General features: G+C 71.0%; 47 protein-coding genes and 1 pseudogene (1 of these 48 running past the window's edge). 31 read left to right on the top strand and 17 right to left on the bottom strand.

Annotated features, from left to right (window positions below; genetic code table 11):
* The 7 genes from ACWDR3_RS15965 to ACWDR3_RS15935 form a co-directional block, all read left to right on the top strand.
* A protein-coding gene (locus tag ACWDR3_RS15965; RefSeq protein WP_450353079.1) for a hypothetical protein crosses the window boundary here: on the top strand, nucleotides 1-802 show its 3' portion. 533 nt of this gene lie to the left of the window's left edge; the window shows 802 of its 1,335 coding nt (coding positions 534-1,335); its start codon lies beyond the left edge, outside the window; its stop codon occupies nucleotides 800-802.
* Between the two features lie 2 nt (nucleotides 803-804).
* Nucleotides 805-2,886, top strand: a complete 2,082-nt coding sequence (locus ACWDR3_RS15960) for a hypothetical protein (RefSeq protein ID WP_450353078.1) — start codon at nucleotides 805-807, stop codon at nucleotides 2,884-2,886.
* Complete coding sequence (locus ACWDR3_RS15955; protein WP_450353077.1) at nucleotides 2,883-4,103, top strand: hypothetical protein; 1,221 nt, start codon at nucleotides 2,883-2,885, stop codon at nucleotides 4,101-4,103. The genes ACWDR3_RS15960 and ACWDR3_RS15955 overlap by 4 nt, the downstream gene beginning before the upstream one ends.
* Before the next feature lie 2 nt (nucleotides 4,104-4,105).
* Nucleotides 4,106-4,636, top strand: coding sequence for a hypothetical protein (locus tag ACWDR3_RS15950; protein ID WP_450353076.1), 531 nt, complete (start codon nucleotides 4,106-4,108; stop codon nucleotides 4,634-4,636).
* Entirely contained in the window at nucleotides 4,633-6,483 is a 1,851-nt protein-coding gene (locus tag ACWDR3_RS15945) for a hypothetical protein (protein ID WP_450353075.1), read from the top strand. The genes ACWDR3_RS15950 and ACWDR3_RS15945 overlap by 4 nt, the downstream gene beginning before the upstream one ends.
* Before the next feature lie 125 nt (nucleotides 6,484-6,608).
* Nucleotides 6,609-8,903 (top strand): ATP-binding protein, encoded by a 2,295-nt coding sequence (locus tag ACWDR3_RS15940; protein ID WP_450353074.1) that lies wholly within the window; start codon nucleotides 6,609-6,611, stop codon nucleotides 8,901-8,903.
* 128 nt (nucleotides 8,904-9,031) lie between these two features.
* Nucleotides 9,032-9,199, top strand: coding sequence for a hypothetical protein (locus tag ACWDR3_RS15935; protein WP_450353073.1), 168 nt, complete (start codon nucleotides 9,032-9,034; stop codon nucleotides 9,197-9,199).
* 81 nt (nucleotides 9,200-9,280) lie between these two features.
* Here the strand turns inward: ACWDR3_RS15935 and ACWDR3_RS15930 are convergent, their stop codons facing one another.
* The 3 genes from ACWDR3_RS15930 to ACWDR3_RS15920 all read right to left on the bottom strand — a co-directional run bounded on the left by ACWDR3_RS15930 (nucleotide 9,281) and on the right by ACWDR3_RS15920 (nucleotide 14,811).
* The gene (locus ACWDR3_RS15930; protein WP_450353072.1) at nucleotides 9,281-9,973 is read right to left on the bottom strand and encodes a hypothetical protein; all 693 of its coding nucleotides are present in this window, start codon (nucleotides 9,971-9,973) and stop codon (nucleotides 9,281-9,283) included.
* Between the two features lie 3 nt (nucleotides 9,974-9,976).
* Entirely contained in the window at nucleotides 9,977-13,624 is a 3,648-nt protein-coding gene (locus ACWDR3_RS15925) for a phage tail protein (protein WP_450353071.1), read from the bottom strand.
* Nucleotides 13,625-14,208: 584 nt separating this feature from the next.
* On the bottom strand, nucleotides 14,209-14,811 hold the full coding sequence (locus tag ACWDR3_RS15920; RefSeq protein ID WP_450353070.1) for a TetR-like C-terminal domain-containing protein: 603 nt from the start codon (nucleotides 14,809-14,811) through the stop codon (nucleotides 14,209-14,211).
* A 128-nt stretch (nucleotides 14,812-14,939) separates the two neighbouring features.
* Between ACWDR3_RS15920 and ACWDR3_RS15915 the strand changes: the two genes are divergently transcribed.
* On the top strand, nucleotides 14,940-15,995 hold the full coding sequence (locus ACWDR3_RS15915) for an alpha/beta hydrolase (RefSeq protein ID WP_450353069.1): 1,056 nt from the start codon (nucleotides 14,940-14,942) through the stop codon (nucleotides 15,993-15,995).
* A 13-nt stretch (nucleotides 15,996-16,008) separates the two neighbouring features.
* Here ACWDR3_RS15915 and ACWDR3_RS15910 read toward each other — a convergent pair whose 3' ends face one another.
* Entirely contained in the window at nucleotides 16,009-16,503 is a 495-nt protein-coding gene (locus ACWDR3_RS15910) for a MarR family winged helix-turn-helix transcriptional regulator (RefSeq protein WP_450353068.1), read from the bottom strand.
* A gap of 179 nt (nucleotides 16,504-16,682) precedes the next feature.
* On the opposite strand from ACWDR3_RS15910, the gene ACWDR3_RS15905 reads away from it, so the two are divergent.
* On the top strand, nucleotides 16,683-17,309 hold the full coding sequence (locus ACWDR3_RS15905; protein ID WP_450353067.1) for an isochorismatase family protein: 627 nt from the start codon (nucleotides 16,683-16,685) through the stop codon (nucleotides 17,307-17,309).
* Between the two features lie 246 nt (nucleotides 17,310-17,555).
* Here the strand turns inward: ACWDR3_RS15905 and ACWDR3_RS15900 are convergent, their stop codons facing one another.
* Complete coding sequence (locus tag ACWDR3_RS15900) at nucleotides 17,556-18,716, bottom strand: magnesium and cobalt transport protein CorA (RefSeq protein ID WP_450353066.1); 1,161 nt, start codon at nucleotides 18,714-18,716, stop codon at nucleotides 17,556-17,558.
* A 222-nt stretch (nucleotides 18,717-18,938) separates the two neighbouring features.
* Between ACWDR3_RS15900 and ACWDR3_RS15895 the strand changes: the two genes are divergently transcribed.
* Complete coding sequence (locus ACWDR3_RS15895) at nucleotides 18,939-20,057, top strand: winged helix DNA-binding domain-containing protein (RefSeq protein WP_450353065.1); 1,119 nt, start codon at nucleotides 18,939-18,941, stop codon at nucleotides 20,055-20,057.
* An 18-nt stretch (nucleotides 20,058-20,075) separates the two neighbouring features.
* Here the strand turns inward: ACWDR3_RS15895 and ACWDR3_RS15890 are convergent, their stop codons facing one another.
* The 4 genes from ACWDR3_RS15890 to ACWDR3_RS15875 form a co-directional block, all read right to left on the bottom strand.
* Nucleotides 20,076-20,723: a LysE family translocator gene (locus ACWDR3_RS15890; protein WP_450353064.1), complete on the bottom strand. Its 648-nt coding sequence runs from the start codon at nucleotides 20,721-20,723 to the stop codon at nucleotides 20,076-20,078.
* 176 nt (nucleotides 20,724-20,899) lie between these two features.
* A complete protein-coding gene (locus tag ACWDR3_RS15885) occupies nucleotides 20,900-21,691 on the bottom strand; it encodes a S1 family peptidase (protein ID WP_450353063.1) in 792 nt (263 codons plus the stop codon).
* Between the two features lie 204 nt (nucleotides 21,692-21,895).
* Complete coding sequence (locus ACWDR3_RS15880; RefSeq protein ID WP_450353062.1) at nucleotides 21,896-24,778, bottom strand: AAA family ATPase; 2,883 nt, start codon at nucleotides 24,776-24,778, stop codon at nucleotides 21,896-21,898.
* Between the two features lie 208 nt (nucleotides 24,779-24,986).
* The gene (locus ACWDR3_RS15875) at nucleotides 24,987-25,823 is read right to left on the bottom strand and encodes a response regulator transcription factor (protein WP_450353061.1); all 837 of its coding nucleotides are present in this window, start codon (nucleotides 25,821-25,823) and stop codon (nucleotides 24,987-24,989) included.
* Nucleotides 25,824-25,939: 116 nt separating this feature from the next.
* Between ACWDR3_RS15875 and ACWDR3_RS15870 the strand changes: the two genes are divergently transcribed.
* Both ACWDR3_RS15870 and ACWDR3_RS15865 read left to right on the top strand, forming a co-directional pair.
* Nucleotides 25,940-27,613, top strand: a complete 1,674-nt coding sequence (locus tag ACWDR3_RS15870) for an AMP-binding protein (RefSeq protein WP_450353060.1) — start codon at nucleotides 25,940-25,942, stop codon at nucleotides 27,611-27,613.
* Complete coding sequence (locus tag ACWDR3_RS15865) at nucleotides 27,610-29,208, top strand: AMP-binding protein (protein ID WP_450353059.1); 1,599 nt, start codon at nucleotides 27,610-27,612, stop codon at nucleotides 29,206-29,208. The genes ACWDR3_RS15870 and ACWDR3_RS15865 overlap by 4 nt, the downstream gene beginning before the upstream one ends.
* 72 nt (nucleotides 29,209-29,280) lie before the next feature.
* Here ACWDR3_RS15865 and ACWDR3_RS15860 read toward each other — a convergent pair whose 3' ends face one another.
* Entirely contained in the window at nucleotides 29,281-29,997 is a 717-nt protein-coding gene (locus tag ACWDR3_RS15860) for a hypothetical protein (protein WP_450353058.1), read from the bottom strand.
* Nucleotides 29,998-30,238: 241 nt separating this feature from the next.
* Here ACWDR3_RS15860 and ACWDR3_RS15855 point away from each other — a divergent pair.
* The 14 genes and pseudogenes from ACWDR3_RS15855 to ACWDR3_RS15790 all read left to right on the top strand — a co-directional run.
* Nucleotides 30,239-30,490, top strand: a pseudogene (locus tag ACWDR3_RS15855) (thiamine pyrophosphate-binding protein); the annotation flags it as partial.
* Entirely contained in the window at nucleotides 30,387-30,830 is a 444-nt protein-coding gene (locus ACWDR3_RS15850) for an IclR family transcriptional regulator domain-containing protein (RefSeq protein WP_450353057.1), read from the top strand. The pseudogene ACWDR3_RS15855 and the gene ACWDR3_RS15850, both read left to right, overlap by 104 nt.
* On the top strand, nucleotides 30,827-31,348 hold the full coding sequence (locus tag ACWDR3_RS15845; protein WP_450353104.1) for an FAS1-like dehydratase domain-containing protein: 522 nt from the start codon (nucleotides 30,827-30,829) through the stop codon (nucleotides 31,346-31,348). Before ACWDR3_RS15850 ends, ACWDR3_RS15845 begins: the two co-directional genes overlap by 4 nt.
* Nucleotides 31,345-31,737, top strand: coding sequence for an acyl dehydratase (locus ACWDR3_RS15840; protein ID WP_450353056.1), 393 nt, complete (start codon nucleotides 31,345-31,347; stop codon nucleotides 31,735-31,737). The genes ACWDR3_RS15845 and ACWDR3_RS15840 overlap by 4 nt, the downstream gene beginning before the upstream one ends.
* Before the next feature lie 65 nt (nucleotides 31,738-31,802).
* Nucleotides 31,803-32,825 carry an NAD(P)/FAD-dependent oxidoreductase gene (locus ACWDR3_RS15835; protein WP_450353055.1) on the top strand — a complete coding sequence of 341 codons (1,023 nt, stop codon included), beginning with the start codon at nucleotides 31,803-31,805 and terminating at the stop codon, nucleotides 32,823-32,825.
* 1 nt (nucleotide 32,826) lies between these two features.
* Nucleotides 32,827-33,159, top strand: a complete 333-nt coding sequence (fdxA, locus tag ACWDR3_RS15830; protein ID WP_450353054.1) for a ferredoxin — start codon at nucleotides 32,827-32,829, stop codon at nucleotides 33,157-33,159.
* A gap of 216 nt (nucleotides 33,160-33,375) precedes the next feature.
* Nucleotides 33,376-34,710, top strand: coding sequence for an amidohydrolase family protein (locus tag ACWDR3_RS15825; protein WP_450353053.1), 1,335 nt, complete (start codon nucleotides 33,376-33,378; stop codon nucleotides 34,708-34,710).
* A 12-nt stretch (nucleotides 34,711-34,722) separates the two neighbouring features.
* Entirely contained in the window at nucleotides 34,723-35,685 is a 963-nt protein-coding gene (locus ACWDR3_RS15820; protein ID WP_450353052.1) for an ABC transporter permease, read from the top strand.
* Entirely contained in the window at nucleotides 35,675-36,559 is an 885-nt protein-coding gene (locus ACWDR3_RS15815) for an ABC transporter permease (RefSeq protein ID WP_450353051.1), read from the top strand. The genes ACWDR3_RS15820 and ACWDR3_RS15815 overlap by 11 nt, the downstream gene beginning before the upstream one ends.
* Nucleotides 36,560-36,613: 54 nt before the next feature.
* Nucleotides 36,614-38,197, top strand: a complete 1,584-nt coding sequence (locus ACWDR3_RS15810; RefSeq protein ID WP_450353050.1) for an ABC transporter substrate-binding protein — start codon at nucleotides 36,614-36,616, stop codon at nucleotides 38,195-38,197.
* Nucleotides 38,194-39,231 carry an ABC transporter ATP-binding protein gene (locus ACWDR3_RS15805; protein WP_450353049.1) on the top strand — a complete coding sequence of 346 codons (1,038 nt, stop codon included), beginning with the start codon at nucleotides 38,194-38,196 and terminating at the stop codon, nucleotides 39,229-39,231. The genes ACWDR3_RS15810 and ACWDR3_RS15805 overlap by 4 nt, the downstream gene beginning before the upstream one ends.
* On the top strand, nucleotides 39,224-40,264 hold the full coding sequence (locus ACWDR3_RS15800; RefSeq protein WP_450353048.1) for an ABC transporter ATP-binding protein: 1,041 nt from the start codon (nucleotides 39,224-39,226) through the stop codon (nucleotides 40,262-40,264). The genes ACWDR3_RS15805 and ACWDR3_RS15800 overlap by 8 nt, the downstream gene beginning before the upstream one ends.
* The gene (locus ACWDR3_RS15795) at nucleotides 40,261-41,052 is read left to right on the top strand and encodes an alpha/beta fold hydrolase (RefSeq protein WP_450353047.1); all 792 of its coding nucleotides are present in this window, start codon (nucleotides 40,261-40,263) and stop codon (nucleotides 41,050-41,052) included. The genes ACWDR3_RS15800 and ACWDR3_RS15795 overlap by 4 nt, the downstream gene beginning before the upstream one ends.
* Nucleotides 41,049-41,858: an IclR family transcriptional regulator gene (locus ACWDR3_RS15790; RefSeq protein WP_450353046.1), complete on the top strand. Its 810-nt coding sequence runs from the start codon at nucleotides 41,049-41,051 to the stop codon at nucleotides 41,856-41,858. The genes ACWDR3_RS15795 and ACWDR3_RS15790 overlap by 4 nt, the downstream gene beginning before the upstream one ends.
* Here the strand turns inward: ACWDR3_RS15790 and ACWDR3_RS15785 are convergent.
* Both ACWDR3_RS15785 and ACWDR3_RS15780 read right to left on the bottom strand, forming a co-directional pair.
* Entirely contained in the window at nucleotides 41,809-42,633 is an 825-nt protein-coding gene (locus ACWDR3_RS15785; protein WP_450353045.1) for an alpha/beta fold hydrolase, read from the bottom strand. The two genes, ACWDR3_RS15790 and ACWDR3_RS15785, sit on opposite strands and share 50 nt — an antisense overlap.
* Before the next feature lie 9 nt (nucleotides 42,634-42,642).
* A complete protein-coding gene (locus ACWDR3_RS15780) occupies nucleotides 42,643-43,818 on the bottom strand; it encodes an Lrp/AsnC family transcriptional regulator (RefSeq protein ID WP_450353044.1) in 1,176 nt (391 codons plus the stop codon).
* Between the two features lie 81 nt (nucleotides 43,819-43,899).
* On the opposite strand from ACWDR3_RS15780, the gene ACWDR3_RS15775 reads away from it, so the two are divergent.
* On the top strand, nucleotides 43,900-45,180 hold the full coding sequence (locus ACWDR3_RS15775) for an amidohydrolase family protein (protein ID WP_450353043.1): 1,281 nt from the start codon (nucleotides 43,900-43,902) through the stop codon (nucleotides 45,178-45,180).
* 5 nt (nucleotides 45,181-45,185) lie between these two features.
* On the opposite strand, the gene ACWDR3_RS15770 is transcribed toward ACWDR3_RS15775, so the two are convergent.
* The 3 genes from ACWDR3_RS15770 to ACWDR3_RS15760 all read right to left on the bottom strand — a co-directional run bounded on the left by ACWDR3_RS15770 (nucleotide 45,186) and on the right by ACWDR3_RS15760 (nucleotide 48,168).
* Complete coding sequence (locus ACWDR3_RS15770) at nucleotides 45,186-46,256, bottom strand: LLM class flavin-dependent oxidoreductase (RefSeq protein WP_450353042.1); 1,071 nt, start codon at nucleotides 46,254-46,256, stop codon at nucleotides 45,186-45,188.
* 135 nt (nucleotides 46,257-46,391) lie between these two features.
* Nucleotides 46,392-47,252 carry a class II fructose-bisphosphate aldolase gene (locus tag ACWDR3_RS15765; RefSeq protein ID WP_450353041.1) on the bottom strand — a complete coding sequence of 287 codons (861 nt, stop codon included), beginning with the start codon at nucleotides 47,250-47,252 and terminating at the stop codon, nucleotides 46,392-46,394.
* 34 nt (nucleotides 47,253-47,286) lie between these two features.
* Nucleotides 47,287-48,168 (bottom strand): SIS domain-containing protein, encoded by an 882-nt coding sequence (locus ACWDR3_RS15760; protein WP_450353040.1) that lies wholly within the window; start codon nucleotides 48,166-48,168, stop codon nucleotides 47,287-47,289.
* A gap of 147 nt (nucleotides 48,169-48,315) precedes the next feature.
* Here ACWDR3_RS15760 and ACWDR3_RS15755 point away from each other — a divergent pair, with 147 nt between their 5' ends.
* Nucleotides 48,316-49,095 carry a DeoR/GlpR family DNA-binding transcription regulator gene (locus ACWDR3_RS15755; RefSeq protein WP_450353039.1) on the top strand — a complete coding sequence of 260 codons (780 nt, stop codon included), beginning with the start codon at nucleotides 48,316-48,318 and terminating at the stop codon, nucleotides 49,093-49,095.
* 158 nt (nucleotides 49,096-49,253) lie between these two features.
* Entirely contained in the window at nucleotides 49,254-51,092 is a 1,839-nt protein-coding gene (locus ACWDR3_RS15750) for a glycoside hydrolase family 15 protein (protein WP_450353038.1), read from the top strand.
* A 25-nt stretch (nucleotides 51,093-51,117) separates the two neighbouring features.
* Here ACWDR3_RS15750 and ACWDR3_RS15745 read toward each other — a convergent pair whose 3' ends face one another.
* Nucleotides 51,118-52,779 carry a carboxylesterase/lipase family protein gene (locus tag ACWDR3_RS15745; RefSeq protein WP_450353037.1) on the bottom strand — a complete coding sequence of 554 codons (1,662 nt, stop codon included), beginning with the start codon at nucleotides 52,777-52,779 and terminating at the stop codon, nucleotides 51,118-51,120.
* Between the two features lie 237 nt (nucleotides 52,780-53,016).
* Between ACWDR3_RS15745 and ACWDR3_RS15740 the strand changes: the two genes are divergently transcribed.
* Together ACWDR3_RS15740 and ACWDR3_RS15735 are read left to right on the top strand one after the other, a co-directional pair.
* A complete protein-coding gene (locus tag ACWDR3_RS15740; RefSeq protein ID WP_450353036.1) occupies nucleotides 53,017-54,546 on the top strand; it encodes an amidohydrolase in 1,530 nt (509 codons plus the stop codon).
* A gap of 235 nt (nucleotides 54,547-54,781) precedes the next feature.
* Nucleotides 54,782-56,677 (top strand): isochorismatase family protein, encoded by a 1,896-nt coding sequence (locus ACWDR3_RS15735; protein ID WP_450353035.1) that lies wholly within the window; start codon nucleotides 54,782-54,784, stop codon nucleotides 56,675-56,677.
* A 44-nt stretch (nucleotides 56,678-56,721) separates the two neighbouring features.
* Here ACWDR3_RS15735 and ACWDR3_RS15730 read toward each other — a convergent pair.
* Nucleotides 56,722-57,422 (bottom strand): SidA/IucD/PvdA family monooxygenase (locus tag ACWDR3_RS15730; protein WP_450353034.1); only part of this gene is annotated, 701 nt, incomplete at its 5' end.

Here is a 57,422-nt window from a genome sequence, read left to right as displayed (position 1 = left end):
CACCTCCGAGTGCGAGTACGGCTGGACGGAGGAGTGCTTCACGGTACGCGTCACCGGGTGCGAGCCCCCGGCGGACGAACGCTGCGACACCTGCTGTTCCCCGTGCGAGCACAAGGTGCTCTGGCTGGCCAGGATCGACTGTGCCGACCTGCGCGAGCCGGTGCGCGAACACCAGATCCACATGAACGTGCGCCGCCCCTTCGGCCAGCACGTGCCCACGGTGATCACCGGCGTGAACTGGATCCACGGGCACACCTACACGATCGACGAGGCCAAGGCCCTGCTCGGCACCCAGAACGAGGACGGCGGGCTCGTGGTGCGCTTCTCCGGCGAGGTCCGGACCGACTCGCTGCGGCCCGGCGTGGTCGACCTCCAGGTGATCGAGGGCGGCAGGGGCAACAACGCCGGCATCTCGTACATGCACGGTGAGTTCACCGAACCCGACCTCGAATCCTGCGAGTTCACCCAGGAGTTCCGGTTCCGGCAGACGACACGGGAGTCGCTGCAGGACGGCGACCGGCTGATGATCACCGTCCGGACCGCGTTCGTCCTGGACCGCTGCTGCCGCCCGGTCGACGGCACCCATGTCGGCGGACGCGTACCGCTGATCGACGCGGACCACCGGACCGCCGACGCGGCCGGTACCACCGAAAGCGGCGACACCGCCGCCACCACCGATTCCGAAGGGGCGGCCAGGCACGGCGGGTGCGACCTCCCGCCGTCCGGCATCGGCCCCTGGACGTCCGGCACCGGTGTGGGTGGGGACGTCTTCGAGAGCTGGTTCTTCGTGAAGGAGCGCTGATCATGCGAACCGACTGCGGATGCGGCTGCGGGGGTGACACCACCCGTACCTCCGCCTTCGTACGACCTCGCTTCTTCGCGGGACAACTGCTGACCGAGGACGACCTCAGCCTGCTCGTCGACTACACGACGGCGAAGGACAGACTGCACAACCGCACGCTGTCCGGCCCGGGAGTGGTCTGCGGACTCGGCGTCAGCTGCGCTCCCTGCGGCGGCGGAACCGTGGTGGTGCACCCCGGACACGCCCTCGACTGCGCGGGCAACGACATCGTGGTGTCCTGCACCGAACAGGTCGACGTACGGGCCCTGGTGCAGGAGCAGCGCGTCAGCGCCCGCGGTGTGGACTGCGGGGAGCCCTGCGACGCCGACGGTGTACGCCGCTACGGCCTCTTCGTGCGGTACCAGGAACTCCCGGTCGAGCCGGTGGCGCCGTACGCCACGGAGGAGCCCTGCCCCTCACCCGGGTGCGTCCCCTCCCGGGTCCAGGAGGGCTTCCGGTTCCTCGTCAAGGGCGGTGACGTCGAGGACCACCGCCACAATCCCGGCACCCAACTGCTCGCGGGAATCGGCGACTTGGTGCGGGCGGACCGGGCCCGCAGCCGCGACCGGCGGCTCGGCCACTACGTCGACGCCCTGTTCGCCGCGTCCGTCGGCACGGACCGCGCCTTCCGCTTCGACGCCGCCGACGCCAAGCGGTACGCCTCCGGGCTCGCCTGGCTGAGCGAGAACGGGGGCGGCGAGGGAGCACTGCCACCGGCCACGGCCCGCGAGATGACGGAGCACGTCCGCGCGCTGGCCAGTGCCGTCGCCCGCTTCGACACCTACGACCCGACCGGGCAGCAACAGCTCACGGTGCAGTACCCCGACCTCTCGTCGGTCCACGTCGCCCGCCGCACGCTGAGCGGGGCGTGCGACCGGCTGCGCGGCATCGACGAGGAAGCCACGTGGCCGGATCCGCTGCGCCGCTCCCTCGCCCGCGCGGTGGTCACCGAGACCGCGGCACGGGTCGCGATGGGGAAGGAGGAAGCGGAAGCACCGCTGGAACTACGCCTGATCGCCCAGGGCACACCGCTCGGTCACGCGCTGCGGGTGGAGTTCCGCGCGGACCTGAGCCTGATCCGCGAGTGGCTCCTCGGCCGCCTGGAGCTGAGCCCCGCCCTCGCCGACTGCGCCCTGCGCAACAAGGTCGCCGCCATCGACGTACCGCCGCTCCTGCCGCCCCCGCCGCAGGACAGCACGGAGCGCGCGACCATCGCCGAACTCCAGCAGATCGCGGAGGTGGCCGCCGAACTGGGCCTGGCGGTACGGCGGTTCGTGACCGACGCGGCCTGCGCCACGCTGAACCCGCCCTGCGGCGACTCCACCGACACCGACGTCCTGCTCGCGCACATCGAACTCGACGGCTGCGATGTCGTACGGATCTGCTCCGCCACCCGGGAACAGGTGCTGCCGGGCGGATCGGCGTACGGGGAGTGGCTGCCCAAGCTCTACCGGCTGCGGGAGTTGGCCGAGCGGCTGTGCTGCAAGCCCCCGCGGCGCCACCGGAAGCCGGAACTGCCGTCGGAGGGCCCCGTGCCGCGGCCGTACGTCGAAGGGCTGCTCGGCGACTGGCCGCGCACCGGCGACCTGGAGGAGATGCTCTCCCTGCTGCTCACCCGGGCCCCCGGGGAGACCCCGCCCAAGGCCCTCCACGAGCAGGTCTACACGACCCCCAGCGAAGTGACCGACAGCATGCAGGAACTGGCCATGCTCCGGACACAAGTGGCCGACCTGAACGCGGCGTTGGAGGGTCTGCGCGCCCAACTGGGCAGCGCGCAGGAGCGGGTGAGCCAGGTGGCGGAGCAAATGCCGGAGCGGCTCGGGTCGCGGTTGGAGGAGCTCGAAGGGGCACCTCGGGGTGAGGGCGCGGCGACTGGCGAAGACGCATCAGCGGGTGATGAAGGATCAGGGGGCGACGACGCCCCGTCCGCCGAGTCCACCCCGCCCGCCGAACCGGCTAAGGCTTCTCCGGCGAAGGCCACCGCCAAGCCCCCGGCGAAGCGGACCCGGTCCTCCCGTACCCGGAAGCCCGGTGAGACGCAATGACGGGTCCGATGCGCCCCGCGTTCCACGAGGGCCAGGTGCTGGCCGCCGCCGACCTGTCGGCCACGGTCGAGTACGCGCGCGGCCAGTCCGCCCGGCACGCCCGGCACCTGCACGAGTGGGGTGTCGCCGAAGGACTCGCCCTCGCCGCCGAGCCGCGCACCGACCCGGAGACCAACGCGCGGTACGTCGAGGTGCGGGTGGAGCCGGGGTACGCCGTCGACGGCACCGGCCGCGAGGTGGTCCTCACCGACCAAGTCGTGCTGCGGGAGAGCGACTTCGAGGAGGTCAATGGCGCGGACCCGAATGAGAAAGAGCCCTATCCGGTCTTCCTCGCCGCGGCCGACCGGGAACCGGCCACGTCCGCGGGCTCGGACTCGTGCGGCGGTACCGGCGGACGGACGCGGGTGGAGGACTCGTACGAGATCTCCTTCGGGCGGCTCGGCGACGAGCGGACGGTCGACGAGCAGCAACCACCGGCGATCGGCGCCCAGTTGACCGCACCGCCGCCCCAATGGCGCATCCTGCTGGGTTACGTCGGCTGGGCGGGCGGTCACTTCAGCGGTGTCGAGACGGTGGCGCGCGGGGTCCCGGTGCGGTTCTCCGGAGTACGCGCGGACCTCGTCTCGGCCCAGTCGGGTTCCCTGACCCTGCGCACGGGCCAGACGGCTCAGGAGGGCAAGCCCGCGATCGTACTGTCCGGCGGCGACTCGCCGAGTCTGGTCTTCGGCCTGTACCGGGGCGGCGGCACGGTCGACCCGCTGCTGACCATGGCGGCCAACGGCAACCTGAAGATCGCGGGCAGCTTCGAGGGCACGATGCCGGCGGGCAGCACCCTGGTGACGTCCGGGACGGCCACCGACGGCATGCTGCTGCCGCTGCCCACGGGCATCACGGCCCAGCAGGTCGCCGACGGCCGGGTCCTCGTGCATGTCCACCTGACTCCGCGCACCCCGCCCGTGCTGGGGGAGTCGGTGCTGTACACCCCGGTGGAGGCCACGGTGGACGACGAGCTGCGGGTGCGGTGCCGGGCCCGCCTGTACGACCCGTTGAACGGCCCGCGTGACGTCGTCGAGCGGCCCGGGGCGGTCGACTTCCTCGTCGTGGCGACGGTCTCGGCGTCGTCGGGCGCCTCGGAGTCCGCAGCGTCCGCAGCGCCCGCAGCGTCCTCGGCGGTTTCGGCGGTTTCGGCGGTCTCGGCGACGAACGGTGGTGGCTGACGATGGCGCTCTCCGTGGTGTACGCGGAAGACACCGGCCATGTCCTGGGCGCGCTGGCACTCACCGGCGCGAGCGCCCCGACCGACGCGGCCGGACTCGTCGGCACCGAACTGCCGTTGCGGGTCTCCCTCGGCGCGGACGGGACCGCGACCCTTCCGGTCGACGCCCGGGACCTCGCGGTGGCTGCCGTGGACGATGAACAGGGCGCGCTGGCCGAGCCGTTGGCGTTCGCTGTCGAGTTCGGGTCCGACGAGAAGCCCAAGCCGAAGCTGTTGCGTCTGCCGTCGTGGACCGGTGGTTTGGAGGCGACGACGGATGACCTCACCATCACCGTGCCCCTCCCCGCGACCGCCCCCACCCGCGTGGTCGCACTGGTCTCCGACAGCCGGACCACCCATGTGCTCGCCGGTGAGATCCCCGCCGGGCGGAACGAGGTGAAGCTGCCGGTCACCCTCGCCGGGGAGACCGCGTACGGCGTGCTCGTGCTGGTGGCCGGGTGGGCGGGCCTGCTGGAGAGGGTGAACGTGGCATGAGCGTGCCCACCGCGCGGACCACCGGGGAGATCGAGGTGCACCGCTGCACGATGACGGTGGTCCGGAGCGGTGGGTGGAGCTGGGGGCCCGATCCACGCGGACTGGTCCGCCAGGTCGTCGACGCTCTCCCGGAGGCGTTGGAGGAGCACTTCGCGGAACAACTCGCGGGCGACGGCCCGGACATGGAGATCACCGAGCCGGTGACCGTCATCGTCCGGGCGGGCAGGCCCGGTTGGACCGGGCGGGGTGAGACGTCCTTCGAGGTCCAGGTCTCGCCCGTACCCGCGACGGCACTCCCCGCCGACCTGTCCTCGGCCCAACAGGTGTCGTTCGAGGGGGAGTTGTCCTCGGAACCGGCGCCGTGGTCGGCGCCATCGACCGCCGCGCTCTTCACCGAGCTCGCCGAACGGAACGAACTGGACGCGCTCCTCGCCCTGCTCCCGGACGACTCGCTCCGCGTCTACGTGCTCGCCCTGCTCGGAGACGACGACGCGTCGGCCGGGCGGCTGCTCGCCGAACTCGCCCGGCGCGAACTGCTGGTCGAGCCGGCGGAGGACCTGCCCGAGCCGCTACGAGATGCCCGGCCCGGAGCGGCCTTGACCCGCTTCCTCACGGACTACGTCGCAGCGGCGGACCGCGAGGAGATCACCCGGCTCGTGGAGACCCTGCCCGGCCGGGCTGCTGAGCCATCGCCCCCGGCGACCGAGGGCCCGTCCGTTTCCCGGACCACCGCGCGCGAGGTTCATCTGCGCTCGGCGCTCCCCTTCCTGCTCGCCGGGCCGCTGGCGCGGATCGGGTACCTCGACGCGATCGGGCCTGCCCTGGCGGGACTCGAACTGGCAGAGGAGGCACCGCTGTTCGCGGCCGCCCTGGCGTACAAGGTGCTGGGCGCGACGGGACGGGGCTGGCGCCGCGCCGAGCAGGACAGGGCGACCGCGGCCGCCTTCGCGGGACTCGACCCACCCGTGCCCGAGGAGCGGCTCACCGACTTCGCCCGGCGGGTACGCCCCGCGCTCCCGCTCCTCGACGGCGTCCTGGCGCTCTCGGTGTGCCGGGGACACGACCCCGCCGACCCCCTCCTGATCACCGGCGTCGACGACGGGCTGCTCCTCGTCGACGCCCAGGGCATGTTCCCGATCGCCTGGGCCGGGGCGGCGGCGGGACTGCTGCCGCACTGGGCGGCGTGCGGACGGCCGCCCGTACTGATCTGCGACGGCCCCCTCCCACCCGGAGCCCTGCGCGAACTGGCGGCGGCGGGGGTGCCGTTCATGACCGCCGTACGGCCGCTGCGGGGTGATCCGGTGGTGCGCCTGCCCTGGCGTACGCCGTTGTGGACGGGAGGGGACGGGATGGCCGGGGGCGGGCCGAGCGGGGACGGATCGAGCGGGGGCGGGCCGAGCGGAGACGGATCGAGCGGGGGCGGGCCGAGCGGGGACGGACGCAGCGGGGGCGGACCGGGGGAGGGGCGACCGGGTGTGCGGCTGGCCGCGGAGTTGCCCGGCCACGCGGCACGGCTCGCGGATCTGGTCACCGCCCTGGCCGTGGAGCGGAGGGCGGTACCGCTCGCGGACGACGGCGACCTGGAGCGCACCGTCACGCTGGCCGCGACCTTGGGCCTGTCCACGATCGCCTGGACGCTCTGGCAGGGGCGTGAGACACCGCATCCGGTGCTGTCCCTGAGCCGTTTCGCGGACCTGGAGGCGACGGTCCGCTTCGAGCCCGACGCCGTCCGCGTGCGGGTCCCGCTGGGGCGGCGCCATGCCGACCTGCTGCGCGGGGGACTGCTCGCCGACGTTCCGGACGTGGTGTGGCTGGACGGCCGGACCTTGACGTTCTCGGGTGGGTGACCGGTGTGGGTGAAGCGCGGGTGGGGGCGGGGATGGATGGCGGGGATGAGTGACGGGGATGAGTGAGTTCCGGGTGAGCCATGGGTGGGTGGCGGGCGTGGGTGAGCCTCGGGCAGGTGATGGGCATGGGTGAGCCGGCGGTCGAGCACCTGCGGATCCGGCTGGCCGATCTGCACCGGGCGCTGCGCGCCGCCGTCGAGCGGCAGGCGCGGATCGCCGCGCGGCTCACGCGGCCGGACCTCACGCCGTACTGCGTGACCGACGAACAGGTCGGCGTCCTCCTCGACGAGGTGCACGACCTGACCGAGGCGATGGCGGGATCGTACGCACCGGCGCGACCCGAGCCGGAGGCCGAACGCCTGCTCAGGCGACGCGCGTCCGCCGAGGGCGGCACCCTGCCGCTGGACGCGCTCGCCACCAGGTTCGGGCTGACCCGTGCCGACCAGGATGCGTTGCTCCTGGTGGCCGCGCCCGAACTGGACCGCGGATACGAGCGGATCTACGCCTACATCGTGGACAACCTGAACCGGCGGCTGCCGAGTGTTGAACTGCTTGTCACGGTGGGTGCGTTGGGTGCGTCGGGTGCGGTGGGCGGCTGGGGCAGCTTGGGCGGGTTGGGCGCGGAGGTCTCGGGTTCCTCGGTGGGCTCGGGGATCGTGGGGGGTGCCGAAGAGGTCGGGGGCGCGGGGGATGCCGAAGACGTGGGGATCGCGGCGGATACCGGACACGTGGAGGGCGAGAGGGATGCCGGAGACGCGGCCGGCGCGGCGGCCCGGCTCGCTCTGCGCCGTACCCTCGGACCGACCGGACCCCTCCGCCGGTACGGCCTGCTGCGCGCCCACGGCGAGGCCCCGGTCGAGCTCGCCCAGGAACTGGTCCTCGGGCCCGGTGTGTTGGAGTTCCTGCTGGGGTGGGGCGGCGACGTCGGTCTGCTCGGCCACGACCCCGGCGAGGTGGTGGAGCCGGAACCCCGCGTGCTCTCCTCGTATTTGTCCTCGGACCACCTCACCCGCCTCGGCCGAGCGCTGGGTTGCGGCGACATCGACCTCGCCGGGCTGTGGGGAAGCCCGCCGGACGGCCAGTTGGACGCCGTACAGGCACTCGCCCGGGCGGCGGGAGCACCGCTGCGGCGGCTGACCGCGGATCCCGGGACGGATCTGCGTACGGCGGCCGCGCTGGGCGCGGTGCTGTGGATCCCCACCGACGACCTGCACGGCGGCGAACCACACAGCGGGCAGGCCGAGTTGGTGGCGGCGGCGCTGCTCCGCTCCCGCGTACCGGTGTGCCTGACCGGCCTCAAGCCTTGGCGCCCGGCGGGACTACTGGCCGCCCGCGCGTACGCCGAACTCACGGTCCCCGCACCGGGGTTGGGAGACCGCCGTGCCATGTGGTCGGCGGCACTACCGGACTTGGACGGCCCGTTGCTCGAAGACCTCGCAGCCCGCTACCGGATGAGCGGCGGGGAACTACGTGCCGTGGCAGCGGTGGCCGGCGCCGGCGCACGCCTCGCCGGCAACGGCCGCCCGGAACCGGTCTCCGACCACGTGGAGCCCGCCATCGTCACCGTCACGCGCGGGCGCAGTGGCAGTGGCGTCCAGTCGATCGTGCCCCGGCGCACCGTCGAGGACCTGGTCCTGCCGGACGCCCAGTTGAACCAGATCCTGGAGATCGCCTCGGCCTTCCGCGCCTGGCCCCGGATCGCAGAGACTTGGGGCTTCGCGCACCGCACGGCGCACGGCGGGGTGAAGGCGCTGTTCACGGGCGAGCCCGGCACGGGCAAGACGATGTCCGCGGAGATCGTCACCGGCATGCTGGGCCTGGAACTGCTGAAGGTGGACCTCGCCCAGGTCGTGTCGAAGTGGGTGGGGGAGACGGAGAAGAACATGGAGGCGGCGTTCCGGCAGGCAGAGGAGAGCCACGCGGTACTGCTCTTCGACGAGGCCGATTCCCTGTTCGGCAAGCGCGGCGAGGTGAAACACGGCACGGACCGCTACGCCAACCTCGAAGTCGGCTACCTCCTGCAACGCCTGGAGGCGAGCGAGGGCCTGGTCATCCTGACGAGCAACCTCAAGGACAACATCGACCCGGCGTTCACCCGCCGCTTCCACTTCGTCGTCCACTTCCCCCGCCCGGCAGCGCCGGAACGCCGCCGCCTGTGGCGCCTGGCCTTCCCTCCACAGGCCCCCCTGGCCCCCGACATGGACCTGGAGATCCTGGCCCGCCTGGACATGACCGGCGCGGGCATCACGGCAGCGGCCCGCACCGCCGCACTGGCGGCGGCGGACGCCGACAGCACTACGATCGGGATGCGCCACGTGGTACGAGGCGTGGCCCGCCAATTCCAACGAGAAGCCCGCCTCCTCCGCCCGGCCGAACTAGGCCCCCACGCCCACCTGCTCGACGACGGATCCCAGGGGTGACACGGATGCTGCCTACTGAACCGCCGCTCTCACTGCACCGGTTGGTGGCACCTGTGCCACCGGCGAGGGTCCAGGACGCCGGGGCGGCCACGCGCCCATGCACGCCAGCGGCCCTGGCAACCGCGCACGTGAGCAACGCGACGATGGCCCAGGCGGTGCATCATCTGTCGCCGGTGACGCCCATGCCGCTGGCAGGGCAGGACCAGACGGGTAATGCGGCGGTGGCCAAAGCGGCACTGCATGCGGTGCCGATCGTGCCCGTGGCCCTGAAAGCTGACGGCACACGCGGTCGGTGAATTGATATCGGCCAGCGCTCGATCGAACGCCCACGTGAGTTTTGGTGCGCCAGGCTTCCTCTGGCCGAGCACCAACGACGACTAAACCTGAATCAATCGCAGTTTATCGGTGGCGCAGAATTCTCCCGGCGAAGTTTCCCTCACCATCCGCCAAGAGGTAAGAAAACTGAGCGCGTCATCGAGGCCGTTCTGCCGGACGAGGTCGGCGTCGCTGGTGCGATCGCGCACCGTCTCGGGATCCCGGCTACGAACGGCTCTCTCCTTGAGAGTGTTGAGCAGGATCTCTCGCAGGTCGTCTTCTTTCAATGGCCCAGGTTCACGACTCAGCGTCCACGCCAACGTACGTGCGATGCGAGGCCAGTCGGGCACGGTGAGGACGCGAACAGTACGGCCGGAGTCAACTGTGTCTCGCAGCGCTACCGTAAGATCATTTGCCCTGGACAGGGCGAGGTCTTGATCCGTTCTGAGATCCAGGGAAAGTCGTTTGCCGAGCACGGTAAGCGCCACCGCGCCCATGGCCATGTGCTTGGGGCTAGCATTCCCTTTCCCATGGGCCAGTGCCTGCTGTAGATCGTCACTCAGTGCAGACTCGAGTATGACCAAAACGTTTTGCACTTCTACCCGTTGAATTTCCAGATCTTGGCTCAGCTCTGCTTCGTGAGGTGGTAGCAGGGACGCATCTCTTAGCGATCGATGGAACGTCGACCACAATGGCTCGCCGCGAATGATCCTGAACAGGGCTGCGTCGTTGCTGTCGAAGAGCTGTAGCTCCATTGCTTACCTCGGTTTGATCACTGCTCGGACAGCGATACGGTTGGGTGGCGGGTTGAAGATGTCGGGAACGAGTTCTTGAACCTGGACATTCAATTCGGCTCCACCGTAAATCTCACGGGCTCGTCGGTAGGTCCACGTCGCCCTTGCGGCCTCGGCCGGATCGTCGGTGGTCCTTCGAGCCTTAAGATAGGCCTCCAGGTTAGCAGAGAGGTCGGAACGACCACCTCGTGCGTACCACTCGAACCTGCCCCATTCTCCCACCACGGCTTGGTACTCCGTATGGAAATGCTTGGCGGCCAACCGGAACATGACGGTACCGACGCCCTTGATGTTTGCCTTTTCGATCGACGGGTTGATGAAGAGGTCGAATGCCAGTGCCTCGACCGGATCTGCCGTGGGAGGCACTGCCACTGCCTGAACATATGCCCAGCCAAGAGAGCCCCCGGATTTCCCTCCTCGCTGCACCCCCTCCACCTTGGCGATCGGGTCGCAGTGCAGGCCGAAGTAGTGCATGTGCAGAGTTCTGCCCTTTCCTAGCTCCACGACCTCTTTGACGTCGATCCGGTAGCCGTTGGGGAGGTTGGCCAGTCTTCGGAAGATACCGATGGCCTTCTTGCGGCCGGGCTGGTTCTGTCTGATCCGATCAAATACGGCGGCTATCGCCGCCTCATTGCGCAAACTGGCGCGAGCGGCTGCCAGTATGGCCCGTCTCTCTTCAACGGAGGTCTTTCCGTCATCGGTCAGTCTAAGTTCTTCGTCTGTTGCATCCGGAACGTCCCGCTCCTCCTGCGGATTGATCGCGCCGCGCAGATGCCACACGTCCTCCCGATGGAAACCTTCCAGTGTCAGGAGACGGTGTCGATTCTTAATTTTGGCCAGGGCCGTCTTGACGGTGCTGGGTGACGCTTGATCCTTCAGACGCTTCACGGCGGATACCGCCGCATCCATACCCTTTCGCAAGCGCCGTGAGAGGTCCTGTTCCTTCTTCTTGTCCTTCTTGGAGCGCTTACCTGGGCGTTTCCCCTTCCGTACGGGCTTGGTTCTCGGCCTGCTCCTGTCGCTCTTTACGGGCCTGTCGGGACGGGGCCGATCCTTGTCCGGCCTGGGCTTTTTCTTGGCGAACCCCGACTTGATCTTCGCCCAAAGCCTCTTCACCAACCCCACGATCTTCTCGATCACCCAGTCCACCGCCCGCCCGACCGGCTTGGAAAGGGCCTGGACGATCTGCTTGACCTTGGCCGCGATGCCGCCGATGCCCAGGAGGGAGGCGAGGAAGCCGAGCAGGACGGGGACGGCGCGGGCCAGGGCGTTTTCGATCAGGGCCGGTACGCCTCCGCTGCCGCCCCGGGCGATCGCGATGACCGCGTCGAGGACGGCGTTGACGAAGTCGAAGATCTGACGCGCCTGCGTGACCACGAACTTGACGATGTCGATGATCAGTTTCACCGCGCGTACGAACGCCGACGCGGGGTTGAGCAGCGAGAGCACCCACATGATCCCGGCCTGGATGATCGTGGGCGTCACATACGCGATGACCTTGTCGAGCAGGTCCTTCTTCATGTCGCCGACGCGGGTCTTGAGGTCGTCCCACATCCCAGCGACACCCCGCTTGCGGACCTCGGCGACCAGCGGCACCGCAGTCTCCGCCGCCGCGATCGCCGGTTCCATCTTCGGAACCTTGCGTACGACCCGCGCGCGGATGTTCTGCCAGGTCAGCCCCAGCAGAGACGCGAGCATCTGCACGATGCCCTGCGTGTCGAACTTCGCCGGCAGTTGGATGCCCGCCTCGGACGTCTTGCCCAACAGCCAGGACATGATGCCCTGTTGCAGATGCTTCCCGATATTCCACAGGAACTGCTTGAGACCCGCGCCGACGGCGGTCACCAGGTTGCGCAGGAAGCCGATCGGGTCCTTGAGGATCAGCATCACCGCCTGCGCGGCCTTGGCCAGCACCGACAGAAGCAGATTCTTCAGCTCCATGATCGTGTTGATCACGGCCTTGACCGCGTCCACGGCCTTGGCCACGAGCCCCTTGTTCTTCTCCTTCTCCGCGGCGATCTCGTCGTCCACGGACTTGAGGGCATCGGTGTACTTCGTGGCCAGCGTGTCGACCAGTTCGGTCCCCTTGTCGTCCACGGACTGGGTGAGCTCGTCGAATTTGTCGGTGAACTCGGCCGCCGCCTCCCGGCCGATGGAGCGCAGATCGGCGGGGAGCTTCTCCACCGCGTCCCGCATCTCGGTCCGGCCCTGCGCGATGCGCTTCTTGGCCCGGTTCAGCTCCGCGCCGATGGTGTCGGCCACATCGGAGATGACCTGCCGCATCTGACGTACGTAGTGGTCGCGGGCCACCTCGAAGATCTTGTCGGCCTCGGCGGGCAGCCCCGCGAACAGGTCCCGCACCCAGCGCAGTTTGCCCGTCGCACCTGAATACCGCCGGTCCTTGTACTCCTCCATCCCCCGTTTGTGCTCCGCCGTGAACGCGTCCCGCGCCTGCTTCTCACCCCTGCCGAACTGGTCGTCGACCAGCTTGTCGAGACCGTCCAGCGTGCCCTGGACGTCCTTCTGCATCCGGTCGAAGACACCCTGGAGGAGCGTGGTGACCTGGGCCCTCTTCTCCTCGTCCCGGCCCTTGGCGCCGCCCTTGCCCTTGTCGACCCGCTGTCCGGTCGACACCCGCTGCGCGCCCATCGAACCCATCGCCGCGGTACCGAGCCGCTTCGCCTGCGCGGTGGCCGCGTTGAGCTCCTTCTGCTCGTGCCCGCGCATCTTGCCGGGGGCCACCGCGGAGTGCTGCTCGGCGACCTTCTTCTCGCCCACGGCCTTCTTGAACGTGGGCTCGTTGGACTTCTCCAACTGCCCTTCGGTGACCTGCGCGTCCGCCATCCTCTGATTGACCTCGGCGGGCCCGGCGGACAGATCGGTGGCCGACGGCGGCAGCCTGTCCGGCACGGCATTCGCGGGCGCCGGTGCACCCGGGGCCCCGGGCGGCCGGTCCGCGGCCATCGGTACGACCTTCTTGGGTACGGCCGCGGAGGTGTCCGGCGGGGCCGCGGTCGTCGTGGCGATCTGTTGCGCCGAATCCGACTTGCCCTCGCCGACCTTGCCGTCCACCTCCGCCCGGACCTCGTCGGCCTTGCCGGACTCGGCGAACTTGTCCGCCTCGTCGAGGTTCTTGGGCGCCTTGTCGGCGATCGCCTTCTCGACCGCCCTGATGAAGGCGTCCTTGTCGAACTCCTTGGGCTGCGCCTCGTTCATCTTCTCGGCGTTGGCGGTCTTGCCCTGTGCCTCGGCATCGTCCTTCGGCGGAAGTGCCGCGTCCTGCGCCGCACCCGCCTCGGTCCGCGGCGGTGGATGCGAGGCAGCCAGCGTCCGCTTCTTGTGCGCCACGTCCTTCTTCAGCTTCGCGAACTTCGGGTCCGCGTTCGGCCCGGGCCGCGATGTGACGTCCTGCGCGGCACCAGAGGCACCGGGGGCAGAGGCAGCGCCCGCCGAAGGTGCCGTCTCCACCGCATCCGGCGCTGCCGGCACAGCGGCGGCCGGAGCGGGGGCGGTCGGAGCAGGGGCCGCCGCGAGAGTGGCCGATCCAGCGGCGAGCGGAGTACCGACGACCGGCCGAGCAGCCCCGGTTCCACCACGACCGGCCGCCGCCACGGCGCTGTTGCCGAACATGTCCTGCGCGGCAGGCGGCAGTCGACCCGGGAAGGGCGGGGTCGGCGCGGGCCCGCGTCCGCCTGCCAGAACGGCCGTCACCGCCGCGTTGGACGACGGCGACGGAGTACGGGAGGGACCGGGTGTCTCCGACGACCGGTCCGTCGAGGTCGTGAGCACTGTCGTCGACGCCTTCGGCCGCAGCCCGAGAGCCTTCGGCGCTGGCATCGGACGGAACCCCTCCCACGGCTGGCAGTGGCGACAGGAACTGGGCGTCCAGGGGACACTCCGACGCAGTGTGCCAACCGGGGCGTGACGAGACCGTCACCTCCGTATCCCCGAAGCGTCTCCAGCAAGCAAGCAAGCAAGCAAGCAAGCCAGCCAGCAAGCAAGCAAGCCAGCAGGCAAGCGCGGTGCAGGCCGCAGCCAGCCCCGGATGTCGAGACCTCCGCCACGGCCCAAGAGCCTCATCGCGGCGATGGAAGCCGACCAGGCGGCTCGACGCCGAACGCGACAACCGGTAGGTGCAATCGGCGCCGTCCGGAGAGCGGGCGCGGTGACCGGCACGGCCGCGTGCCGACAGGGCCCTAGCCGGCCAGTCCGCGCAGCAGCGTGTCCACCGTCCGCTCGATCCAGTCCTCCTCGATGGGCTGGCGAATGAGCAGCGCCCTGAAGTGCAGCGGCGCGACCAGCAGTTCGAGGGCGAGCTGGTGATCGGTGTCGGCTGCCAGCTCGCGGCGGTCGACTGCGCGGTCGACGATGACTCGGACGGCGTCGTAGCGGGCCTGCCAGAACTGGGCGCGGCTTTCCGCCAGTTGGGGATCCTCCTCGGCCGCGGCCATCGCATGGGCCAGTGCTGCGCCGAGGGGGGTGTTCAGGTAGGCCGCGATCAGTCGGGCCAGCGCGACCATGTCGTCCCGGAGGGTTCCGGTGTCGGGGGCCGGGAGCTGTTCCTGGCTGTAGGTCAGCAGGGCGTCCAGGATCAGGTTCTGCGGAGTGCCCCAGCGCCGCTGGATCGAGGTGGCGTGGACGCCCGACCGTCGGGCGATCTCGCTCACCGTCAAGCCGCTCGTGCCGTTCTCGGCGAGCGCTTCCAGGGTCGACCGCAGGACATCGGCGCGGACCCGCGCGGACCGGCCGCCCGGACGGCGTGACGCCTCTGCCTGGTCGCTCGTCTCGTTCTTGCTCACGGCATCACGTTAACGCACGAATCTTGCGTTTGTGTCCGGGTGAGCGTAGCGTCCACTAACGCAGGATATCTGCGTTAGCGACTCTGTCGTGGAGAGTATGGGTCGCGGAAGGAACGGAAGGAGCCGTCATGCCCTATCAATGGCCGCTGGACGCATCGGAGCTCTTCGGTGAGCGGTATCCGCAGATGGTCAACACGGGACTCCCGGCGGCCGACGTCGACGCCGTGCGTGCCGCGGTCACCGAGATGTGGGCGGACGCTCCGGGCGGCTGGGTCCATGAGTGGTCGAAGCTGGCAGCGGCCTACGCCGACGCGGGATCGCATGAGAAGGCGGCGCTGGCCTACGGATGGGCGAAGTTCCCCACCCTGGCCGACGAGAGCAAACGCGTCGCGCTCGCCAAGCAGCTTGAGCAGTACCGGCTCGCCGCTCCCGGCTTCGGGGCGCGGTTCGACCGGTACGTGCTGGAACTGCCGTACCGAGGAGGCACGACCAGTACCCCGGTCCATCTCTTCACCCCCTTCGACCTTCCCGCCGACCGGCCGGTGGTGCTCGCCAGTGGTGGCGTGGACAGCTGGAAGATGGATGTGCACGGGCTGATGGTGCTCCTCGCGACCCAACTGCGGGCCCGGGTGCTGGTGTTCGACATCGCGGGCACCGGCGAATCGACGGTGCCGATGACCGGTTCCGGCGGCGCGGAGATGGTCAGCGGGCTGATCGAGCACGCGCGGTCGCTGGGCAATGGCATGGTGGCGCACGTCGGCATCTCGATGGGCGGGTATTTCTCGGCCCGATCGGGTCTCGGCGGTGAGGTCGACGCCGCCGTGGTGCTGGGCGGGCCGGTCGAATCGGCGTTCACCGACGCGCGCAAGGACGCCTTCGGGATGGACGGGATCCTCGGCAATGCGATGGGCTTCGACGCGCCGCCCACCCCTGAGCAACTGGTCGCGGGCAGGGCCGAGTTCTCCCTGCGTCCGCTGCTCGACCAGGACCGCAACGGCCCCATGCTGGTGGTCAACGGCGCCGACGACGTCCATGTGCCCCAGCACGACACCCTGGTGTTCCAGGGCCGCCGCGACACCGTCGTGAACCTCGTTCCCGACACCGGGCACTGCGCGGTGAGCAAGCTGCCCGAGGTGTTCCCTACGATCATCAGCTGGCTGGACCGCACCATGGCCGCCGGCTGAACCGCTGCGGAGGTTACGAAGGCGGTGCTGTCTGCTTCTCCGGACGGCGCCGCCCGGCCGTCTCGCCGGCCTCGCGCTGAAGCTCGGCCACGCGGGCAAGGGCCGTCTTGAACGCGGCGTACTCCTGTGTGCCCAGGGCTTCGGAGTGGCGGTCCTCGATCGCGCGCATGATGGCGGCGGCGGCCTCCATCTGGAGCAGGCCGCGCTCGGTGGGGTGGATCAGTTTGGCGCGGCGGTCGGCCGGGTCCGGCTTGCGCTCGACGTACCCCAGGCGTTCGAGGTCGTCGATCAGGGTGCCGACGACCTGCTTGTGCTGACCGGAGGCGAGGGCGAGCTCGCTGGCGCGGATCCCGTCGACCCGCAGGTGGGCCAGGATGGCGCCGGTGCGTGGCGCGATGTCGTCGAACCCCCGCTCGGCGAGCGCGGTGAAGAGCTCGCGCTGGACGGAGAGCAGGACGTCGGCGGCGAGCACGCCGAGGTCCTGCTCCGCGGCCCGATGCCTGGTCAACTCCCGCTCCGCTCTCCTCGATCGACTGCTGTCGCCTTGTGTGATCCCCGATTCTAATCGGCTGCCCGTCGGCGCTTGCGCTGTCGCCGGGCCGTGATCTATCTTCAAGTAGTCACTAATATTGACTATCAAGATTAGTGACTAACTAGTCGGTAGCTGGATCCCAGAGGGAGCGGAAGATGAGTGAGCAGAGCAGGTTCCTGGAGCCGATCACCCGGCAGAACGCCGCGGTGGTACTGGTCGATCACCAGGTCGGACTCCTGTCCGGTGTCCGGGACATCCCGGTCGGCGAGCTCAAGCACAACGTGGTGGCGTTGGCGCGGGCGGCGACGGCGCTGGACATCCCGCTGGTGGTGACCACGACCGCCGCAGACAGCATGTGGGGGCCGACCTTCCCCGAACTGGCCGAGGCGCTGCCGGCCGGGCAGAAGATCATCGACCGCAGCACGGTCAACGCCTGGCACGACGGCCGGGTCCGCGAAGCCGTCGAGGCCACCGGGCGACGCAAGCTGATCTTCGCCGGCGTCTCTCTCGAAGTGTGCGCGGCTTTGCCCGCGCTCGCCGCGACGGCCGCCGGACACGACGCGTACGTCGCCGTCGACGCCTCGGGCACCTTCAGCCGGACCAAGCGCGAGACGGGCCTGCTGCGCATGCAGCAGGCGGGCGTCGTCGTCAGCGACTACGCCACCCTCATCGTCGAGGCCCTGGCCGACAACGCCCTCCCCGAGGCGGGTCCGGTCTACGCCGCACTCGACATGCCGTTCGCGGTCCTGGTCGGCCAGATCGCCGCGGCGCACGACGCGTAGCGGCTTCCCCGTGTCGGCAAGGAATCCCGGGTGAGCCGCCCGTGGCTCACCCGGCGTCGATGACGACGGCCTTCACCTGGGTCCAGTCCTCCAGACAGTCCGGGCCCAAGGACGGCCGAACCCGCTGTTCTTGTAGCCGCCGAAGGGCGACCTCGACTTCAGCTTCGGCACGTTCGGGTTCCCGCCCCTCGCCGCCCAGGTCGGCGCGTTCCAGACCCCGGCCGAGGGTGTCCCGGGCCGCCTGTCCTAGAGCCAGTCCCGCCGCTTGAAGATCACGTACAAACTCACGCAAACCACCCCCATCAGCCCGATCGCGAAGGGGTATCCGAAGCTCCAGCCCAACTCAGGCATGTCCTCGAAGTTCATCCCGTAGATCGTCCCCACCAGCGTCGGAGCGAACAGGATCGCCGCCCAAGAAGAGATCTTCTTGATCTCCTCGTTCTGCTCGAAGCCCGCCTCCGCCAACGCCCGCATCTCCGCGTTCTGTTGCTGGGTGACCAGGGTCGCGTTCACCGTGAGGATGTCGGAGAGGGCCTGGCGGAAGACGTCCACGCGTTCGCTGGTGTGGGTGACGTGGTCGGCGACGTCGCGGAGGTAGCGCTGGAGTTCCTCGTCGGTGTCGTACTTGGAGAAGCCGGCGATCAGGCCGTGCAGCATGCCGACCAGGGGGCGGGTGGCGCGCTGGAACTCGACCATCTCGCGGGAGAGTTCGTAGATGCGGCGGGAGACCGCCGGGTCGCCGCGGAAGACCTCCGTCTCGATCTCGTCGATGTCGTTCTGCACGCCGGAGACGACGGGCGCGTAGCCGTCGACGACCGCGTCGAGGATGGCGTAGAGGACCGCCTCGGGGCCGAGCTTCAGCAACTCCGGCGTTTCCTCCATGCGTTGGCGCACCGCCGAGAGGTCGGGGGCCGCGCCGTGCCGGACCGTGATCACGAAGTCGGGGCCGACGAACACGTGCAGTTCGCCGAAGTCGACCTCCTCCAGCGCGTCCAGATAGCGCGCGGCCCGCAGGACGACGAAGAGGGTGTCGCCGTAGCGCTCCAGCTTGGGGCGCTGGTGTGCCTCCATCGCGTCCTCGACCGCGAGCGGGTGGAGGTCGAACTCGGCGGCGAGGGAGAGGAGTTCGCCCTCCGTCGGGCGGGCCAGGCCGATCCACGCCATGCCGGACGGCTGCTCCCGCAGTTCGCGGAAGGTGTCCGCCAGGGAGTCCGGGGCCGAGACGCGTACGCCGTCGCGGTACAGGGCGGCCTGGACGATGCTGTCCACCTCGGCCGGGTCCTGGGGCGCCGGTTCGGCCGGCGCGGGCGACGGATCCGCCTCGGGCGGCTGCGGCGGGGTCAAGGCCCGGCGCCAGGCCGACTTCACGGGGTTCCTGGAGGCGGGACGGGCGCGTCTCTCGGACATACGGCTGCCTCTCGGGGTCGAGCCCGCGGCTGCGGGACGCGGGACGCGGGACGCGGGGCCCGGGGCAGGTCGGGCCGGGACAGGACGGGCCAGGACGGGCCAGGACAGGCGTTGATCACCGGCAGGATATACGGGGCATACGGCGCCCGGGTGGCCCGCGGATCCGGATTCGGTGAGAGTTGCGGACCGTAGCTGTCCGCGATCGCCGTTAGCGTGCGGGGTATGACGAAGACGACAGGGACGGCCGCGGCGACGGCTCCCGTACTCGGCATCCGTGAGCTCAACCGCGCGACCCTCGACCGGCAGCTCCTGCTGCGCCCCGCCCGGCTCGGTGCCGCGGCCGCCGTCGAGCACCTCCTCGGGCTCCAGGCCCAGAACGTCAAGCCGCCGTACTACGCCCTCGCCGCCCGCCTCGACGGGTTCGCCCCCGAGGAGCTCTCCGGGCTGATGGCCGACCGCGAGGTCGTCCGCATCGTCACCATGCGCTCGACCATCCACACCCACACCGCCGACGACTGCCTCACCCTGCGCCCGCTCGTCCAGGCGGCCCGCGAGCGCGAACTCACCATGTTCCGCAAGGGACTTGTCGGCGTCGACCTCGACCGCTTGGCCGCCCTCGCCCGCGACCTCGTCGAGACCGAGCCGCGCACCCTGAAGCAGTTGCGCGAGGCGCTGCTCGTCGAGTGGCCGGACGCCGACCCGCAGGCCCTCGGTATCGCCGCCCGCTGCCGGCTCCCGCTCGTCCAGGTCACCCCGCGCGGACTGTGGGGCAGCAGCGGCCAGGTCGCCCTCACCACCGCCGAGCACTGGCTGGGCCGCCCCGCCGAACCGGCGCCCGCCCCGGACGCCACCGTGCTGCGCTACCTCGCCGCCTTCGGCCCCGCCTCCGTCAAGGACATGCAGACCTGGGCGGGCCTGACCCGGCTGCGGGAGGTCTTCGAACGCCTCCGTCCGCAGCTCGTCACCTTCCGCGACCCGAACGGCGTCGAGCTGTTCGACCTCCCCGACGCCCCGCGCCCCGACGCCGACACCCCGGCCCCGCCGCGCTTCCTCCCCGAGTTCGACAACCTGCTCCTCTCCCACGCCGACCGCACCCGCGTCGTACCGCCCGAGTACCGGGGCCGCAGCTGGCTGGGCAACTTCGCCTACTCCACCTTCCTCGTCGACGGCTTCCTCGCCGGCGTGTGGAAGCTGACCGAGGACGCGCTCGTCGTCGAGCCCTTCGGCAAATTGACCAAGGCGCAGCAGGCGGACGTGGTCGAGGAAGGCGCGCGGATGCTCGGCATCATGCATCCGGGGACGTCGTACGACATCCGGTTCGGGACCGTCGTAGGACAGTGAGCGTGCCTGTGAGAGGGCTCAGTCCGCTCGGCCCGTCACCGCCACCGTCACGCCGAGGCCGATCATCGTGAAGCCGCCCGCGCCGCCGATCAGGGACAGGCGGCGGTCGGAGCGGGCGAACCAGCCGCGGGCGGCCGAGGCGGTCAGGCCCCACAGGGTGTCCGTGACCAGGCCGATCGAGATGGGGATCAGGCCCAGCACCAGCATCTGCAACGGGACGTGGCCCGCCGAGTGGTCCACGAACTGGGGGAGTACGGCGGCGAAGAACACCACGCCCTTGGGATTGGTGACTCCGACGAGGGCGCCGTCGAGGACCGTGCGGAGGTCGCCTCGGGCGGGTTGAGTGGAGTCGGTCTTCATCGCCGATGCCCTCAGCTCCTTGCGGTGGCGGAAGGCCTGCACGCCCAGGTAGACGAGGTAGGCCGCGCCCGCCAGCTTCACCGCCAGGTAGACCGTGACCGACCGCTCCACCAGCGAGCCGATGCCCACCGCGACCGCCACCACCAGCAGATACGAGCCGAAGACGTTGCCGACCGCCGTCGCCACCGCGGTGCGGCGGCCGTGGGCCAGGGCCCGGCCGATGACGAACAGGACGCTCGGCCCCGGAATCACGATCACCAGCAGCGACATCGCCGCGAAGGCCAGGAAACGGTCGGTGGACACCATGCGTATCAACTCCCTCGGCCGCATTGAAACAGGCGGAGGGCACGCTCCTCTAGAGCCGATCACCCACTGATACGGACAGGGACACCGGCATGGATAGGGGGCGTTGCGAGCTGCTCGTGGAAGCTCGCAACGCCCCCTGGTATTTCACCTGAGGGGTGCTCAGGAGACCTTCTGGGTTACGAGTTGACCTGCGCGGTCACCAGGCTGGAGAAGGTGGTCAGCCGGGTGTAGACACCCGGGTAACCGGCCTCCGCACAGCCCTCGCCCCAAGAAGTGATCCCTGCCAGGACGCCCCCGATGAGCAGGGGACCGCCGCTGTCGCCCTGGCAGGTGTCTACGCCGCCGGATGTGTATCCGGCGCAAACCATGTCGGTCGCGACGTAGTCGGAACCGTAGGAGGAGCGGCAGCTGGAGTCGGACACGGTCGGGACCGTCGCCGTCCGCAGCTGGTTGGAGGAGCTGCCGTTCTCCGAGGTGGTGCCCCAGCCGATGATGCGGGCCGTCGTGCCGGCCGCGTACACCCCGGTCTGGGAGGAGGAGACGTAGGACGCCGTGGTGTACGGCATCGACGTGGAGAGGGTCAGGACGGCCACGTCGTCGCCGTTGGTGGCGTCCGTGTAGCTCGGGTTGATCCAGATCTTGCTGACCCGGCTGACCGTGCCGTTGGTGCCGTTCAGGTAGGTGCGGCCGCCGACGACTCTGACGCTGCTGGTGGTCTCGCCGACCATACAGTGGGCCGCGGTGACGACCTTGGTCGCCGACACCAGGGTGCCGCCGCAGAACTGGTTCTGCGAGGCGTCGGTGATCTGCATCATGAACGGGTACGTCGTCGTCGTGGTCGTCGTGCCGCCCACGATGGGCTGGGGGGCCGCTACAGCGGTGGGGGCGCTGAGCAGTGCGGTCGCCGCGGCGGCCGCGGTCGCCGCGAGCACGGCGGCGGTCTTCTTGGCGCGGTTGAGCCCGAACATGAGTCTCCTCAGTGGGGGTTGCCGGTGGGGGTTCGCGCGGGTGTGGGGGTGGTGCACGGGGGCCGCGGGACCGGCCCCCGTGTGCCCGGGCGAGCGGCACGTCCTCACGCTAGAACCCGGCACACCTCGCGCCCAATGAGGGAACCCCCTAGGGGAGTTGGGCAGGGAAAACCCTCGGTCGCCCTCAGTAAACCCGGGCCGGCCTCACTTCGTACGGCGCCCCGCCGCCAGTCGGACGATGTCCACCCGGGAGCGGATGCCCAGCTTGCGGTAGACCCGCGTGAGCGTCGCCTCGACCGTCTTCACGCTGATGAACAGCCGTGCGGCGATCTCCCGGTTGGTCGCCCCCTCCATGACGAGCGCGGCGACCTGACGCTCCATCGCGGCGAGCCCGTCCAGGGCGGCGAGCCCTTCCGCGCCCTCTGACGTATCGGAGGGGCTGATCGGTTCCCTCGGTCCCGACGAGGCCGCCGCCTCCACCTGACGCAGCCACGGCAGCGCCCGGCAGCGCCGGAACAACCGGGCCGCCTCGTCGTAGGCCGTCGGTCCGGGGACGGGCGTCCCGCCCGGTCTCGCGAGGTCGACCGGTCTCACCAGACCGAGTACGTGCGGGTCGGTGCGCAGGGCGGCCAGCGCGAACGCGGCGCGCGCCTCCTCAAGTCCGTAGCCCAGTTTGGCGAGCCGGTCCTGAACCGACGTCAGCTGGGCGAGCGCGGCCTCGTGTTCGCCGCGTGCGGCCCGCACCAGCGCCTCGGCCCGGTCGAGTACGGCCAGCACGCTCTCGCGGCCCAGGCGCAGCGCGTGCTCGCGGGTCACGGCGACCAGTTGCCGCGCCTCCTCGACCTCGCCGATCCGGACGAGGGCCTCGGCGAGGTCGCCCTGCCAGCGTCCGCGCGCCGGGTCGGTGATGCCGAGTCCGTGCTCCAGCTCCCGCACCCGGCGCAGCGAGCGCGCCGCGCCCTCGGCGTCCCCGGCGACCAACTGGGCGAACCCGAGCGCGGTCAGCCCCCGGGAGACGTACATCTGGTCGCCGACCTGCTCGGCCTGCTCGACGGCCTCGTGCGCGAGGGCGAGGGCGCGGTCGGGGTCGCCGCCGGAGGCCTCGGCGAGGGAGTTGAGCACGGCCGAGGGGATCTCGCCGATGCCGGAGTCGCGGGCCAGGCGCATGCTCTCGCGGGCCAGGTCGAGGGCGCGTCCGCAGTGTCCGGAGCGCAGTTCGGTCTCGGCGAGCAGCCGGACGAAGTGCACCTCGCTCTCGACCATGCCGCGCCGTCGCACCTCGCGCAGCAGGGCGGTGACGGTCGAGCGGGCCTCGGGCAGCTGGTCGCTCATGATCAGCCAGCGGTACCGGGCCGCGCCCGCGCCGTTGTGATGGCAGGAGACCGCGGGATCCTGCGGCTCCTTGAGCGCCCGTTTGATGGTCGCGGGGGCGTCGGGGTGGCCCATCAGGGTCTCGGTCTGTGCCTGGAACGCGAGCGCGAGCAGCTCGGTGCGCCGGTCGCCGGCCCGGGCCGCCAGCTCCGCCGCGTGCGCGGCCTCCTCCCGGCCGATGGCGAAGTCGCCCTCCACCACCAGTCCCCGCCAGGCGAGTTGGTAGTGGACCAGGGCGAGCAGCCGCGGGTCGTCGCCGGCGTCGGCGAGCACCTGCGGGTAGACGGTGTCGACCTCGCCGATCGCCTGTCCGGCGGCCTCGATCACCACCATCCAGGCCCGCACCCGGTCGGCGGGCGCGGTGGCCCGGGTCAGCACCTCGCGCGCGATGTCCCGGGCGAGGTCCACCTCGCCGGCGGTGATCGCGTCCTCCGCGGCCTGCAGCCGGTGCTCGTCGGGGCCCGGCGTGTCGTCGGCCGGGGTGTGCCGGGCGGCGAGCAGACCGAGCGAGGCGGCCACCGAGGGCGCCCCGCGGTCCCGGGCCAGCGCGGCCGCCTCGGCGAGCCGGGCCGCGGCCTCCGGGTCGGTGCCGGTGGTGGCGAGGGCGAGATGCCGGGCCCGCTCGATGGGGTCGGAGGCCGCCGTGGACAGCGCGGCGTGCGCGGCCCGCCGTTCCTGCGCGGGCGCCTCCGCGTACAGCGCGGCCGAGATCAGCGGATGCGCGAAGCGTACGGCGGGACCCTCGGGTTCCGTGGCGAGCAGCCCCAGTTCGGCCGCCTGCGCGGTCTCGGCCTCGGCGTTCTCCCGTCCTGCCGCGTGCAGCAGGGCCAGGGTGGGGCGGGCGCCGGCGCTGGCCACCAGGAGGGTGTGGCGGGCCGGGGCGGGGAGCATGTCCAGCCGGTTCAGGACGAGGGCGCGCAGCGAGGTCGGCACCGGGAGCGGCTCGCCGGGTCGGGGCGGGGTGGGGTTCTCGGCGAGGGCGCGGCCGAGTTCCAGGGCGAAGAGCGGGTTGCCGGCGCTGGTGCGGTGGATGTCGCGGACCGTGGAGCGGGGCAGGCCGGTGTAGCCGCGGTGGTCGAGCAGCGCGGAGACCTGGGCGCGGGAGAGCGCGCCGAGCCGGACGGCGAGGGTGTCCGGCGGGGACGCGCGTAGATGACGGTCGTACTCCTGCCCCTCGGTCCGTACCGCGCTCAGCACCTGCACGGGGGTGTCGCCGAGGCGGCGGGCGGCGAAGCCGAGCAGCTCCGCGCTGGCCGGATCCAGCCACTGGAGGTCGTCGGCGACGATCAGGACGGGGCCCTGGGCCGCGAGGGCGCGCAGGGTGGACAGCACGGCCAGGCGCAGGGCGAGACCGTCGCGTTGGAGAGTCGATTCGCCGCGGCCGGTGAGCGCGGATTCCAGGGCGGTGCGCTGGGCGGCGGGCAGCCGCTGGGAGACCTCGTCGGCGACCAGACCGAGCAGGTCGGCGAGGGCCAGGAAGGGGAGATGGGATTCGGACTCGGTGGCCGAGCAGCGCAAGACGGTACGTGCATGCGCCCCGTATTCGGTGGCCAATGCCCGCAGCACGGTCGACTTTCCTATTCCGGCGGGGCCGTGGAGCAGCACACTGCCGCCGTGGGCGAGCTGCTCGCGCGCCGCGCCGAACAGCTCCTCCCTGCCGATGACCAGGTCGGGGCGGCATCTGGCAGGTTCCTTGAAGTCCCGTGGCACGGTCACCGCTCCCCTCCGTGTGTCGTGTCCGGGCCAAATTCTAGGCAACGTCGCATTGAAATTCGGACGGACCAGGTGGTGAGGGATATAACAACAGTGAGGCATAAGCAAATTCAAAGCGTGGCTGAATGAATAGATTGCCCACCCCGGAAGCCCGGCACACCTGAGCCGGCATACCTGGACCGGCACACCCGGGCCCGCTCGCCGGGCAGTCCTAGGGCAACAGTCCCGCGCGCCGCGCCGACGCCACCGCCTCTCCCCGGGTGTGGGCACCCAGCCTGCGCATCGCCGAGCGGAGATAGCTCTTCACCGTCTCCGGCCGCAGCCCCAGCCGTTCGGCCGCCGCCGCGTTGGTCGCGCCCGCCGCCAGACACGCCAGTACGTCCAGCTCCCGGGGCGCCAGCCGCACGTCCTCGGCCGACTCGCCCGACGCCAACAGCTCGCAGGCGTCGAGGAGTTCGGCCCGCAGCACCGGGTCGGTGATCCGCGGCGCCAGCGCCCGCAGCGCCGCGTGCGCCTGTCGTACCTGCTCCACCACGGCCCCTCCCGCCGGGTCCCGGTCCTGCCCGGTCCGCGTGGCCACCGCCATCAGACCGCGCACCTCCTCCTGGACGACCAGCGCCTGCTCGACGTCCCGCGCGGCCTCCATCGCCAGGCTCAGCGTCCGGTCGCCCAGCGGCTGGGCCGAGCGCAGGGCGCCGTACAAGACACCGCGCACCCGGCGCCGTACCACCACGGGCACCGCCAGCATCGAGCGCAGCCCCTCGGCGGCGACCGGGGCGTCGTACTCGTGGCTGATCTGCGACGAGGACGAGTAGTCCGCCACCGCGCACGGCCGGGCCAGCGCGACCGCCCGGCCGCCCAGGCCGTTGCCGGAGGCCACCGCGAGGGCCCGCAGCGCGGGCGTGGCGGTGCCGCTGAGCTCGCTGATGCGCACCTGTCCGCGCCCCGCCTCGACCAGGCCGCCGAAGGCCACCGGCAGCCCGGTCAGGCGCCGCATCCGCACCAGCGCACCCTGAATCTCCACCGACCCGGTCGCGTCCGTCGTCACCTGATCGCCCTTTCCCGCGGCGCACACCCCCGTTCGGGGGTAGTGAGACCTGCACCACGGATTACACGATGGCAGAGAGCCGCCCGGCAATGGTCCGGTAACGAGGAGGACGCAAGATGACGACGGCGACGGAGCTCTTCCGCGGCGCGCGGGACTTCCTGCTGGCGCACCGCGAGGACTACGCGAAGGCGTACGAGGGGTTCAGCTGGCCCCGACCCGAGCGGTTCAACTGGGCGCTCGACTGGTTCGACGTCATCGCGGAGGGCAACGACCGGACCGCCCTGCACATCGTCGAGGAGGACGGCACCGAGGTCCGCCTCTCCTTCGCCGAGCTGTCCGAGCGCTCCGACCGGATCGCGAACTGGCTGCGCGACCGGGGCGTCGGCCCCGAGGACCGCATCCTCGTCATGCTCGGCAACCAGGCCGAACTGTGGGAGACCGCGCTCGCCGCGATGAAACTGCGCGCCGTCGTCATCCCGGCCACCCCGCTGCTGGGCCCCGCCGACCTGCGCGACCGCGTCGAGCGCGGGCGCGTCAGCCACGTGATCGTGCGTGCCGAGGACACCGCCAAGTTCGCCGACGTGCCGGGCAGTTACACCCGCATCTCCGTCGGCGGTCTGCCGGAGGAGGGCTGGGAGCCGTACGAGGACGCGTACGTCGCCCCCGCCGAGTTCCTCCCGGACGGGCCCACCCTCGCCGACGACCCGCTGATGCTGTACTTCACCTCCGGCACGACCGCCCGCCCCAAACTGGTCGAGCACACCCACACGTCGTATCCGATCGGCCATCTCGCCACCCTGTACTGGATCGGCCTCAAGCCCGGCGACGTGCACCTCAACATCTCCTCGCCCGGCTGGGCCAAGCACGCCTGGTCGAACCTGTTCGCGCCGTGGAACGCGGAGGCGACCGTCTTCATCCACAACTACACGCGCTTCGACCCGGCCCGGCTGATGGCCGAGATGGACCGCGCGGGCGTCACCACCTTCTGCGCCCCACCGACCGTGTGGCGCATGCTGATCCAGGCCGACCTGACCCAACTGCGCACCCCGCCGCGGGAGGTGGTGGCCGCGGGGGAGCCGCTCAACCCCGAGGTCATCGAACAGGTGCGGCGCGCCTGGGGAGTCACCGTCCGGGACGGCTTCGGACAGACCGAGACCGCCGTGCAGGTCGCCAACAGCCCCGGCCAGCCGCTGAAGACCGGTTCGATGGGACGGCCGAGCCCCGGCTACCGGGTCGAACTCCTCGACCCCGTGACCGGCGCCCCCGGCGTCGACGAGGGCGAGATCTCCCTCGACCTGTCCGCCCACCCGGTCGGCCTGATGACCGGCTACCACGGAGACCCCGACCGTACGGCGGAGGCGATGGCCGCCGGCTACTACCGCACCGGCGACATCGGCTCCCGTGACGCGGACGGCTACATCACCTACGTCGGCCGGTCCGACGACGTGTTCAAGGCCTCCGACTACAAGATCAGCCCCTTCGAGCTGGAGAGCGCGCTCCTCGAACACGAGGCGGTGGCCGAGGCCGCGGTCGTGCCCGCGCCGGACGAACTGCGCCTGGCCGTACCGAAGGCGTACATCGTCCTCGCCGAGGGCTGGCAGCCGGGACCCGACACCGCGAAGGTGCTCTTCGAGCACTCCCGGGAGGTGCTGGCCCCCTACAAGCGCGTCCGCCGACTGGAGTTCGGGGCGCTGCCCAAGACCGTCTCCGGCAAGATCCGCCGGATCGAGCTGCGAGAGGCCACGGCCGCCGGCTCGGCGGACGAGTACCGCGAGGAGGACTTCCGGTGACCGCACAACCCTCGTACACCCACGGCACGAGCGCGACGACCCTGCTCGGCGACACGATCGGCGCCAACCTCGACCGGGCCGTCGCCGCCTGGCCCGACCGCGAGGCGCTGGTCGACGTGCCTTCCGGGCGCCGCTGGACGTACGCCCAATTCGCCACCGATGTCGAGCAGTTGGCGTCCGCGCTGCTCGCGAGCGGGGTCGTCAAGGGCGACCGGGTGGGCATCTGGGCGATCAACTGCCCGGAGTGGGTGCTCGTCCAGTACGCCACCGCCCGCGTCGGCGCGATCATGGTGAACATCAACCCCGCCTACCGCACCCACGAGGTCGAGTACGTCCTCAAGCAGGCCGGGATCTCCCTGCTGGTCGCGTCCCTCAGTCACAAGACCAGCGACTACCGGGCGATGGTCGACGAAGTGCGGGGCAGGTGCCCCGAGTTGCGCGAGGTCGTGTACATCGGCGACCCGAGCTGGGAGGCGCTGCTGGGGCGCGCGACGAGCGAGGTGGCGTACCCGGAGCTGTCCTGCGACGACCCCATCAACATCCAGTACACCTCGGGCACGACGGGCTTCCCCAAGGGGGCCACCCTCTCCCACCACAACATCCTCAACAACGGTTATTTCGTGGGTGAGTTGATCTCCTACACGGAACAGGACCGGGTCTGCATCCCGGTGCCCTTCTACCACTGCTTCGGCATGGTGATGGCCAACCTCGCGATCACCTCGCACGGCGCCTGCATGGTCATCCCGGCCCCGTCCTTCGACCCGAAGGCCAGCCTGGAGGCGGTCCAGCAGGAGCGCTGCACCTCCCTCTACGGCGTACCGACCATGTTCATCGCGGAGTTGAACCTCCCCGACTTCGCGAACTACGACCTCTCCTCCCTGCGTACCGGCATCATGGCGGGCTCGCCCTGCCCGGTGGAGGTGATGAAACGGGTGGTCGCCGAGATGCACATGGCCGAGGTCTCCATCTGCTACGGCATGACCGAGACGTCCCCCGTCTCCCTCCAGACCCGCAGGGACGACGACCTCGAACACCGCACCGGCACGGTCGGCCGCGTCCTGCCGCACATCGAGGTGAAGGTCGTCGACCCGGCCACCGGGGTTACCCAACCCCGGGGCACCGCGGGGGAGTTGTGCACCCGCGGCTACAGCGTGATGCTCGGCTACTGGAACGAGCCGGAGAAGACCGCCGAGGCCGTCGACCCCGGCCGCTGGATGCACACCGGCGACCTGGCCATGATGCGCGACGACGGCTACGTCGAGATCGTCGGCCGCATCAAGGACCTCATCATCCGCGGCGGCGAGAACATCTACCCGCGCGAGATCGAGGAGTTCCTCTACGCCCATCCGAAGATCGCCGACGTCCAGGTCGTCGGCGTCCCGCACGAGCGCTACGGCGAGGAGGTCCTGGCCTGCGTCATCACCCGCGACCCGGCCGACCCGCTGACCCTGGAGGAACTGCGCGCCTTCTGCGACGGCCGGCTCGCCCACTACAAGATCCCGAGCAGGCTGCAGCTGCTGGACTCCTTCCCGATGACGGTGTCCGGGAAGGTGCGGAAGATCGAGCTGCGGGAGAAGTACGCGGACGGCTCCTGAGCCGGTTGCTGAGGGGAGCCGGTGCCCGCGAGGAGCCGGCTTCCGTGAGCAGCCGGTTTCCGGGGGAGCCGGTCACGGGCCCGCCGCGTCCAGGTCGTCGGCGAGGGTGTTGACCGGCTGCGGGGTGCCCGTGAGGTCGAGGACGAACAGGGGCATGCCGAGGGAGTCGGCGCAGGTGCGGGCGTCGGTGGCGTAGCCCGCGAGGGAGAAGTAGACGCAGGCCGAGGACTCCGTCATGGCCGTCAGCCACAGGCACTCCACATCGCGCAGCGCGGCCGGGCGGACGGTCGGGTCGACCTGGGCCAGCAGGCCGCGGGCGGCGAGCCCGATGCCGGACGGGGGTCTCTGGTCGGCCCGCCGGATGTCCTGGTAGCCGAGCCAGCGCAGATACAGGGCGGCCGCCGTCACCGCGTCCCGGGCCGTACGGATCGTGACCGGCTGGAAGGCCCGGCGCGACGGCGTCCCGCCGAGCGCGGTCGCGGTGGAGGTCAGGTGCGGCAGCGCCTCCGGGGGCGCGGACCGGCCGTCCGTCTCGGCCACCGGGATCCGCAGCACGGTCCCGCACGGGCAGCCCAGCTCCGGGTACGGCCACTGGTCGAGGCGGTCGCAGGAGGAGCAGCGCACGCCGATCCACTCCTCGTCCCAGGCCCGGTGCGTGACGGCCGTCGGCACACCGCTCGGGTCCAGCGGCGGGGCGACCGGCGCACCGCACACGCACGGATAGGACGGTGCGGTGTAGCGGTGCTCGCGCCGGCAGGCCGGGCAGCGCACCGGCACGCTCTCGGGCATGGCCACTCCAAGGCGTCGCATCGGGACGGCGGTCCCATAGTGCTCCTGCGCACCCCTGCTTGTCCGACGCTTCGCGTCGCCCGACGGACGTGCGTGCACTGCCCGCCGCTCTCTTGACGGTCCTCGCCCCTCCACCTACATTGCTTCCAGATAGTAGAAAACAGTTTCCGTATTACGGAAGAGCTACTCGCGGCGGGGCGCGACGGGAGTGCCATTCCGACAGCCGAAGCAGGAGTACGCAATGGCTCGAATGACCGCTGCCCGCGCGGCAGTTGAGATCCTCAAGCGCGAGGGCGTCAGCAACGCGTTCGGTGTGCCCGGCGCGGCGATCAACCCCTTCTACGCGGCGCTCAAGGCCTCCGGCGGCATCCAGCACACCCTCGCCCGCCATGTCGAGGGCGCCTCGCACATGGCCGAGGGCTACACCCGCACCCACCCGGGCAACATCGGCGTCTGCGTCGGCCCGGGTGGCGGGGCGGCTCCCGCTCTACTGCACCGCCACCGGAAAGGCGATCCTGGCGTTCTCCCCCGCCACCCTGTTCGGCGAGGTGGTCAGGAACGGACTGAAACCCTTCACCCGGCACACGATCACCTCTCCGGGGCGGCTGCGCGGGCAGGTGGAGCGGATCCGGGAGGAGGGCCTCGCGACCGAGGGGGAAGAGGTCCGGCTCGGCTACATGAGCATGGCCGTGCCGGTCTTCGGCCGACAGGACACCCTCGCCGGCGCCCTGTCGATCACCGCGCCGACGTACCGCGTGGACGCGGCCGCCCACGCGAGCGCGCTGCGCACCGCGGGCCTGGGCATCGGCCGGGCGCTGCGGTCGGCCCTGTGAGCACTCTGGACGAGGTGCTGGTCCGGGCCCGGAGTCTCGTCGGCCGGTGGGAGGACGAGGACTGCGGGACGGTGACCGTGAAGGACTTCTGCCGGTACGCCGCCGCGCTCAACGACGCCGACTACATCGTGCGGGCCCGGGAACGGGAGGCGGCGGGCGAACCGGTCGAGGCTCCCGTCCTCTTCCTCGCGGCCACCATGAGCTGGGAGGACGGGCCCACCGAACGGGAGTTGCGGCCGGACGGGCTGGCCGCCCGTGAGTCGCCGTGCACCCAGGGCCTCCCGGTCCGACAGGTGCACGGCGGCCAGACCGTACGGCCGGGCCGGGCGCCGGTCGCGGGCAGCCGTATCACCGCTTCCCGTGCCGTCGTCTCCGCCGAACGCAAACAGGGCCGCTCAGGGCCCTTCGTCCTGCTCGGCCTCAGCACCCGCTTCACCTCGGCGGACGGGACCGAACTGACGGCCGTGGACGAGACGATCGTGGTGATGGAAGCAATCGACCCTCCTGGAACCCCATGAACAGGCCCACTGTCGGCGACACCTGCCCGGCACAGCGGTACACGCACAGCAGAGTCCAGCTCTTCCGCTTCGGTGCCGTGTCCTGGAACTCCCATCGCATCCACTACGACGCCGAGTTCGCGGCCTCGGAGGGCTTCCCGGACGTCGTCGTGCAGTCCACGCTCCACGGCGAGACCCTCACCCGGTACGCGTTGGCGTGGGCCGGACCGAACTCCCGTCTGGAAACGGTGAGTTGGCGCAACCGTACGACCGCGGTGGCCGATGAGCCGCTCACCTGGACCGCGACCGTGCGGGCGGTGGAGGGTGCGCGGGTCTCCCTGGACGTGGCCGTCCTCAAGGCCGACGGGACTCCGTGCGTGACGGGAAGCGTCGAACTCGCCCTCGTCTGAGAGGCGTCCCGTCAGCCGGACCGGTTCCGTTGGGCGGAGAGCCGCCCGTTCCTACGCTCCTGGACATGAGCGTTCCTACTGTTCAGCCGGTCGCCCCGGACCAGTCGCCGGTGATCGAGACCGACATCCTGATCATCGGCGCCGGCCCGTCCGGCCTCTACGGCGCCTACTACGCGGGCTTCCGCGGACTGCGCGTCACCGTCATGGACGTACTGCCGCAGTGCGGCGGCCAGATCAGCGCGATGTACCCCGAGAAACCCATCTTCGACATCGCCGGATTCCCGTCGGTGCGCGGTCGCGACCTCGTCGACAACCTGGTCGCCCAGGCCGCGCCGTACGGCGTCCGCTACCTCCTGGGGCAGCGGGCGGTCGACCTGGCCCACGGCCCCGACGGCCGTCCGCTCGTCCGCACCGACGACGGAACCCTCGTACGGGCGGGGGCAGTTGTGATCACGGGCGGGGTGGGGACGTTCACCCCCAGACCGCTTCCTGCGGGCGAGGCGTATCTCGGGCGCGGGCAGGTGTACTTCGTGCCGGACCCGGTCGCCCACACCGATCACGACGTGGTGGTCGTCGGGGGCGGTGACAGCGCCTTCGACTGGGCGGCGCTGCTCGCTCCCATCGCCCGGTCCGTCACGCTCGTCCATCGCAGCGCGCGGTTCCGGGCGCACGCGGCGAGCGTGGAGAAGGTGCGCGCCCTCGGCATCGAGCTGATCACCGACTCCGAAGTGAGCGCGCTGCACGGCGAGTTGGGAGTCGAGCGGGTCGAGGTCCGGCACCGTACCGAGAAAACCACTCGGCTGCTGCCCGCCCGTACCGTCGTCGCCGCCCTCGGCTTCATCGCCGACCTCGGCCCGCTGCAGACCTGGGGACTCGAACTCCAGGCCCGGCGGATCTCCGTGGACACCCGGATGGCCACCAATCTGCCCCGCGTGTTCGCGGCCGGCGACATCACCGACTACCCGGGCAAGGTCCGGCTGATCTCCGTCGGCTTCGGCGAGGTCGCCACCGCCGTGAACAACGCGGCCACCGTCATCGACCCCGAGGCGGCACTGTTCCCCGGTCATTCCACCGAGAAGGAGAACTGACATGGCCTACGTCATCGGATCGGCCTGCGTCGACATCATGGACCGCTCCTGCATGGAGGAATGCCCGGTCGACTGCATCTACGAAGGCGAGCGCAAGCTCTACATCAACCCCGTGGAGTGCATCGACTGCGGCGCCTGCGAGACGGCCTGCCCCGAGCAGGCGATCACCGTCGACCGGCTCGCCGACCCGGAGTTCCGCGCCGACAACCGCCGCTTCTTCGAGGAGCCCCTGGCGGGCCGTACGGCTCCTCTCGGCACCCCGGGCGGGGCGACCGCCCTGGGCCCGGTGGGCGCCGACACGGCCTTCGTCGGCTCGCTTCCCGAGAGTGCGTGACGGGCCCCGGGATCCACCGCGGGTGGCGGAAAACTGCGCCTCCAGGGGCGGCGCATTCCTGCGCGTCCCGAGCGAACTCCAAGTGAAAACTGCACCGCAACACAGCCACACCATCGTCGCCTCACACTCCCCCTTACCAGTTCCCGCGAAGGGGAGTGAATCCGGCCTCATGACGATTCCCGCCACATCTGGAACCACCGCCCACAGGAGCCCCGTATGACCGAGCGAACGGTTCTGTCGGGGGTGACCCTGATCGACGGCACCGGCCGTGCCGCGCGGTCGGACGCGACCGTGGTGATCGACGGCGCCGTGATCGCCGAGGTGGGTGCCGCGGACACGGTGGCGACGGCTCCTGGGGACACCGTGTACGACCTGCGGGGTCTGACCCTGCTGCCCGGCCTCATCGACTGCCATGTGCATCTGCGGTCCAACGCGAGCAACCGGCCGCACGACGTGCACCTGTGGAACATGCTGACCTCGATCGAGGAGCAGACCCTCCATGCCGCGGCCAACGCCCGCGAGGCGCTGCGGTCCGGTTTCACCACCGTCCGGGACACCGCGGGCTCGCTGCCCGAGGTGGCCGTCAAGCACGTGATCGACGAGCACGTCCTCGACGGGGCGCGGGTCGTCGCCTCGGGGCTCGTGGGCATGACCGCCGGGCACGGCGACATGTTCTGTCCGGCGACGCTCGACGAGAAGCGGATGTGGCCGCCGGCCGACGGTGTCGACGAGTGCCGCAAGCGGGTCAGGGAGTACGCCCGGATGGGCGTGGACCTGATCAAGATCTGCACCAGCGGCGGCACGCTCTCGCTCGGCGACAAGACCGAGTGGCGCAACTACACGGACGCCGAGATCGACGCGATCGTCGACGAGGCGCACGCCCTGGACCTGCGGGTGGCGGCCCACGCACACACCCGGGCCGGGATCACCCCGGCGCTCACCGCCGGGGTGGACACCCTGGAGCACGGCTCCGACCTCGACGAGGACCTCGTGGAGCTGATGCTCGAACAGGGCACGTTCCTGTGCCCGACCCTGTCGCTCAGCGAGTTCATGCTGGAGCACGGGGATCAACGCGGCCTGGCCACCGAGCAGTTGGAGAAGGCGGAGGTGCTGCGCGAGCGGCGGCTCACGTCCGTACGCCTCGCTCATCAGGCCGGCGTACGGATCATCGCCGGCAGCGACTCGTCCAACACGATGCGCTTCGGCAACCACGCCCGCGAACTGGAGCTGCTGCACGAGCAGATCGGCATGACGCCGGCCGAGGCACTGGTCGCGGCGACCTCGGCCGCCGCCGACGCCCTCGGGCTGGGCGCCAGGACCGGGACGGTCGCTCCGGGGATGTGGGCGGACCTGCTGCTGGTCGACGGTGATCCGCTCGCCGATCTGAGTGTGCTCGGTGACCGGCGGCGGCTCAGCGCGGTGTTCCGCGAGGGCCGGGTAACGGACCCGAACGCGGCCGAGTCCGTCCCCGGCGCGCTGGCCGCGCGGCGCCGTCCCTTCGATCCGACCCGTTCGACGCCCCGGGCGTCGACGTCGGCCGCCGCGATATAGGGGAGAGATCCAGTGCTGCGCTATCTGTCGATCCGTGTGCTGCGCTCGCTCGCGGTGGTCCTCTGCCTCAGCGCCATCGTGTTCGCGCTGTCCCATCTGGTCCCCGGCGATCCGGCGGCCCTGATCGCCGGCGAGAACTCGACTCCCGAGCTGCGTGCCCAGATCACCCATCAGCTGGGGCTCGACCAGCCCGTGTGGTCGCAGTACCTGAGCTGGATCGGGCATGCCGTGCGGGGCGACCTGGGCTCGTCGCTGCTGGACGGGCAGAGCGTCGGCGCACAGGTCGCCGCCCGGCTTCCGGTGAGCCTCGAACTCGCCGTGTACGCCGCGGTGATCGCGGTCCTGTGGGGCATCCCGGCAGGGATCTGGTCGGCCATGCATCAGGGCCGCGCCAGGGACCGGGTGGTCAACAGCGCCGCGTTCATGGGGCTCGCCGTCCCGCCGTTCGTGGTCGGCACGGTCATGGTCCTCCTGGTGAGCACGCTGGCACCGGCCTGGCCCCTCTTCTCCTTCGTGCCGTTCTCCGAGGATCCGCTGCTCAACCTCCAGGTGCTGCTGCTCCCCGCCATCGCCCTGGGCATCCCGTTCGGCGCGACGCTCTGCCGGTACATGCGGGCCGCCGTCCTCGACGTCGAGGGCCAGGACTTCATGCGGACGGCGGCGGCGAAGGGCGCGGGGCGCCGGCGGCTGATGCTGCGGCACGCGCTGCGCAACGCGCTGGTGCCGGTGGTCACCGCCGGTGGTCTACAGCTCGGGGTGCTGGTCGGCGGCACCGTCATCGTCGAGCAGGTCTTCGCCCTCCCCGGCCTCGGCTCGCTGATCGTCAACTCCATCACCCAGCACGACTTCACGGTGATCCAGGGCGCGATCCTCGCGCTCGGCGCCTCCTATGTGCTGATCAACCTGCTGACCGACCTGGTCTATCCCCTCATCGACCCGCGCATCCGCACGACAGGAGCACGCCGTGACGGTTGAATCCCCCGCGCCCACCGCCGCCGTCACCGCGACCGCGGCACCGCGCCGCAGGCCCCGGCTCGGCTGGAACCCGACGCTGACCACGGGTGTCTGCATCCTCGGCGCGATCGTGCTGGCGGCCCTGCTCATCGGCGCCTTCGGCCGCTACGCGCCGACGGACGTCGGCGAGTCGCTGCTCACCGGTCCCTCGGGCAGCCACTGGCTGGGCACCGACAACCTCGGCCGTGACCTGTTCACCCGGACCTTCGCCGCGGCCCGGCAGTCCCTCCTGGTCGCCTTCGGGGCGACCACGGTGGCCGCGCTGATCGGCGTCCCGATCGGTCTCGTCGCGGGCTACAACGCGCGGCGCCTGGACGCGGTGCTGATGGCCGCGATGGACACCGCGATGTCGATCCCCTCGGTGCTGCTGGCACTTGTGCTGGTGTCGATCTTCAGCCCGGGCATGTGGGTCCTCATCGGGGGCATGGGGCTGATCTTCGTGCCCTACTTCGCGCGGATCGTACGGGCTCCGGCGCTCACCGTGCGCGAGCGCGACTTCGTCTCGGCGGCCCGCATCGCCGGCGTACGCACCCCCGTGGTCATCGGCCGCCATGTGCTGCCGAACGTGCTGTCCTCCGCGCTCGTCCAGTACGCCAACACGGCGGCGACCTGCGTGCTGGTCGAGGCGTCCCTGAGCTATCTGGGTCTCGGCATCCAGCCGCCGACGCCGAGTTGGGGCCGGATGATCTTCGAGGGGCAGCGCTACATGAAGGACGACCCCCTGCTGGTGATCGTCCCCGGCATCACCCTGGCCATCGCCACCGCGGCCTTCGGCCTCATCTCCGACGGCCTCCAGGAACACCTCAAACCGCGCGGCAAGCGCCGTACGTCCTGAACGGGCTCTCGCACCACGTCACTTCACCCTCACGTTCTTGAGAAACAGGCGGTCATGATGACGAACCACACCTACACGCGCAGAAACGCGCTGGCGCTCGGCGGGACCACGCTGGCCGGTCTGCTGCTCGCGGGCTGCGGCGGTACGGCCACCACGGCCGGCAAGGTCTCCGGGAAGCCGGTCAGCGGCGGCACCCTCACCATCGGGCTCGACGGGGAGCCCACCGTCGGCTTCGACCCGCAGGTGGCCCAGGCGTACTTCGACCAGCAGATCGTCGCGCAGTTCTACGAGGGCCTGCTGAGCCTGGACAGCAAGGGCCAGATCAAGCCCGGCCTGGCCAAGAGCTACCAGCAGGTGGACGCCACCACCCACCGGTTCACGCTCCGCGACGGGGTCACCTTCCACGACGGCAGCAAGCTCACCACCGACGACGTGATCTTCAGCCTGGAGCGGCTGATGGATCCCGCGATCAAGTCGCCGTACACCCAGCAGTACAAGATCAAGACGGTCACCGCCGTGGACGCCAAGACGGTGGAGCTGAAGCTGAGCGCCCCGCAGCCGTCGCTCTACAACTTCCTCGCCCGGCCGTGGAGCGGGGCCGTCATGAGCAAGAAGTGGACGACCTCCCGGTCCGCGAACGAGCTCAAGCAGTCGGAGAACGGCACCGGCCCCTTCTCCCTGAAGAAGTGGTCGAAGGGCATCTCCATCCAGCTCTCCGGCTACAAGGGCTACTGGGACAAGCCGAAGCCTTACCTCGACACGGTGATCTACCGGCTCATCCCCGACGAGACCTCACGCGTGGCCTCGCTGCGCTCCGACTCCGTGCAGCTGCTGTCCTTCCGCGACCTGCGCATGGTCGAGGACGTCAAGTCCACGAGCGGTGTCACCGAGGCGAACGGGCCGCTGGTGTCCAGCATCTGGCTCAACATGAACACCCTGAGCGGCCCGCTCGCGGACAAGCGGGTGCGGCAGGCGTTCAACCTCGCCATCGACCGCAAGACCCTGATCAAGACGCTCGGCAGCGGATCGGCGACCTTCGGCTACGTCATCCCGCCGCAGGACCCGTACGGCACCACGCCCACGGCAGCCGACCCGATGTACACGCCGGACCAGGCGAAGGCCAAGGCGCTCCTCAAGGCGGCCGGCAAGAGCCAGGTCAGCATCGAGTTGCTCGCGCCCAGCGACCCGGCCTACGGGCCCGACATCTCCGCGATGGAGCTGATGAAGGCGCAGCTGGCCAAGGTCGGCATCACGCTCAACCTCAAGCTCGTGCCGTTCACGAGTGTCGTGCCGAAGGTGCTGGCCGGCGAGTACACCGACATGGTGATGATGACGAGTGTGCTCAACGCCGACCCGAGTCAGTACCTCGACCTGTGGTTCGCCAAGGGCAGCCCGGGGACCAAGGTCAAGGACCAGCACCTGTGGGACCTGATGGCGGCCGCGAAGAGCGAGGAGAACAACGACAAGCGGGTCACCCTTTACCACCAGCTCGCCCAGTACATCGCCGACGAGGCCTACATGCTGGTGCCCTACGCCAAGGCCGTGCGCGGCGAGGCGTGGAGCGACAAGCTGCACGGCTACCAGCCGGACGCCACGGCGACCCGCCTCAACCTCAAGAACGCGTGGCTGTCCCAGTGAGTGCCGACACCCTGACGCCCGCCCGTGCCGCCACCGAGACCGGTGGCACGGGCCCGGTCCTCGACGTCTCCGGACTGCGGATCGGATTCGGCGGCTCGGACGTGGTCTCGGGGGTGGATCTCCGCGTCGAACAGGGCGAGGTGGTCGGTCTGATCGGCGAGAGCGGCTGCGGCAAGTCCAGTGTCGCCCTCGCGGCGATGGGGCTGCTGGGCTCCGGCGCCGACGTCCGGGCCGACCGGCTGGAGGCCTGCGGCACGGATCTGCTGGGCAGCAGCGCGGCCGAGTTGGAGAGCCTGCGCGGCGACCGGGTGGCGATGGTCTTCCAGGAGCCGATGACCTCGCTGAACCCGTGCATGCGGGTCGGCGCACAGGTCGCGGAGGTGCTGCGGATCCACGGGAAGGCCAGCCGGAAGGAAGCGCAGGAGCGGGCGGTGGAGCTGCTGCGCCTGGTGGAGATCCCTTCGCCCGAGCGCCGGGCCCGGCAGTTCCCGCACGAGCTGTCCGGCGGTATGCGGCAGCGCGTCGTCATCGCCATCGCCATGGCGGGCAACCCGCGGCTGCTGCTGGCCGACGAACCGACGACCGCGCTGGACGTCACCGTGCAGGCCGAGATCCTCCAACTGCTGCGCTCGCTCCAGGAGGAGCACGGCATGGGGATGCTGCTCATCTCGCACGACCTCGGTGTCATCACGGCGATGTGCAGTCGGGTGCAGGTGATGTACGCCGGACAGGCTGTGGAGTCCGGCACGGTCGACCAGGTGCTGACCGCGCCCAAGCACCCTTACACGCGGGCGCTGCTCGCGGCGGTACCCCGGATGCGGGAGAGCGACGGCACTCCGCTGACCGCGATCCGCGGTCAACTCACGGACGAGGCACGCCGGTTGCCCGGCTGCCGCTTCGCGCCGCGCTGTCCGAGCGTCGCCGACGCGTGTGCCGCGCCGCAGCCGCTGCGACCCGTCGGTGCGGGGTGGGTGTCGCGCTGCTGGCGCGACCTGGAGGACGCCCCGACGGATGCCGGAGGAAAAAATGAGTGAATCGCAGCCGGCCCTGACCGTGGCCGAACCGACGGCCCGGCCCCTCGCGGCGGACACCGGGCCGCCGCTCCTCGAACTCTCCGGCATCGGCCATGAGTTCGGCCGCCGCCCGGGCCGTTCCGGTGTCCGGGCCGTGGACGACATCTCGCTGACCCTGAACCCCGGCGAGACGGTCGGCCTGGTCGGCGAGTCCGGGTGCGGCAAGAGCACGCTGGGCCGGATCGCGACCCGGTTGTACCGGCCCACCCGCGGCGAAGTGCGCTTCGAGGGCCGGGACATGACGCACCAGCCGAAGGGCGCCGACCTGAAGGCGTTCCGGCGTGCGGTGCAGATGGTGTTCCAGGATCCCAACGGCTCGCTCAACCCCCGGCTGCCTGTCGGCTCCAGCATCGAGGAACCGCTGCGCGCCCGAGGAGTGGCACGCGCCGACCGGCGCACCCGGCTGGCCGAGGTCCTGGAAGAGGTCGGCCTCGACGCGGCGGCCGCCGGCCGCTATCCGCACGAGTTCTCCGGCGGTCAGCGTCAACGCCTCGCGCTCGCCCGCGCGTTGGCCCCGCAGCCGTCCGTCATCGTCCTCGACGAGCCGACGTCCGCGCTCGACGTCTCCATCCAGGCGCAGATCCTCAACCTGCTCCAGGAGATCCAACAGCGCGACCGCATCGCCTACTTGTTCATCTCGCACAACCTCGGTGTGGTCCGCCACCTCAGCGAGCGGGTGGCCGTGATGTACCTCGGGTCGATCGTCGAACTCGCCCCGGCGCAGCAGCTGTTCGCCGATCCGCAGCACCCCTACTCCATGGCGCTGCTCTCCTCCGTCCTGGAACCGGGGGCTGCCACGGCGGGCGACACCGACCCGGGCGAACGGATCGTCCTCAAAGGCGAGCTGCCCTCGCCGGCGGACGTCCCGACCGGCTGCCCCTTCTCCTCCCGCTGCTGGCTGGCCGACGACCACTGCCGCAGCGAACGCCCCGCACTCACCGAACAGACACCCGGCCATCTGACGGCTTGCCACAAACCAGGAGGTCACTCATGACGGACACGCTGCGCCGCGGCTATGTGCCCAGCCCCTTCGGCCAGTTGCACTATGCCGAATGCGGCACGGGCGAACCGGTGCTGATGCTCCATCAGACACCGCGATCCTGGACCGAGTACCTGGAGGTGCTGCCGCGGGTCGGCGCCGTGCACCGGGCCATCGCCATGGACACCCTGGGCTTCGGCGCCTCCGCGAAACCCGACGAACCCCACACGATCGAGCGGTGGGCCGACGCGGCCGACGCGCTGATCGACGAACTCGGACTGGAGCGCTTCCACCTGGTGGGGCACCACACCGGCGGGGTGATCGCGGTGGAACTCGCCGCCCGCCACCAGGACCGGGTCGCGAGTCTGCTGCTGTCCGCCACGCCCTTCATCGACGAGGAGAAGCGACGCACGGCGGGCGAGCGCAAGCCCGTCGACCACGTCGTCCCTCAGCCCGACGGCTCACACCTCCTCGAACTGTGGAACCACCGGCGCGAGTTCTACCGGCCCGGTGAGGAGGCCGCCCTCAACCGCTTCATGATCGACGCGCTGACCGTGCTGGACCGCGTGGAGGAGGGGCATGTGGCGGTACGGGGCTCGATGATGGACCAGCGTCTGCCTCTGATCACCGCCCGAATCCTCGCCGTCTGCGCCTCCGGCGACCACTACTCCCTGCCGGGTCTGGAGAAGTTCGCGGCCGCCGGCTGTGAGACTCGGGTCATCGACGGCGGACACGTACCACTGCCGGAACAGCTCCCCGAGGAGTTCTCCAAGCAAATCCTCGAATGGGCGGCGGCACGATGACCACCGCGAGCGGAGCGATGACCACCGCCGGCAAGATCCGGGAGACCGGCGAGCAGCCGAATTCGGTGCTCGGCAAGGTGAGTCTCATCCTGTCGGCCTTCGGCGACGACGACCTCTCGCTCGGTCTGGCCGAGCTGAGGTCCCGTACCGGGATAGCCAAGGCGACCGTCCACCGGCTCTGCCAGGAGCTCGTCGCCACCGACTTCCTGGAGCGCGACGGCTGCAACTACCGCCTGGGCGTACGGCTTTACACGATGGGCCTGCGCTCACCCCGTCAGCGCACCCTGCGCGAAGCGGCCAGGCCCGTCGTCGAGAGCCTCGCCCAGGGCCTCGACAACGCCGTCATCCTGGCGATACCCCACCACTCCGACCTGCTGTGCGTCGAGAGCATCGGCACGCACCGCAACCACGCCGGCTCCACCGCCGACGGCCGGCGCATGGAGCTGCACAGCACCGCCGCGGGAAAGCTCACCCTCGCCCTGCTCCCCGAGCGTTACCCGCTCGCGCAGGTCATCCCCCACATGGTCCGCCGCACTCCGCACACCCTCACGCCCGCCCAACTGCCCGGCGAACTCGACCGGATCAGGGAGAAGGGCTACGCCGTGGAGGTCGAGGAGAAACGCGTCGGCTACCTCGCCGTCGCGGTGCCCGTGCGCGACACCGACGGCAGCTACCTGGGGGCACTGTCCGTCATCTCGCCCACGGCGGGCAGCAGGCTGCCCCGGCTGCTCGCGGCCCTGACCGAGGCCTCGGGCGTCATCGCGGCCCGGCTCGCCCGCCATGAGTCGCATCGCGTCCCGCGCTGACAACTCCCGTGCGGGCGGCGGGATTCGCGCCGGCCTCGACCAGGGCCGCCACGAATCCCTCGGGGTTGTCGCGCATCATGTGGTGGCCCGCGTCGGGGACTTCGACGACGGGGATGCCGGCCTGCCGGACGGCGGGCTCGTCCTCGTAGGGGCGGCTGCGGGCGCCGATCAGCATCACCCGCGGCTGCGGCAGACCGTAGAGGAGTTCCGCCGTCCCCGGAGTCGTCCCGGCGACCAGGCTCACGGCGCTGCGGTGCAGGATCGCGGGGTCCGCCGCCCTCACCCGTGCCGCGTAGTCGGGCTCCAACTCCGCCAGTACGGCCCGGAATCCATGGCTGACGAAGTCCTCCTCGCGATAGGCGGCGATGGCCTTGCTGTACAGCCCGCCGCCCGCGCGCAGGTTCGGTTCGGCCACGACGACCCGGGAGACCAGGTCCGGGCGGGTCGCGGCGAGGACGATCGCGACGGCGCCGCCCATCGAGTGCCCGACGAGCACGGCGCCCTCGATCCCGCAGTGGTCGAGAACGGCGGCGACCGATGCCGCGTGGGCCTCCAGCGTGCCCGGGAATGTCGCCGGGCGGTCGCTGAAGCCATGGCCCAGCAGGTCGACGACGATCGCGCGTCCGCCGTAGAGACGGGGATGCGTGACGATCCCCGCGAAGTCGGCGGAGCCTGCGCACCCCAGCCCGTGGAGGTACACCCGCGCGGGCCCCTCACCGGGGATGTCGATCGAGCGCAGGTGGCCGCCGGCCGAGGGGATGTACGTGGATCGCACCGGTGCTCCTCAGCGCCAGGAGGTCTTGTCGGCCGGTACGACGGCGGGGTCCGCCGCCGGCGGGTGGGTGCCCTGCGGTTCGCGCAGCGGTACGACGCCGACGCAGCGGCCGTCCCGGTCCAGCAGCCGGCCCATGTGCTTCACGGTGCGCAGCACCACCGAGCGGTCGTCGATCACGAGCCGGGGCAGCCGCCGCGACAGGTGCGCCTCGAAGGTGTGCACGTCGGCCAGCGCGCGCAGCCACACGTCGATCACGAGGTTGTGGGGGCCCGCGGTGATCGCGCACGACCGCACCTCCCGAACGTTGGACAGGACGCGGCTGGTCTCCTCCAGGTACTGGGCGGGTACGGACGCGAAGTACACCGCCGACAGCGGCCACCCGGACAGGGGCCTGGCGAGGTCGCAGCGCAGGTTCACCCGGGAGGCCAGCAGCGACTGGAGTCTGCGGCGGACCGTGGTGAGACCGACACCGGTGGCGGTGGCCAGGGCGCGGATCGACATACGGCCGTCGGAGCTGAGCAGCTCCAGGATCTGCGCGTCCAGAGCGTCCCAGGGCGGCTGGGCACCCGTGCCCTGATCGGGCGGGACGTCCGAGGCGTGGCTGGCCTCGATCCGTGCGCACTGGGCCGCGTCGAGGCTGCGCAGCCGCCAGCGGCTGCCCTCGGTGGGAACGCCGGTGGAGACGTGTGTGCGCGTCGCGCGTACGCCGGGTGTGCGCTGGAAGAGCAGCGTGGTGAGGTGGGCCAGTTCGTCCAGGTCCCTGGTCTGTACGGCGGCCACGACATCGCGGCCACCGGCCGTGATCTTGACGTTCGCCACCTCGTGCTGCCGGGCCAGGGCGTGCGCCACGTCCTCGGCGACCCCCGGTTCGGTGTCGACCTCCACGATGCCCGTCACCACGATCCGGAAGTCGGACAGACGCGGATAGGCGGTCACCCAGGCGAGTCCCGCCTCCTCCAGCCGCTGCCAGCGCCGGGCGACGGTCACCGGATTGACGCCGAGCACATCGCCCACGAGGGTCCACGGGGCCCGGGGGTGGATCTGCAGCGCGTGCACGACACCGCGGTCGAGTTCGTCGAGTTCCGGGGCAGCGAAATCCTGCGTCTCCTGGGGCGGCGCATTTCTGCGTGCCGAAGTGAAATCACGACCGGAAGCTGCACCGTAGCGCGGGGTTCTCTCGTCCATTGCAGACTCCCTTTCGCCTGATCCCGACAACCGCGGTCGACCACCGAGGTTCCTGATTCCGAGGAGTGATTCGGCCTCACCATGACGGATGCCATGACGCAAGAGACCTTGAGGACCGCGCTGCGATTCGAGAACGCCCGTCTCATCGACGGTACCGGTGCGCTCCCGGTGGACGATGCCGTCATCGTCTCGGACGCGGCGGGAAACCTCGCCTACGCGGGCCCGGCCGCCGGTGCCCCGCCCGTCCCCGACGACCCTTCCGCGGTCCGGATCATCGACGCCGGCGGCCGGACGGTGCTCCCCGGGTTCTTCGACTGCCACACCCATCTCGCGTACGCGCAGGGCTCGCCGCCCGGCCGCCGGGGCGAGCTCGATCCGGTCCTTGTCACGTACGACACCGCGACCCGGCTCCGGCAGACCCTGGACGCCGGCATCACCACCGCCCGTGACCTGGGCGGACTGTCCACCGGGTTCCGTACCGCCGTCGAGAGCGGCCGGATCGTCGGACCCCGGCTGCACACCGCGGTCCGGATCATCAGCCACACCGGCGGCCACGCCGACTTCCGTCTCCTCGACGGCACCGACCTCAGCGGCGGCGAGATGGCCGAGCTGGCCGACACCGTGGACGAGTCGCGCCTCGCGGTGCGCAGGATGATCCGCGCGGGCGCCGACGTCATCAAGATCTGCGCCACCGGCGGCATGGCCAGCCCCTACGACCAGCCCGAGGACGAGGGCCTCCTGGAGGAGGAGATCCGGGCCGTCGTGGACGAGTGCCGGCGGCACGGCGGCAAGCCGGTCGCCGCGCACGCCCAGGGCACCGCGGGCATCCTCACCGCCATCCGCGGCGGTGTCACGAGCATCGAGCACGGCTACGGCCTGGACGAGCGGGCGCTGGACCTGGCGAACGAGCGAGGGACCTTCGTCGTGCCGACCCTGTCCACCGTGTTCGCGGGCATCGACAAGGACCTGATGCCCGGGCACCACTACCAGAAGAAGATCCGCTGGTCGGGCATCACCAAGGAGAACATCGCGCGCGCCATCGACCAGGGCGCCCGCATCGCGCTCGGCACGGACGCCGCGGTCTGCCCGCACGGCCAGAACCTGCTGGAGCTCGGCTTCCTCGTGGAGCTGGGCATGGACCCCATGGCCGCGATCGTCGCCGGCACCCGCACCTCCGCCGAGCTCCTGGGCCTCTCCGACCGCCTCGGCACCCTGGCCGTGGGCAAGACCGCCGACCTCGTCCTGTGCGACGGCGACCCGCTCGCGGACATCGGGGTGCTCGGCGACCCCGGCAACATCGTGTGTGTCGTCCAGGACGGCGTCGTACGCAAGGATCTGCTGCCCGTGGCGGGACCGCGCTGACGTTCTCACGCGTGCGGGGCGGCGGAGCGCAGGGCCGGCAGGACCGAGGCGCCGACGGTCTCGATCAGTTCGGTGGGCGGGTCGTAGGAGCCGACGTGCTGGAGGAACACGTCGGTCACTCCCGACGCGCGCAGGGTCCGGAGCCGTTCCGTGATCTGCGCGGCCGTGCCGAACAGGCAGAACTCCTCGGCGAACCGGACGGCCGCCTCGTCGCTGATCCAGGCCGAGCAGATCCGGACCGCCGCGTCCCAGTCCTCGGCATGCACGAGGTCCGGGTAGACGCCCTCCACCGTCGCCGGGACGTCCACGTCGATGCCCGCGAGGGCGAGGAAGGACGCACCGCCGTTCTGGGCGATCGAGGCGCAGATCGGTTTGATCAGCCGGGCCTCGGCCTCGATGTCGTCGGTGACCGCACAGAACGCGGACACGGTCACCGGCAGCGCCTCGGCACTCCGGCCGACCGCCTCGGCGCCTTCTCGCACCCGCGCGGTGGCGGCGGCCAAGGTCCGCGGTGAGACCCCGCTGAGCAGAATGACACCGTCGGCGATCTCACCGGCGAGCCGGAGGTTACGAGGTCCACTCGCCGCCAGATGCAGCGGGACCGTGGGCTGAGGGTCGCGCAGCCGTGAGCGGACCTTGCCCTCGAAGTCCCACTCCCGCCCGTCCAGCAGGGCCCGCAACATGCCCAGCCCCTCGCGCAGTTGGGCCGAAGTGCTCTGCCGCAGACCGACGGGCGCCACGGAGCTGTTGCCCACACCGAGACCGAGGGTGAACCTGCCGGGCGCGAGTTCGGCGACACTGCGGGCGGCCGAGGCGACGACGGACGGGTGTCGGGTCGCGAGGTTGGTGACGGCGGTGCCGAGGCCGATCCGCTCGGTGGCCAGGGCGGTCGCGGTGAGAGTGGTGAACACGTCCCGCCACAGCAACTGCGAGTCGGGGAACCACACTTGGTCGAACCCGAACTCCTCGGCCCGCCGTGCCGTCCGCGCCACGCGATCCGCACGGTCGCACGGCGGGATCCGCACCCCGATCCGCAGGGGGCCGTTGTCGCTGCTCATGTCGCCAGGAACGCTCATGGAAAGGACCCTAGGGACGCCCGAGCTGCGGCCAAATGGCTGCGGTCCGTTGAGCGGGCCGCAACCGAATGGCCGTGGTCCGGTGAGCGGGCCGCGTCACAAGGGCCCCGACCACGACCATGACCACGGCTGTGCCTACGCCGATGTCCCGCCCAGCACCTGGATGATCCGTCGGGCCGCCTCCGCCATCGCCTCGCGGCCCACGCTCAGGTACTTGCGCGAGTCGACCGCCTCCGGGTGGGCGGCGAGGAAGTCGCGGATGGCGCCGGTCATGGCGAGGTTGAGGGCGGTGCCGACGTTGACCTTGGCGATGCCGCCGGCGACCGCGGCGACGAGTTCGTCGTCCGGCACTCCGGAGGAGCCGTGCAGAACGAGCGGGACGTCCACGGCGGCGGCGAGGCGTTTGATCAGGGCGTGGTCGAGGGTGGCGGTGCGGGTGGTCATCGCGTGCGTGCTGCCGACGGCGACGGCGAGAGCGTCCACGCCTGAGTCGGCTACGAAGGCCCCTGCCTCCACCGGGTCGGTACGGGCGCCGGGCGCGTGGGCGTCCAGCTGCGGCTCGCCGGTCTTGCCGCCGACCTGGCCCAACTCGGCCTCGATCCACAGCCCTTGGGAGTGCGCCCAGTCGGCGGCGGCCCGGGTCGCGGCGAGGTTGTCGAGGTAGGGCAGCCGGGCCGCGTCGTACATCACCGAGCTGAAGCCGGCGGTCGCCGCCTGGCGCAGCAGGTCGTCGCTCTGGACGTGGTCGAGGTGCAACGCGACGGGCACGGAGGCGCGTTCGGCGGCGGCGACGGCCGCGCGGGCCAGCGGGAGGAGGCGGCCGTAGCGGAACTTGACGGCGTTCTCGCTGACTTGGAGGACGACGGGCGCCTGCGCGGCCTCGGCACCGGCGATGACGGCCTCGACGTGTTCCAAGGTGATGACGTTGAAGGAGGGTACGGCGGAGTGTGCGGCGGCGGCGCGGGTGACCAGTTCTCCGGTGGTGACGAGGGGCACGGTTTCTCCTTTTCGGTCCTTTCTCAGGGGCGGGTCAGGGGGCGAGGATCACCGAGCGGGTGAGATGGCGCGGGGCGTCCGGATCGAGACCCCTGGCCGCGGCGACGGCGACCGCGAGGCGCTGGGCGCGGACCAGTTCGGCGAGCGGGTCGAGGCCACCGGCCACCCACAACCCGCCGGTGGCGCGGACCTGTTCGGCGAGTCCTTCGGGCGCCTCGCCGAGCATCCAGGTCGCGGTGCCCTTGGTGGTGATGCTGATGGGGCCGTGCCGGTACTCCATCGCGGGGTAGGCCTCGGTCCAGGCGAGGGAGGCCTCGCGCATCTTCAGCCCGGCCTCGTTGGCGAGGCCTACCGTCCAGCCGCGCCCCAGGAAGGTGAACTGCGTGCAGTCGACCAGCCCTTCGGGCAGTGGTGTCTCCAGCGCGGTACGGGCGTCGGCCACGGCGGTGTCGGGGTGCACGCCGATGTAGGCGCGGAGCAGGGTCAGCGCGGTGGTCGCGAACCGGGTCTGCACCACGGAGCGTTCGTCCGCGTAGTCGAGGACGACGACGTCGTCGGCGGCCGTCATGATCGGGGTGTTCGGGTCCGCGGTGATCGCGGTGGTGCGGGTGCGGCCGGTCAACTCGCCGAGCAGTTCCAGGACTTCGGTGGTAGTGCCGGACCGGGTCAGGGCCACGACACGGTCGTAAGAGCGCCCGTGCGGGTACTCGGAGGCAGCGAAGGCGTCCGTCTCGCCCTGGCCGGCGCCCTCACGCAGAGCCGCAGCGGCCTGCGCCATGAAGTACGAGGTGCCGCAGCCGACGATCGCGACCCGCTCCCCCGGCGCCGGAAGCACCTCGGCATACCGGGCCGCTTCCCCCGCGGCCCGCGTCCAGCACTCGGGCTGGCTGGTCAGCTCGTCCTCGACGTACGTCATGCCGTACCCCTCCCCGGATATGATTGTTCCTGCAAGATATAGCGAGCTTTCGAGCACAATCAAGCATTCGAGCGCACTCCAGGTGCGCTAGGGTCGCCGGAAGATCGACCACCGGCCGACGGACGGGCCAGGGAACGGAGAGGTCGGATGTCGCGCGACGCCCGCTGGAAGACGCTGCTGGAGCTGCTCGTCGAGCGGGGCCGCCTTGACGTCGAGGAGGTGGCCGTCGAGCTGGCGGTCTCGGCCGCGACGATCCGGCGCGACTTCGACCAGCTCGCCGAGCAGCAGATGCTGGTCCGCACCCGTGGCGGCGCGGTCGTGCACGGGGTGTCCTACGAGCTGCCGCTGCGCTACAAGACCGCCCGGCACGCCTCCGAGAAGCAGCGCATCGCGAAGGCGGTCGCGGATCTCGTCGCACCCGGCGAGGCCGTCGGCCTGACCGGCGGGACGACGACCACCGAGGTGGCGCGCGCCCTGGCCGTACGCGGCGATCTCGGCACCGGCTCCCCCGCCCTCACCGTCGTCACGAACGCGCTCAACATCGCCAACGAGCTGGCCGTACGCCCCCAGTTCAAGATCGTGGTGACCGGCGGGGTCGCCCGGCCGCAGTCGTACGAGTTGATCGGGCCGCTCGCCGACGGAGTGCTCGGGCAGATCACCCTCGACGTGGCGGTGCTCGGTGTCGTCGCCTTCGACGTCACGCACGGGGCCGCCGCGCACGACGAGGCGGAGGCCGCGATCAACCGGACGCTGTGCGAGCGTGCCGAGCGCGTGGTCGTCGCCGCCGACTCCAGCAAACTCGGCCGGCGCGCGTTCGCCCGGATCTGCGCGGCCGAGACGGTGGACACGCTCGTCACGGACACGGCGGCGGGCCCGGACACGGTACGGCGCTTCGAGGAGGCGGGCATCGACGTCCTCGTGGTGTGACGGGCACGGTGTCCTCGTCGTGTGACTGGCCACAGTCTCTTCCGGCCACGTCGTGTGACTGGCCACAGTCTCTTCCGGCCACCTCGATCCTCGCGCCCGCAAGACCGTTTCCACCTAGGCTGAGAGCGCACTGTGGGTCGGGGGATCGGGAGGCTGCGATGAGCGCGACGGAGAACGACGAGGACACCCCCGGGGGCGATCGCCGCTATCTGCCGATCGCCGAGCACGGGCTGATCGGCGATCTGCGCAGCGTGGCCCTGGTCGGGACCGACGGCACCATCGACTGGTACTGCTGCCCGGCCTTCGACGCGCCGAGCGTCTTCGCGGCGATCCTGGACGCGGAGCGCGGCGGCTCCTTCGAGCTCGCGGCGGCCGTGCCGGCGAAGACGAAGCAGTTCTACTTCCCGGACACCAACGTCCTGATCACCCGGTTCTTCACCGAGGAGGGCGTCGGTGAGGTGCAGGACTTCATGCCGATCGACGGCGAGGACGGCGACGCCGAGCGGCATCGGCTGATCCGCCGGGTCGTGTGCGTGCGCGGCTCCATCCCGTTCCGTACCCGGGTCGCCCCGCGCTTCGACTACGGCTCGCTGCCGCACACCGTGCGCATGGTCGGCGAGGCGGCCGTCTTCGACACCGGCGAACTGTCGCTCGCGCTGACCTCGACCGTGCCGCTGGAGGCCGACGGAGCGGATGTACGGGCCGACTTCAAGCTCGCCGAGGGCGAGCAGGCGGTCTTCGCCCTCGACCAGGTCGGCCGCGATGTCGTGCCGCACCGGTGCGCGAAGGAGGAGGCCGAGGCGCAGTTCGCCACGACGGTGGACTACTGGCGGCGCTGGCTGTCCGCCTCCAAGTACCGGGGCCGCTGGCGGGAGATGGTGCACCGCTCCGCCCTCACCCTGAAGCTGCTCACCTACGCGCCCACCGGCGCGATCGTGGCCGCCCCGACCACCAGCCTGCCCGAACAGCTCGGCGGCGAGCGCAACTGGGACTACCGGTACGTGTGGGTGCGCGACGCCGCCTTCTGTGTCTACGCGCTGCTGCGGCTCGGATTCACCGGCGAGGCCGAGGCGTTCATGAAGTTCGTGACCCGGCACATCAGTCCGGGCGACGGAAAGCCCTCGGGGCCGCTGCAGATCATGTACGGCATCGACGGCCGCACCGACCTCCCCGAGCTCGAACTCGACCATCTGGAAGGGCATCAGGGCTCCGCGCCGGTGCGGGTCGGCAACGCCGCCGCCGAGCAGCTCCAACTCGACATCTACGGCGCGCTGATCGACTCGATCTACCTCTACGACAAGTGGGCCAAGCCCGTCTCCAGCGCCCAGTGGGACGACGTGTGCGCGCTGGTGGACTGGGTGTGCGACAACTGGGACCAGCCCGACGAGGGCATCTGGGAGACCCGCGGCGGCCGCAAGCCCTTCCTGTACTCGCGGCTGATGTGCTGGGTGGCGATCGAGCGGGCCATCCGGATGGCCAACCGCCGCGGCCTGCCGGCCGATCTGCTGCGCTGGCGCGACTGCCGGGACACGATCTACCGGCGGATCATGAGCAAGGGCTGGTCCGAGTCCCGCCAGGCCTTCACGCAGTTCGAGGGCAGCGAGGTGCTGGACGCGTCCGTGCTGATGATGCCGCTGACGAAGTTCATCGCGCCCACCGACCCCAAGTGGCTGTCCACGCTCGACGCCCTCACCCACGACCTGGTCTCGGACTCGCTGGTCTACCGCTACGACCCGCTGGCCAGCCCCGACGGACTGCGCGGCGACGAAGGCACCTTCTCCATCTGCTCGTTCTGGTACGTCGAGGCGATGGTCCACGCCGGCCGGATCGAGGAGGCGCGCCTCGCCTTCGAGAAGATGCTCACGTACGCCAACCATCTGGGCCTGTATGCCGAGGAGATCAGCCAGACCGGTGAGCAACAGGGCAACTTCCCGCAGGCGTTCACCCATCTCGCGCTGATCAGTGCGGCCTTCAACCTGGACCGGGCCCTCGGCTGAGGACCCGGTCGGGGCAGCGATCCGGTCAGGACGGCAGGCCCGCCCAGAAGCCGAGGTTGTGCTCCTTGCCGAAGTCCCGGGTGACCTTGGAACAGGCCGCCGGGGGCCGGTCGCTCGACGGAGCGGTGTCACAGGCGACCAAGGACAACAACTCCCCCGTCTTGGCCCGGTACTTGGGCCAGGCGGGTGTGCGGGGCCCGTTGGGATCGCCCGCGGCGGCGAAGCGGCCCCAGTAGGTGATCATCTGGTGGGAGAGCTCCAGCTGGTCGTCGTCGTAGGGCAGGGTCTGGCCGAGGTAGTCCCAGAGGTAGCCGAGGTCGTCGACGTGGATCGCGCCGCCGAACGGGAAGTTCCGCGCGGTCTCGCTCTTCTGCTGGAGCAGGAAGATCGAGGTGAAGTGCGGGGTGTCGCTCTCGGCGAACTCGTAGGCGTAGGTGGGCACCCACTTGGACAACGTGGCAATGAGCTGTTGGCGGGTGTAGGAGGTGGAGCCGTTCTGGACGGCGGTCCAGGCCTGGCCCGGCGTCGGATAGGCGCTGAGCGGGTACTCGGCGAGCACCCTGTCGGCGTTGGCCCCGTACGCGGAACGCACGGCGGCCTCGTACTGCGCGGCCGTCATCGGCGTACCGAGGTAGTCGTAGTTCTGGAAGGTGAACAGGCCGCGCTCGCTGTTGGTCTGACCGAGCATCACGGGTACGCGGTTGAAGGCGCCGGTCTGGACGGCGGTGCCGGGGTTGACCGGGAAGGCGGAGCCGCCGAGGGAGGGGGCGACGCCGGACTGTTTCTGGGCGGCGAGCAGGTCGGCGGCGGATTTGCCGCGCAGACAGGCGAGTTGGTCCGCGGAGCCGGCGCAGCCGACGGCTTTCACGAAGGCCTCGCTCTGTGCCTGGCCTGAGGCCGCGGACTGCAGGTTGCAGCCGCCGCTGAGGATGCCGGCGCGGGCGAAGAGGCCCTTGGCGGTGGGCGAGGCGAGGTGGTCGCAGACCGAACCGGCGCCGGCGGACTGGCCGGCGATGGTCACGTTCTTCGGATCGCCGCCGAAGCGGGAGATGTTGGAGTGCACCCAGCGCAGGGCCGCCTGCTGGTCGAGGAGGCCGTAGTTGCCTGGGCCGTCCTTGCTCTCGGCCTGCAGCTGGGGCAGGTTGAGCGTGCCGAGCACGCCAAGGCGGTAGTTGACGGTGACGACGACCGCGCCCGTCTGCTCCACGAACTTGCGCGGGTTGGTGTCCTGGCCCGCGCCGCCGGTGAAGCCGCCGCCGTGGATCCAGACCAGCACGGGGGTCCGCGCCCGGGCGCCGTCCGGGACGTAGACGTTGAGGGCGAGGCAGTCCTCGGTGGTGATCGTCTTCTCGTAGCCGGGGTCCCAGCCGCTGTTCTGCGCGCACCGGTCACTGAAGGCGCCGGCGTCGCGCACGCCGGACCACGGGGTGACCGGCTGCGGGGGCTTCCAGCGGTTCGCGCCGGCGGCGTCGGCCGCGTAGGGGATGCCCAACCACTCGTCGTAGCCGGTGTGTTGGGCTCCGCGGACCTTGCCGGTGGTGGTCTGTACGGTGGTCGGGACCGGGCGTTCCTGGGGTCCGGTCTGCGTGTTGTGGGCCGCTACGGGGGCTGCGATGCCCAGGCCCAGGAGGCTCACGGTGGTCAGGAAGGCGCGGGCTCTGCCGCGCAGGACGGTGATCGCTCTCATTGCTCCTGCTCTCTGCGTGCGGGCTGGCAGGTATTGCGCGTTGAGGGGCGTGAGGGGCGGAACGGCACGTTCTGCGACCGTAAGTCGGGCGGCATCCTGTGAGCAATATGTGCGACGAGATTGTTCACAGTGGCCAGCCCTGCCAGTGCTTGGAGTTCGCCACCTTGCCAGTGCCCGGCGGTCGCCACGTAGCCTCGGTCCCGCCCCACCGCACGTGATCACACCACTGGAGCCCTCATGACGAGCCTGGACGGCACATCCGGCCCCCTTGCGGACACGCTCAACGACCGGTCCCCCGCACTGACGCTCGCGCGGGTGCGGCTGGGGGCGGGCGGCCCGTTGCGCAGCTTGCGGATCGAGGGCGGCAGGATCGTCGCGATCGCAGAAGGCGTCGCGGAGGGCGGCCTCGGGGACGGCCCGGTGCTCGACCTGGACGGGCGTACGGTCCTGCCGGGTCTGTGGGACGCTCATGTGCATGCCGCGCAGTGGGCCGGCAACCGGCACCGGGTGGACCTGTCCGGGCTGGGGTCCGCGCAGGCGGTGGCGGAGGCCGTGCGGACGGCGGCGGCCGAACTGCCCGGCGGAGACGTCCTGTTGGGGCAAGGGTTCCGGGACGGGCTGTGGCCCGACCTACCGCACAAGTCGCTGCTCGACGCGGTGTGCCCGGACCGACCGGTCGCCCTGATCAGTGCCGATCTGCATGCCGCGTGGCTCAACTCGCCCTGTCTGGCGCTGGTCGGGCGCGGTGACCATCCCACGGGTGTACTGCGGGAGCACGAGTGCTTCGAGGCGATCACCGCGTTGCCGGAGGTGCCCGAGGCGGTGCTCGACGGCTGGGTCGCGGAGGCCTGCCGGGACGCGGCCGCGCGCGGTGTCACGGGATTCATCGACTTCCACTTCTCCGACAACCTCGCCGACTGGAGTCGCCGCGCCGCGAGTTCACCGCTCCCGGTGCGCGTGCGGGCCGCCGTCTACCCCGCGCATCTGGAGGCGGCGATCGAGCGCGGGCTGCGGACCGGTGACGTGCTGCCCGGCACCGGCGGCCTGGTCCAGGTCGGCCCGCTGAAGCTCTTCACCGACGGCTCCCTCAACACCCGGACCGCGCTGTGCTGCGACCCGTACCCCGGCATGGAGGACAGCGAGGAGGCGTACGGCATCGAGGAGACGCCGCACGACGAACTGGTCCGGCTGATGCGGCGGGCCTCCGCGCACGGGATCGAGCCGGCCGTCCACGCGATCGGCGACCGGGCCAACACCCTTGCCCTGGACGCGTTCGAGACGGTCCGCTGCCGTGGACGCATCGAGCACGCCCAGTTGCTGTCGGCCGCCGATGTGCCGCGGTTCGCGGAGTTGGGGGTGACGGCGGGGGTGCAGCCCGCGCACGCTCCCGACGACCGCGATGTGGCGGACGTGTACTGGGCGGGGCGCACCGGGCGGGCGTTCGCGTACGCCGATCTGCTGGCGTCGGGCGCCCGGCTGGAGTTCGGTTCGGACGCTCCCGTCTCGCCGCTCGACCCGTGGCTGGGCATCGCCTCGGCGGTCAGCCGGACGAGCGACGAGCGGCCCGCCTGGCATCCGGAGCAGCGGGTCCCGGTGCGGGCGGCGCTGGCCGCGTCGGCGCTCGGGCGGTCGCTGATCCGGGTCGGCGACGAGGCCGATCTGGTGGTCGTGGACGCGGACCCGCTGGAGGCGGACGCGGACACGCTGCGGAAGATGCCGGTGCACGCGACGATGCTGGGCGGGCGCTGGACCCACGGCCCCTTCTGACCCGCCCCTCCCGCCATTCACGGCACGGACCGCCCTCGCGCCTCGACCTTCCGGAGCCGTCCGGCACCGGATCGGCATTCGGCCCCAATGAAGGCGACAAGCAAGCTTAGGTGAGGCTAACCTAAGCTTCTACGCCCGACCGGGAGGCGGTGCCGTGGACGAGTCGTGCCACTCGCCACCCCTGCGCCGACGGCCCCCGCACGCCCCGGGCCCGTGACCGCGAGGGGAACCATCTGTGAGCAGCGACGCATCCCTGCACACCACACTCGACGATGTGCTCCACGGGCGCGCGGAGCTGCATCCCGAGCGGGTGGCGCTCGTCGACGTGACGGAGGACCGACGGGCGTGGACCTACCGCCAACTGGACGACCACGTCCGGTGGCGCGCGGCCGAGCTGGCCGCCCGCGGGACCGGGCCCGGCGACCGGGTCGTCGTCCAACTCCCGGGCTCCCTCGACCTGTTCACGGAGTTCTTCGCGCTGAGGCGCATCGGGGCCGTGCCCGTCGTCGTACCGCCCGGGGTGCGCGGGTCGGTGACCCGGGCCGTGAGCCGGTTCACGGCGTCCGCCGAGGAGCCCAGCCGCTTCACCGCATCCGCCGAGGGGACCGGGCCCGATGACCTCGCCCTCCTCCAACTCACCGGCGACGGCGTGGGCGTCCCCCGGCTGGTGCCGCTCGGCGACCGGGAGTTGGCGCGCTCCGTCGAGGACCGGGCGACCGTGCTGGGCGTCGGCGAGGACACGGCCCATCTCGCCGCGCTGCCTGAACTGCCCGTCGGCGTACCGGGGTTGGTGGACTGGCTGGCGGTGCTGTGGGCGGGCGGCCGGGTGGTCCTGGGCCCCGGGGCCACCGATCCGGACGCAGCGTTCCCGGTGGTCGTGAGTGAGGGGGTGACCCACACCGTGCTCCCCTCGCACCTCGTCGCGCCGTGGACCCAGGCCGCCGCGGTCACGGCGTACGACCTCGGCAGCTTGCAGACCCTGGTGGTCAGCGGTGCCGCCCTGGACGAGCGGTCGGCCCGGCGGGTGCGGCCCGCGCTCGGCTGCTCGCTGCGGCAGGTCTTCGGGACGGCGGAGGGACTGGTCTCCTGGACCCGGCCGGACGACGGTCCGGAGGCGTGCCTCACCGGCCGAGGGCGTTTCGTGTCGCCGGCGGACGAGGTGCGGATCGTCGACAGCGCGGGCCGTGAGGTGCTCGACGGCACCAGCGGTCATCTGCTCAGTCGCGGCCCGTCCACGATCCGCGGCTACTGGCGCTCGCCCGAGCACGACGCCGGATTCTTCACCGCCGACGGCTTCCATCGCACCGGGGCGATCGCGCGGGTGACCGACACGGATCACCTGGTCGTGGAGCGGGGGCCGGAGACGTCCCCCGGTGGTCCGGCCGCGGCCGGGCGCACCGCCCGCCCGGTCCCGGCGCCGCGCGGCCGAAGGACCCGTCCGCACACTCCCGAAGGGCACACCGAGATGGCTCCTCCGATGTTCCCGTACGTCATGCCGACCCCCGCGATGCTGCCCGCCGACCAGACGGGCTGGACCCTCGACCCGGCCAGGGCCGCGCTGCTGGTCCTCAACCTGCAGAACCGGTTCGTACGGGCGCTGGAGCGGGAGGCCGCCCCGGCCACCGAACTCCTGGCGAACGCCCGCCGGTTGGTCGACGGCGCCCGGGCCGCCGGGGTGCCCGTGATCCACTCGGTGCCGGCCGGTGACCGGCGTGCCTCCGGCCGGGGTCCGGTCCCGTACGCGAGGCTCACCGGTCTGTCGGCGGGCGCGGCGGCCGAGGCGTTCGTCCCGCAGGTCGAGCCGCTGGCCGGGGACACCGTGCTGACCGCCCGGAAGTACAGCGCGTTCGCCCGGACCCGACTGGACGGCCGGCTGCGGGAGTTGGACCGCGACCAGGTGGTGATCCTCGGGCTGTACGCCCGGGCCGGCGTGCTGATGACCGCCGGGGACGCCTGGGCGCAGGATCTGGAGGCCTTCGTCGTGGCCGACGCGGTCGCCGACATGACGCCCGGGAGCCACGAGTTCGCCCTGGAGTGGGTGGCGGACACGTGCGGGGCGGTGACGGCGACGGACCGGGTGGTGGCGGTGTTCGGCACGGAGCACTCGGTGACGGAGGCGGAGGCGGTCTGACCGACCGCCTCCGCACACCCTGCCGTTCCGGCCCGCCCAATCGCTCAGACGGTCGCCACGCGCCTCGACACCAGCGAGCGGTGGATCTCCCCCGCCCGGATCGCGGTCGTCGACAGCAGTGTCGAGGTCAGCCCGTGCGTATGCTCGGTGCCGCCCTGCAGATAGATCCCCGCGGTCACGCCCGTCGCCGTCTCCACCCGGTGGTCCCGGCTCACCCGCAGCGCGTCCTCGTCGTCGCGCAGACAGACCTTGGCGGCCTCGCCGAGCAGCGATGTCAGATCGCGTGGGCGATAGCCGGTGGCGTGCACCAACACGTCGGCCGAGAGCACCTGTTGTTCGCCGGTGGGCAGGAACTCGACGGCGATGTCGAGCGATCCGTCGTCCCGGGACACCACGTCCCGGATGCGCGAGACGTTGAGGAAGCGCAGCCGCTCGTGGCCGGTGACCTTCTCCTGGTACGCGGTCGCGTACAGGGCCTCGATCAACTCCATGTCGACCACCGAGTAGTTGGTCGAGCGGTGGTAGTCGAAGAGTGACTGCTTCACCTCGGAGGGCGCGCCGAAATACACGTCGACGGCCTCGGGGTCGAAGATCCGGTTGGCGAACGGGCTGTCGTCGGCGGGCGTGTAGCCGTACTTGGCGAACACCGCGCACACCTCCGCGTCCGGGAAGGAGCGGTGCAGATAGTCGACCGTCTCGGCCGCGCTCTGCCCCGCGCCCAGCACGACGGCGCGGTTGACCGACG

The organism is Streptomyces sp. NPDC001002 (assembly GCF_053599215.1).
This window is presented reverse-complemented; position numbering and strand designations above follow the sequence as displayed.

What these genes read in the sequence shown, in the direction of transcription:
- ACWDR3_RS15960 (WP_450353078.1), top strand. Translation starts at nt 805, where the DNA reads ATGCGAACCGACTGCGGATGCGGCTGCGGGGGTGACACCACCCGTACC.
- ACWDR3_RS15955 (WP_450353077.1), top strand. Translation starts at nt 2,883, where the DNA reads ATGACGGGTCCGATGCGCCCCGCGTTCCACGAGGGCCAGGTGCTGGCC.
- ACWDR3_RS15950 (WP_450353076.1), top strand. Translation starts at nt 4,106, where the DNA reads ATGGCGCTCTCCGTGGTGTACGCGGAAGACACCGGCCATGTCCTGGGC.
- ACWDR3_RS15945 (WP_450353075.1), top strand. Translation starts at nt 4,633, where the DNA reads ATGAGCGTGCCCACCGCGCGGACCACCGGGGAGATCGAGGTGCACCGC.
- ACWDR3_RS15940 (WP_450353074.1), top strand. Translation starts at nt 6,609, where the DNA reads ATGGGTGAGCCGGCGGTCGAGCACCTGCGGATCCGGCTGGCCGATCTG.
- ACWDR3_RS15930 (WP_450353072.1), bottom strand. Translation starts at nt 9,973, where the DNA reads ATGGAGCTACAGCTCTTCGACAGCAACGACGCAGCCCTGTTCAGGATC.
- ACWDR3_RS15915 (WP_450353069.1), top strand. Translation starts at nt 14,940, where the DNA reads ATGCCCTATCAATGGCCGCTGGACGCATCGGAGCTCTTCGGTGAGCGG.
- ACWDR3_RS15905 (WP_450353067.1), top strand. Translation starts at nt 16,683, where the DNA reads ATGAGTGAGCAGAGCAGGTTCCTGGAGCCGATCACCCGGCAGAACGCC.
- ACWDR3_RS15900 (WP_450353066.1), bottom strand. Translation starts at nt 18,716, where the DNA reads ATGTCCGAGAGACGCGCCCGTCCCGCCTCCAGGAACCCCGTGAAGTCG.
- ACWDR3_RS15895 (WP_450353065.1), top strand. Translation starts at nt 18,939, where the DNA reads ATGACGAAGACGACAGGGACGGCCGCGGCGACGGCTCCCGTACTCGGC.
- ACWDR3_RS15890 (WP_450353064.1), bottom strand. Translation starts at nt 20,723, where the DNA reads ATGGTGTCCACCGACCGTTTCCTGGCCTTCGCGGCGATGTCGCTGCTG.
- ACWDR3_RS15885 (WP_450353063.1), bottom strand. Translation starts at nt 21,691, where the DNA reads ATGTTCGGGCTCAACCGCGCCAAGAAGACCGCCGCCGTGCTCGCGGCG.
- ACWDR3_RS15870 (WP_450353060.1), top strand. Translation starts at nt 25,940, where the DNA reads ATGACGACGGCGACGGAGCTCTTCCGCGGCGCGCGGGACTTCCTGCTG.
- ACWDR3_RS15860 (WP_450353058.1), bottom strand. Translation starts at nt 29,997, where the DNA reads ATGCCCGAGAGCGTGCCGGTGCGCTGCCCGGCCTGCCGGCGCGAGCAC.
- ACWDR3_RS15850 (WP_450353057.1), top strand. Translation starts at nt 30,387, where the DNA reads ATGTCGAGGGCGCCTCGCACATGGCCGAGGGCTACACCCGCACCCACC.
- ACWDR3_RS15840 (WP_450353056.1), top strand. Translation starts at nt 31,345, where the DNA reads ATGAACAGGCCCACTGTCGGCGACACCTGCCCGGCACAGCGGTACACG.
- ACWDR3_RS15835 (WP_450353055.1), top strand. Translation starts at nt 31,803, where the DNA reads ATGAGCGTTCCTACTGTTCAGCCGGTCGCCCCGGACCAGTCGCCGGTG.
- fdxA (WP_450353054.1), top strand. Translation starts at nt 32,827, where the DNA reads ATGGCCTACGTCATCGGATCGGCCTGCGTCGACATCATGGACCGCTCC.
- ACWDR3_RS15825 (WP_450353053.1), top strand. Translation starts at nt 33,376, where the DNA reads ATGACCGAGCGAACGGTTCTGTCGGGGGTGACCCTGATCGACGGCACC.
- ACWDR3_RS15810 (WP_450353050.1), top strand. Translation starts at nt 36,614, where the DNA reads ATGATGACGAACCACACCTACACGCGCAGAAACGCGCTGGCGCTCGGC.
- ACWDR3_RS15800 (WP_450353048.1), top strand. Translation starts at nt 39,224, where the DNA reads ATGAGTGAATCGCAGCCGGCCCTGACCGTGGCCGAACCGACGGCCCGG.
- ACWDR3_RS15795 (WP_450353047.1), top strand. Translation starts at nt 40,261, where the DNA reads ATGACGGACACGCTGCGCCGCGGCTATGTGCCCAGCCCCTTCGGCCAG.
- ACWDR3_RS15790 (WP_450353046.1), top strand. Translation starts at nt 41,049, where the DNA reads ATGACCACCGCGAGCGGAGCGATGACCACCGCCGGCAAGATCCGGGAG.
- ACWDR3_RS15780 (WP_450353044.1), bottom strand. Translation starts at nt 43,818, where the DNA reads ATGGACGAGAGAACCCCGCGCTACGGTGCAGCTTCCGGTCGTGATTTC.
- ACWDR3_RS15775 (WP_450353043.1), top strand. Translation starts at nt 43,900, where the DNA reads ATGACGGATGCCATGACGCAAGAGACCTTGAGGACCGCGCTGCGATTC.
- ACWDR3_RS15770 (WP_450353042.1), bottom strand. Translation starts at nt 46,256, where the DNA reads ATGAGCGTTCCTGGCGACATGAGCAGCGACAACGGCCCCCTGCGGATC.
- ACWDR3_RS15760 (WP_450353040.1), bottom strand. Translation starts at nt 48,168, where the DNA reads ATGACGTACGTCGAGGACGAGCTGACCAGCCAGCCCGAGTGCTGGACG.
- ACWDR3_RS15755 (WP_450353039.1), top strand. Translation starts at nt 48,316, where the DNA reads ATGTCGCGCGACGCCCGCTGGAAGACGCTGCTGGAGCTGCTCGTCGAG.
- ACWDR3_RS15750 (WP_450353038.1), top strand. Translation starts at nt 49,254, where the DNA reads ATGAGCGCGACGGAGAACGACGAGGACACCCCCGGGGGCGATCGCCGC.
- ACWDR3_RS15745 (WP_450353037.1), bottom strand. Translation starts at nt 52,779, where the DNA reads ATGAGAGCGATCACCGTCCTGCGCGGCAGAGCCCGCGCCTTCCTGACC.
- ACWDR3_RS15740 (WP_450353036.1), top strand. Translation starts at nt 53,017, where the DNA reads ATGACGAGCCTGGACGGCACATCCGGCCCCCTTGCGGACACGCTCAAC.